The organism is Janthinobacterium kochi, from assembly GCF_051380715.1.
In the GTDB taxonomy this organism is placed as follows: Bacteria; Pseudomonadota; Gammaproteobacteria; order Burkholderiales; family Burkholderiaceae_D; genus Janthinobacterium.
In genome coordinates this window covers 1-49,776 of record NZ_JBNYXO010000023.1, presented here as the reverse complement: position 1 = coordinate 49,776, position 49,776 = coordinate 1, and the positions used below count along the sequence as shown (strand labels likewise).

The 49,776-nt window shown below is 61.8% G+C and carries 45 protein-coding genes and 2 pseudogenes; 23 read left to right on the top strand and 24 right to left on the bottom strand.

The features are described from left to right. The first annotated feature begins 79 nt into the window (after positions 1–79). On the top strand, positions 80–601 hold the full coding sequence (locus tag ACQ4WL_RS26955) for a TonB-dependent receptor domain-containing protein (RefSeq protein ID WP_436512710.1): 522 nt from the start codon (positions 80–82) through the stop codon (positions 599–601). 331 nt (positions 602–932) lie between these two features. On the opposite strand, the gene ACQ4WL_RS26950 is transcribed toward ACQ4WL_RS26955, so the two are convergent. After that, a complete protein-coding gene (locus ACQ4WL_RS26950; RefSeq protein ID WP_436512709.1) occupies positions 933–1,202 on the bottom strand; it encodes a hypothetical protein in 270 nt (89 codons plus the stop codon). 87 nt (positions 1,203–1,289) lie between these two features. Here ACQ4WL_RS26950 and glpD point away from each other — a divergent pair, with 87 nt between their 5' ends. The 4 genes and pseudogenes from glpD to ACQ4WL_RS26930 all read left to right on the top strand — a co-directional run. Continuing rightward, complete coding sequence (gene glpD, locus ACQ4WL_RS26945) at positions 1,290–2,843, top strand: glycerol-3-phosphate dehydrogenase (RefSeq protein WP_436512707.1); 1,554 nt, start codon at positions 1,290–1,292, stop codon at positions 2,841–2,843. 146 nt (positions 2,844–2,989) lie between these two features. Further along, positions 2,990–4,489, top strand: coding sequence for a glycerol kinase GlpK (gene glpK, locus ACQ4WL_RS26940; protein WP_436512713.1), 1,500 nt, complete (start codon positions 2,990–2,992; stop codon positions 4,487–4,489). 42 nt (positions 4,490–4,531) lie between these two features. After that, positions 4,532–5,239, top strand: coding sequence for an MIP/aquaporin family protein (locus ACQ4WL_RS26935; RefSeq protein WP_436512705.1), 708 nt, complete (start codon positions 4,532–4,534; stop codon positions 5,237–5,239). Between the two features lie 114 nt (positions 5,240–5,353). Then, a pseudogene (locus tag ACQ4WL_RS26930) lies at positions 5,354–5,458 on the top strand (protease); the annotation flags it as partial. A gap of 100 nt (positions 5,459–5,558) precedes the next feature. On the opposite strand, the gene ACQ4WL_RS26925 reads toward ACQ4WL_RS26930, so the two are convergent. From ACQ4WL_RS26925 to ACQ4WL_RS26865, 13 genes and pseudogenes are all read right to left on the bottom strand, one after another. After that, positions 5,559–6,602, bottom strand: coding sequence for an AAA family ATPase (locus tag ACQ4WL_RS26925; protein WP_436512703.1), 1,044 nt, complete (start codon positions 6,600–6,602; stop codon positions 5,559–5,561). Continuing rightward, positions 6,599–7,978, bottom strand: coding sequence for a phenylacetate--CoA ligase family protein (locus tag ACQ4WL_RS26920; RefSeq protein WP_436512702.1), 1,380 nt, complete (start codon positions 7,976–7,978; stop codon positions 6,599–6,601). Before ACQ4WL_RS26920 ends, ACQ4WL_RS26925 begins: the two co-directional genes overlap by 4 nt. Then, a complete protein-coding gene (locus ACQ4WL_RS26915) occupies positions 7,975–8,568 on the bottom strand; it encodes a hypothetical protein (RefSeq protein ID WP_436512700.1) in 594 nt (197 codons plus the stop codon). Before ACQ4WL_RS26915 ends, ACQ4WL_RS26920 begins: the two co-directional genes overlap by 4 nt. 82 nt (positions 8,569–8,650) lie before the next feature. Then, on the bottom strand, positions 8,651–10,411 hold the full coding sequence (locus ACQ4WL_RS26910; RefSeq protein ID WP_436512698.1) for a vWA domain-containing protein: 1,761 nt from the start codon (positions 10,409–10,411) through the stop codon (positions 8,651–8,653). Then, entirely contained in the window at positions 10,408–11,379 is a 972-nt protein-coding gene (locus ACQ4WL_RS26905) for a hypothetical protein (RefSeq protein WP_436512696.1), read from the bottom strand. Before ACQ4WL_RS26905 ends, ACQ4WL_RS26910 begins: the two co-directional genes overlap by 4 nt. A gap of 9 nt (positions 11,380–11,388) precedes the next feature. Further along, a complete protein-coding gene (locus ACQ4WL_RS26900; RefSeq protein WP_436512694.1) occupies positions 11,389–11,862 on the bottom strand; it encodes a hypothetical protein in 474 nt (157 codons plus the stop codon). Further along, positions 11,859–13,439, bottom strand: coding sequence for an AAA family ATPase (locus ACQ4WL_RS26895; protein ID WP_436512693.1), 1,581 nt, complete (start codon positions 13,437–13,439; stop codon positions 11,859–11,861). Before ACQ4WL_RS26895 ends, ACQ4WL_RS26900 begins: the two co-directional genes overlap by 4 nt. 74 nt (positions 13,440–13,513) lie before the next feature. Then, positions 13,514–14,665 (bottom strand): ABC transporter permease, encoded by a 1,152-nt coding sequence (locus ACQ4WL_RS26890; protein ID WP_436512691.1) that lies wholly within the window; start codon positions 14,663–14,665, stop codon positions 13,514–13,516. Further along, the gene (locus tag ACQ4WL_RS26885) at positions 14,662–15,843 is read right to left on the bottom strand and encodes an ABC transporter permease (RefSeq protein ID WP_436512690.1); all 1,182 of its coding nucleotides are present in this window, start codon (positions 15,841–15,843) and stop codon (positions 14,662–14,664) included. The genes ACQ4WL_RS26890 and ACQ4WL_RS26885 overlap by 4 nt, the downstream gene beginning before the upstream one ends. Before the next feature lie 6 nt (positions 15,844–15,849). Continuing rightward, on the bottom strand, positions 15,850–16,824 hold the full coding sequence (locus ACQ4WL_RS26880) for an HlyD family secretion protein (protein WP_436512688.1): 975 nt from the start codon (positions 16,822–16,824) through the stop codon (positions 15,850–15,852). Then, a complete protein-coding gene (locus ACQ4WL_RS26875) occupies positions 16,824–18,236 on the bottom strand; it encodes a TolC family protein (protein WP_436512686.1) in 1,413 nt (470 codons plus the stop codon). Before ACQ4WL_RS26875 ends, ACQ4WL_RS26880 begins: the two co-directional genes overlap by 1 nt. 240 nt (positions 18,237–18,476) lie before the next feature. Beyond that, positions 18,477–18,680, bottom strand: a pseudogene (locus ACQ4WL_RS26870) (bifunctional aspartate transaminase/aspartate 4-decarboxylase); the annotation flags it as partial. A gap of 86 nt (positions 18,681–18,766) precedes the next feature. Then, complete coding sequence (locus ACQ4WL_RS26865; protein ID WP_436512684.1) at positions 18,767–19,627, bottom strand: substrate-binding periplasmic protein; 861 nt, start codon at positions 19,625–19,627, stop codon at positions 18,767–18,769. A gap of 248 nt (positions 19,628–19,875) precedes the next feature. Between ACQ4WL_RS26865 and ACQ4WL_RS26860 the strand changes: the two genes are divergently transcribed. Then, positions 19,876–20,139, top strand: a complete 264-nt coding sequence (locus ACQ4WL_RS26860; protein WP_071078113.1) for a heavy-metal-associated domain-containing protein — start codon at positions 19,876–19,878, stop codon at positions 20,137–20,139. A gap of 35 nt (positions 20,140–20,174) precedes the next feature. Here the strand turns inward: ACQ4WL_RS26860 and ubiT are convergent, their stop codons facing one another. The 3 genes from ubiT to ubiU form a co-directional block, all read right to left on the bottom strand. Continuing rightward, positions 20,175–20,702, bottom strand: coding sequence for a ubiquinone anaerobic biosynthesis accessory factor UbiT (gene ubiT / locus ACQ4WL_RS26855; protein ID WP_436512682.1), 528 nt, complete (start codon positions 20,700–20,702; stop codon positions 20,175–20,177). A gap of 20 nt (positions 20,703–20,722) precedes the next feature. Further along, positions 20,723–21,619, bottom strand: a complete 897-nt coding sequence (gene ubiV / locus ACQ4WL_RS26850; RefSeq protein WP_436512680.1) for a ubiquinone anaerobic biosynthesis protein UbiV — start codon at positions 21,617–21,619, stop codon at positions 20,723–20,725. A gap of 126 nt (positions 21,620–21,745) precedes the next feature. Next, positions 21,746–22,783, bottom strand: a complete 1,038-nt coding sequence (gene ubiU / locus ACQ4WL_RS26845; protein ID WP_436512678.1) for a ubiquinone anaerobic biosynthesis protein UbiU — start codon at positions 22,781–22,783, stop codon at positions 21,746–21,748. Between the two features lie 161 nt (positions 22,784–22,944). Between ubiU and ACQ4WL_RS26840 the strand changes: the two genes are divergently transcribed. From ACQ4WL_RS26840 to ACQ4WL_RS26810, 7 genes are all read left to right on the top strand, one after another. Beyond that, a complete protein-coding gene (locus ACQ4WL_RS26840) occupies positions 22,945–23,361 on the top strand; it encodes a hypothetical protein (RefSeq protein WP_096234812.1) in 417 nt (138 codons plus the stop codon). Between the two features lie 118 nt (positions 23,362–23,479). After that, positions 23,480–25,228: a ribonucleoside triphosphate reductase gene (locus ACQ4WL_RS26835; RefSeq protein ID WP_436512676.1), complete on the top strand. Its 1,749-nt coding sequence runs from the start codon at positions 23,480–23,482 to the stop codon at positions 25,226–25,228. After that, positions 25,225–25,425, top strand: coding sequence for an anaerobic ribonucleoside-triphosphate reductase (gene nrdD / locus ACQ4WL_RS26830; protein ID WP_436512675.1), 201 nt, complete (start codon positions 25,225–25,227; stop codon positions 25,423–25,425). Before ACQ4WL_RS26835 ends, nrdD begins: the two co-directional genes overlap by 4 nt. Beyond that, a complete protein-coding gene (locus ACQ4WL_RS26825) occupies positions 25,415–26,122 on the top strand; it encodes an anaerobic ribonucleoside-triphosphate reductase activating protein (RefSeq protein WP_436512674.1) in 708 nt (235 codons plus the stop codon). Before nrdD ends, ACQ4WL_RS26825 begins: the two co-directional genes overlap by 11 nt. 148 nt (positions 26,123–26,270) lie before the next feature. Next, a complete protein-coding gene (locus ACQ4WL_RS26820) occupies positions 26,271–30,326 on the top strand; it encodes a Pls/PosA family non-ribosomal peptide synthetase (protein ID WP_436512672.1) in 4,056 nt (1,351 codons plus the stop codon). A gap of 9 nt (positions 30,327–30,335) precedes the next feature. Further along, positions 30,336–30,923: a 4'-phosphopantetheinyl transferase family protein gene (locus ACQ4WL_RS26815; protein ID WP_436512670.1), complete on the top strand. Its 588-nt coding sequence runs from the start codon at positions 30,336–30,338 to the stop codon at positions 30,921–30,923. 209 nt (positions 30,924–31,132) lie between these two features. Further along, positions 31,133–32,041 carry a LysR family transcriptional regulator gene (locus ACQ4WL_RS26810; RefSeq protein WP_436512668.1) on the top strand — a complete coding sequence of 303 codons (909 nt, stop codon included), beginning with the start codon at positions 31,133–31,135 and terminating at the stop codon, positions 32,039–32,041. Here the strand turns inward: ACQ4WL_RS26810 and ACQ4WL_RS26805 are convergent. After that, positions 32,038–32,715, bottom strand: coding sequence for a phosphoribosylanthranilate isomerase (locus ACQ4WL_RS26805; RefSeq protein WP_436512666.1), 678 nt, complete (start codon positions 32,713–32,715; stop codon positions 32,038–32,040). The two genes, ACQ4WL_RS26810 and ACQ4WL_RS26805, sit on opposite strands and share 4 nt — an antisense overlap. Before the next feature lie 127 nt (positions 32,716–32,842). Here ACQ4WL_RS26805 and ACQ4WL_RS26800 point away from each other — a divergent pair, with 127 nt between their 5' ends. Next, complete coding sequence (locus tag ACQ4WL_RS26800; RefSeq protein WP_071078121.1) at positions 32,843–33,070, top strand: hypothetical protein; 228 nt, start codon at positions 32,843–32,845, stop codon at positions 33,068–33,070. A 73-nt stretch (positions 33,071–33,143) separates the two neighbouring features. Further along, positions 33,144–33,548 (top strand): hypothetical protein, encoded by a 405-nt coding sequence (locus ACQ4WL_RS26795; protein ID WP_436512665.1) that lies wholly within the window; start codon positions 33,144–33,146, stop codon positions 33,546–33,548. Here the strand turns inward: ACQ4WL_RS26795 and ACQ4WL_RS26790 are convergent. From ACQ4WL_RS26790 to ACQ4WL_RS26765, 6 genes are all read right to left on the bottom strand, one after another. Then, a complete protein-coding gene (locus ACQ4WL_RS26790; protein WP_436512663.1) occupies positions 33,545–34,576 on the bottom strand; it encodes an RNA methyltransferase in 1,032 nt (343 codons plus the stop codon). The genes ACQ4WL_RS26795 and ACQ4WL_RS26790 overlap by 4 nt on opposite strands. Before the next feature lie 64 nt (positions 34,577–34,640). Beyond that, positions 34,641–34,982 (bottom strand): zinc ribbon domain-containing protein YjdM, encoded by a 342-nt coding sequence (locus tag ACQ4WL_RS26785; RefSeq protein WP_099759805.1) that lies wholly within the window; start codon positions 34,980–34,982, stop codon positions 34,641–34,643. A gap of 91 nt (positions 34,983–35,073) precedes the next feature. After that, positions 35,074–36,045: a CDF family Co(II)/Ni(II) efflux transporter DmeF gene (gene dmeF / locus ACQ4WL_RS26780; protein ID WP_436512661.1), complete on the bottom strand. Its 972-nt coding sequence runs from the start codon at positions 36,043–36,045 to the stop codon at positions 35,074–35,076. A gap of 10 nt (positions 36,046–36,055) precedes the next feature. Continuing rightward, complete coding sequence (locus tag ACQ4WL_RS26775; protein WP_436512660.1) at positions 36,056–36,331, bottom strand: metal/formaldehyde-sensitive transcriptional repressor; 276 nt, start codon at positions 36,329–36,331, stop codon at positions 36,056–36,058. Positions 36,332–36,368: 37 nt separating this feature from the next. Beyond that, positions 36,369–37,199 carry a TlpA family protein disulfide reductase gene (locus tag ACQ4WL_RS26770; RefSeq protein WP_436512659.1) on the bottom strand — a complete coding sequence of 277 codons (831 nt, stop codon included), beginning with the start codon at positions 37,197–37,199 and terminating at the stop codon, positions 36,369–36,371. 70 nt (positions 37,200–37,269) lie between these two features. After that, the gene (locus ACQ4WL_RS26765; protein WP_436512712.1) at positions 37,270–37,848 is read right to left on the bottom strand and encodes a DUF2325 domain-containing protein; all 579 of its coding nucleotides are present in this window, start codon (positions 37,846–37,848) and stop codon (positions 37,270–37,272) included. A 410-nt stretch (positions 37,849–38,258) separates the two neighbouring features. Here ACQ4WL_RS26765 and ACQ4WL_RS26760 point away from each other — a divergent pair, with 410 nt between their 5' ends. From ACQ4WL_RS26760 to ACQ4WL_RS26725, 8 genes are all read left to right on the top strand, one after another. Further along, on the top strand, positions 38,259–41,426 hold the full coding sequence (locus tag ACQ4WL_RS26760) for a type VI secretion system Vgr family protein (RefSeq protein WP_436512658.1): 3,168 nt from the start codon (positions 38,259–38,261) through the stop codon (positions 41,424–41,426). Continuing rightward, positions 41,423–43,183 carry a hypothetical protein gene (locus ACQ4WL_RS26755; protein WP_436512657.1) on the top strand — a complete coding sequence of 587 codons (1,761 nt, stop codon included), beginning with the start codon at positions 41,423–41,425 and terminating at the stop codon, positions 43,181–43,183. Before ACQ4WL_RS26760 ends, ACQ4WL_RS26755 begins: the two co-directional genes overlap by 4 nt. A gap of 2 nt (positions 43,184–43,185) precedes the next feature. Then, positions 43,186–44,211 (top strand): PoNe immunity protein domain-containing protein, encoded by a 1,026-nt coding sequence (locus ACQ4WL_RS26750; RefSeq protein WP_436512655.1) that lies wholly within the window; start codon positions 43,186–43,188, stop codon positions 44,209–44,211. Between the two features lie 79 nt (positions 44,212–44,290). Further along, positions 44,291–45,316 (top strand): PoNe immunity protein domain-containing protein, encoded by a 1,026-nt coding sequence (locus ACQ4WL_RS26745; protein ID WP_436512653.1) that lies wholly within the window; start codon positions 44,291–44,293, stop codon positions 45,314–45,316. Between the two features lie 232 nt (positions 45,317–45,548). Continuing rightward, positions 45,549–46,802, top strand: a complete 1,254-nt coding sequence (locus ACQ4WL_RS26740) for a type VI immunity family protein (protein ID WP_436512651.1) — start codon at positions 45,549–45,551, stop codon at positions 46,800–46,802. Between the two features lie 136 nt (positions 46,803–46,938). After that, the gene (locus ACQ4WL_RS26735; protein ID WP_436512649.1) at positions 46,939–47,964 is read left to right on the top strand and encodes a PoNe immunity protein domain-containing protein; all 1,026 of its coding nucleotides are present in this window, start codon (positions 46,939–46,941) and stop codon (positions 47,962–47,964) included. 106 nt (positions 47,965–48,070) lie between these two features. Next, complete coding sequence (locus tag ACQ4WL_RS26730) at positions 48,071–49,096, top strand: PoNe immunity protein domain-containing protein (RefSeq protein ID WP_436512647.1); 1,026 nt, start codon at positions 48,071–48,073, stop codon at positions 49,094–49,096. Between the two features lie 107 nt (positions 49,097–49,203). Next, on the top strand, positions 49,204–49,767 hold the full coding sequence (locus tag ACQ4WL_RS26725; protein WP_436512645.1) for a hypothetical protein: 564 nt from the start codon (positions 49,204–49,206) through the stop codon (positions 49,765–49,767). Positions 49,768–49,776: the final 9 nt, after the last annotated feature.

Sequence of the window (49,776 nt, the reverse complement as noted above, 5' to 3'; positions counted from 1 at the left end):
GCCAGCGACGCCATTCGCGCCTTGGCAATGTTCCGCCCGCGTTGTTCGCTGAGAAATTCAGCAAACAGCCACGGGTGGCTTGAAACAAGAGTGTCCGCTATTGACAGTACACCTCAAAGGTCTGGATCTGGATGTGAAGTACTCCTTCAAAGTGGGTGAATACGGCACCGTGAAACTGCGTGAGTCCAATAGCTACAACTTGAAATACGAGCAAAGCATCGCGCCGGGCAGCGAGCCAACCGACCGCCGGGACGGCACTAACCATCCAAAATGGTCGAACACGCTGCGCATCGGCTTCGAGCGCAATAGCAACGAAGTGGCCCTGACCGCCCGTACCCGCTCCAGCACGAAGAATATTGACGATCCGACGAAACTGCAGAACGCCGCCATTACCAACAACCGTATTGGCGCGTACACGGTGTGGGACATGAATATCCACTTCAAGCCCGTCAAAGACCTGGATGTGAGTGTCGGCGTCAACAACATGTTCGATAAAGGCACCGTGTACTCGAACAGTGCGTATGTCGATACCTATGTCAACTCGATGAACGATATCGTCGGCCGTTATATTTACTTGAACGCACGCTACAAGTTTAAATAATCGCTGATTTCACATGGCAGTCCCCGGACCGCCATCGCTGAAAATCGCCGCCTGCAAGCGAATGCCGTTCAGTTAAGACTGGACGGCATTTTTTTTGGAGCTTGCAAACGCCCGGGCCAGTTGTTCATTTGTGCGGCGACGCTCGATGACACCAACTAAAGTGACCCCATCGGTCAAGACAGATTTTCAGCGCATTTAAGCTGTGTCCGCTTCCAATGCTGCAACTGGTCGGCGCTGCGAGAGCAACCATTTCCACACTGCCATACTTGTCGATGATCAGCCCCCCTCATGCTCCAGGCAAGTGGCGAGCAGTTGGCCCAAGCGCCGCCGCTCATGGCCGACATGCTCGCCCGTGGACGGCATGCCCCCCGATACAGCGCGCCAGCAAACGCACATCCGCCAGCGCGCGAAATGGATGATGGCGTGGAATTGTGCCGCTAAAACGAACCAAAACGAACAAAAAAGAATAATTATGTGTTGTTAAATTTTCGAACGTGCGTAGAATAATGAAAAAAAGCGCGTTATTCTTCGCTTCAGCGCATTTTGCTTCCTGTTCGCATGAACGCTTGGATGCGCTCATGGCAATGGCAGGCAGGCGCATGGTAGCGACTGCGTGGCCGGATGAAAAAACAAGCTGAAACCATGCACTTTTTGTAGCCCATAGCGGCCTATCACCACCTCCAGGATCATGATGCAATCGATAATCAAGCAGCTAGCGCAACAGGACTGTGATCTTTTAATCGTCGGCGGCGGCATCAATGGCGTCGGTATCGCGCGCGATGCGGCCGGCCGCGGTTTGCGCGTCATCCTGTGCGAGCAGCACGATCTGGCCCAGCACACCTCCTCGGCCAGCACAAAACTGATACACGGCGGCCTGCGCTATCTTGAGTATTACGAATTCAAGCTGGTGCGCAAGGCCTTGCAGGAACGCGAATTGCTGTTGCGCACTGCACCGCACATCATGTGGCCGCTGCGCTTCGTCATGCCTCACGATGCCGGACAACGGCCCGCCTGGATGATCCGTGCCGGACTGTTCTTGTATGATCATCTGGCGCGACGCGCTTTCCTGCCAGCCTCGGAAGGTGTGTCACTGCGCCAGCACGTGGCGGGCAGGCCGCTGAAAGGCGATTTCCGCAAGGGCTTCGTGTACTCCGACGGTTGGGTGGACGATGCGCGACTGGTGGTGCTCAATGCGCTGGACGCCAGCGAACGCGGCGCCAACATTCTGACCCGCACCCGCTGCGCGTCGGTACGCCAGGAAGGCCGGGGCTGGCACGCCACGCTGGAGAGCGAGCAGCATGGCCGCATCGAGGTGACTGCGCGCGCCATCGTGAATGCCGCCGGCCCCTGGACCGCGCAATTCGCCAACGCTGCCTCGGGCGTGAGCAATACGCACGGCCTGCGGCTGGTCAAGGGCAGCCACATCATCGTGCCGCGCCTGTTCGATCATCCTTACGCCTATATTTTCCAAAACCAGGACAAACGCATCATCTTCGCCATTCCCTATCAGGACGAGTTCACCCTGATCGGCACCACCGACCTCGAATACACCGGCGCGCCCGGCAAGGTGACGATCAGCGACGGCGAAGTGAGCTACCTGTGCGAGGTGGCCAACCGTTACTTCACCAAACAGATTGCACCGGGCGACGTGGTCTGGACCTATTCCGGCGTGCGGCCGCTGCTCGACGACAGCGCGCAAAACGCCTCGGCGGTGACGCGCGACTACCTGCTCGAATGCGACCCGAACACCGCCCCCTTCCTCAATATCTGGGGTGGCAAGATCACCACTTACCGGAAACTGTCGGAAGAAGCGCTGGCCATGCTGCAGCCGCGCCTGGGCCGCGATGCGCCGGACTGGACCGCCTCGGCACCGTTGCCGGGCGGCGACCTGCAGCATGCGGGCGCACTGGTTGAGAACATCGACTTCGAACGCTTTGCACAACAACTGCACGCCCAATACCCATGGCTGCCGGGCAAGCTGGCGCAGCGTTATGCGCGCTGTTACGGCACCCGCGCCAGGCGCATGCTCGGCACGGCAAAGAAGATGACGGATCTGGGCGAGGAACTGACGCCCGGCGTGTACGAACAGGAAGCGCGCTATCTGTTTGAGGTGGAATGGGCGCGCTGTGCCGAAGACATCCTTTGGCGCAGAACCAAATGCGGCTTGTACTGCCAGCCGCGGCATGTGGCGCGTCTGGAGGAATGGATCAGACAGATGTCGATGCCTGAGATGAGCGCTTGAAAAAACAAGCCTGAGAGCCAGGCAGCTTTGCCTTGCCTGGGCCATCTCCATGGACACGGGATGACAGTTTTACCGAGTGACCGGCGCGGCAAAGACAGGCAAAAAAAATCAACTATAGACGGAGAGAATACATGCAGAAGATGGCGATGAAGGACCAATACATTCTTGCGCTCGATCAGGGAACGACAAGCTCGCGCGCGGTGTTGTTTGATCGGGCCGGCAACATCGTCTCGGTAGCACAAAAGGAATTCCCGCAAATTTATCCGCAGCCGGGTTGGGTAGAGCATGACCCACAGGATATCTGGTCGACGCAGGCCGGCGTCGCCGCCGAAGCCGTCACACACGCGGGACTGAATGGCGCATCGATCGCCGCCATCGGCATCACCAACCAGCGCGAAACGACCATCGTCTGGGACCGCGAGACGGGCCGCCCGGTATACAACGCCATCGTCTGGCAAGACCGCCGCACGGCCAATTTCTGCGATGAACTGAAAGGCCGCGGCCTCGAAGCCATCGTGCGGGAAAAAACCGGTTTGCCGATCGATTCGTATTTCTCCGCAACCAAGATCCGCTGGATACTCGACAATGTTCCAGGAACGCGCGAACGCGCCAACCAGGGCAAGCTCGCCTTCGGCACTGTCGACAGCTGGCTGGTGTGGAATCTCACACAGCAAGGAATGCACGTCACCGATGTCACCAACGCCTCGCGCACCATGCTGTTCAACATCCACACGCTGGACTGGGACGACGAGTTGCTGGCCATGATGAATATCCCGCGCAGCATGCTGCCTGAAGTCCATCCGTCTTCGGCCGTCTACGGCACCACCAAAACCACCTTGTTTGCCTCCGCGGTGCCGCTGGCCGGCATCGCCGGCGACCAGCACGCGGCGCTGTTCGGCCAGATGTGCACCAAGCCAGGCATGGTCAAGAACACCTACGGCACAGGTTGCTTCCTGGTGATGAACACGGGCGACAAACCGATTGAATCGAAGAACAATCTCGTCACCACGATCGCGTGGCAGATCGGCGAGCAAGTCAACTACGCGCTCGAAGGCAGCATTTTCATCGGCGGCGCGGTCGTGCAATGGCTGCGCGACGGACTCGGCATCATCAAGAGCGCCGCTGAAATCGAGGCGCTGGCACGCTCGGTGCCGCATGGCGACGGCGTCTATCTGGTGCCGGCCTTCGCCGGACTCGGCGCACCGCATTGGAATCCGCGCGCCCGCGGCACGCTGTTCGGCGTGACGCGCGGCACCACGTCGGCCCACATCGCGCGCGCTGCGCTCGACAGCATCGCCTACCAGTCGCTGGATGTATTGAAGGCAATGGAAGCCGACCTGGGCGGCAAGATCACCGAATTGCGCGTCGATGGCGGCGCGGTGGCCAACGATTTGTTGATGCAATTCCAATCGGACCTGCTCGGCGTCGACGTGGTGCGCCCGCAAATCACCGAAACGACGGCTTTGGGCGCGGCGTATCTGGCTGGCCTGGCGGTCGGCTACTGGAAGGATGTCAGCGACATACAGGACCAATGGAAACTGGACCGCCGTTTCACGCCGGCGCTCGACGCGAACACAGTGAAGGCCCACATACAGGGATGGCAGCGTGCGGTCAACGCCAGCAAAGCCTGGGCCGATGCGGTCTGATCCGTCAGGCGCCCATCCTCCACATTTCACTGGAAGCTTCACATGCATCCCTTATTCGCCGAATTCATCGGCACCACTTTGCTCGTCCTGCTGGGCAATGGCGTGGTCGCCAACGTCATCTTGCAAAAAACCAAGGGCCATAACAGCGGCCTGATCGTGATCGCCATCGGCTGGGCGATGGCGGTGTTTGTCGCCGTGCTGTGTACCGCCGCCGCCAGCGGCGGCCACCTCAATCCGGTAGTGACCGTGGCACTGGCAGTAGTCGGGAAATTCCCCTGGACACAGGTTCCCGCCTATGTCGCCATGCAGATGCTCGGTGGCATGATGGGGGCGTTTCTGGTATGGGTCATCTACTACAAGCACTTCGAGGCCACCCCCGATGGCGACACCAAACTGGCAGTCTTTTGCACCGGCCCGGCGATCCGGGGCACCTTCGGCAGCCTGGCCGCCGAAATGATCGCCACCTTCGTTCTCGTGTTTGCCGTGTTGAACATGGCGGCGCCAAGCTTCGGACTGGGCGCCATGAGTGCCTTGCCCGTCGCCCTGCTGGTGCTGGGCATCGGCGTGTCGCTCGGCGGCACCACGGGTTACGCGATGAGCCCGGCACGTGACTTCGGTCCACGCATCATGCACGCGATCCTGCCCATCCCGGGCAAGCGCGACAGCGATTGGCGCTATGCCTGGGTGCCGGTCATCGGCCCGCTGCTGGGCGCCGTCCTGGCGGCACTGCTGTACAACTATAAATCTTAATTCCGATCCCACTACTCCCCCGCGTCTGCCGTACCGGGCCGTCTTGCCAGGCAGGAGGGATGACAACGCCACGGCCGGGGCGGCGTGGAGTAGACACTTTCGCAGGAAAACCACGTGGCAGCGAAAAAATCTTGTTTTTTGACGGGCGATTTTGCAGAAGATTATGAAATGATGGTGCCGTTCCAGGCATTGCAGATGGTCGACAACACGGTGCACGCCGACAGCCTGCTTCGAGCGCTTTTCCGCCCCCACGGCGATGGACCCGGCCAGCGGAGAATTCTCTTGCGAGATATGCATTCCCGTGCGGCCGCTGTCGCGGTCATGTCGGATTACGCTCCGCCAATAACTGCGCCACCTGCCTGACCCGCTCGTCCACCGCACCTGACACATTGATAAATGCGATCCGCCGCCGCGCCAGCTCGTCCCTGTACCACGCATGCTGGCGCGCACGGAAATCCTCGTCGCGGCGGGTACCATCCTGGATGAAGGGGAAGTCGGGCGCGCACAGCAGCACCAAGTCGTAGCGATGCTCGGCCAGCTGCGCCAATTCTTGCTCGGCCTTGCCGAACATCTCGACGCAGTAAAAGTACGTGGTCATGGGCGAGGTATCGCAAAACAGCCAGCGCCGCGCCGCCAATAGCGCCTGCGCCTCGCGGCGCAGCTGTTCCCGGCCGATTTTCAGCAGATCGTCATAGTTCAATACGCCATCCTGGCTTTCCCACAGCTCGCGGCCATATTCGGCCACCCAGCCGGTATCGAAATGCGCTGCCAGCGCGGCCGCCAGGGTCGTCTTGCCGCTCGATTCGCCCCCCAGCACGCACACCCGCGTGACAAAGTCGGCGCGCACGACGGGCGACAGGAAGGCGCTGTGCGCCTGCGGGTCTTGCCTGACCCGCGTTCCGGACACGGGCACCAGCGTTCTCGCCTGATCCACGCTGACATGCGCCACCGGGCCAGCGGCATAATGCCGTTCCAGCACCTGCGCAAAGCCGGGACCGTAATCCTCGCTGCTGAACACAGCATCGACGGGTAGCGTCAGCACCGTCCAGCACAGCCAGCCCATGAAATGGCGATGCGCGTCGCCCTCGTCGTCGTTGTGCGGCAGCGGACGCGCAGGCACGCCGCGCGCCGCGCACAGGGCGGCCAGGCGCGCCTCGTCCAGCACGACGATGTGCGCCTGCGGAAATTGCGCGTGCAGCCAGGTTTCCCGGCGCGCCGGCTCCAGGCCGGGAAATTCAGGCCTGGTGTAGCTAACCACCAGCAATTCTTCGCAAGCGTCTCGCGCACGCTTGATCAACAGTTCGTGGCCCAGATGCAGCGGACAGAATTTGCCCACCACGAGGCCGCGTTTATAAAGGTTCATGCCACTGCTTCCCGCAAATCCGAGGTGTATTGAATGATCTTGTCTTCCGCCAGCAAAGTCTCGACCGTGATGGCGCCGAAAAAAGGCGCGAGCAAGGTACGCGCCCGGTCAGCCTGCGGCATGGCGCCCGGCGCCAGGCGCAGCGCAATGGCGCCATCGCCATGCTGGTGCACGCCGAACAGGGCGATGGCCAGCGGTTTCAAGGCATGCGTGATATCGATATTGTTGATCCATTCGCCGTTGATCGTCCTGTAGCGCAAGGGACTGCGGCCCGCCAGGCCCACCAGCACGGGACCGTGCGGGCCATGCGCCAGCGAGGCGTAGTCGCCCGTGCGATAGCGCACCAGGGGCAGGCAAAAGTTAAAACCGCCCGTCACCGTGATTTCGCCGCGTGCGCCCTCCGGCACGGGCTGGCCCGCACTATCGAGGATTTCCACATACAAGCGGTGCTGCAGCAGCACGTGGCCACCCGCCTGCTCGTCGTAGACGGCCACCGGTCCCACTTCATTGAGCGAATAGATGTCGAGCACGGGACAGCCGAAACGCTGTTCCAGGCGCGCGCGCATGCCGGGCAAGAGCATCATCGAGACCGACAGCAGCGCGGCCGGCTTGTGCGTCATGCGCAGGGTCAGCAGCTCGGCAAACGAGATGGGGTCGCCCGCGATCAGCTCGGGCGCCATGGCGTCCAGGTAGCGTGCGCGGTCTTCAGCTTGACGCCAGTCGTCCGGGTGCAGATTGATCTTCGCCAGGCCCGATTCGTGCATCGTCGGGGTGACGGAGACATAGGTGAAGCAGCGGCGCTGGTGCCCCAGCAGCATCACGCCCACCTGGCCCTCGCCATGACGCAGGGTGACGCCGAAGCGGCGCAGCGCGCGCTTGTGGAAAGCCAGGTAGCGCCCTGCCACCAGCGGGTGCGAAGCGATCAGCAGCGGGTGGCCCGTGGTGCCCGTGGTCTGGAAATTGATCATGCGCGCCAGGTCCGCATCGTCGGGCACGAAAGCGGCGATATCGTGCGCCAGCTCGGCGCGGCTGATGGGCGCCACGTCCGCCAGGCGAGAAGGCGGCGAACCGCAGGCGCGGTAGTACGGCACCGTGGCGTAGACGGTCCAGAGAAACTCCGCCAGCCAGGGCGGGGGCGCGGCGGCACTCCAAGCGACTACCGCCTGCATGACTTCCTGTTCATAGGCGCGCAGTGCCTCGACCTCTGCGGCCAACAGCTTGTTGCCGCTGCGGTTGCGGTACTGGGGCGCCGCAGGATGGCTGCGCAGTTTTTCCAGCATGCGCGCGCCCACCGGCGTCAGGGTGGGACAGTAATCGAGGTCCGATTCCCAGGCGCCGCCGGGCAGATTGACATCAGCTTTGCCAGCGAGCGTCATTCGCGCGACCACTTGTCGGCCGATTCCTCGGCCGCCTTTTTCGCCAGCGCCTCGCGGATTTCCCGCGCGCGCTGCTCGGCCAGCCGGCTCGCTTCGAGCAGGCGGCGCCGTTCCGTGCCGCTGATGGCAGACAACCGGTCCGTGGCCTGCGCCACGCTTTCTTCGCGGGGCCGAAAGCCCAGACGCGCCAGCACGATGCGCGCCAGTTCCTCGCGCCGCTCCGGGTCTTGCGTGAACTGGTGGGCCGGCGTGGCGGCAGCCAGTTCGCGCGCCGCCTCGCCCAGTACCTGCAACAAGGCTGGTTGCGGCAACTGCTGGCCGGTGAACCAGTCGTCGGCCAGCAGCCAGCACAGGATCATGGTCAGCGCCAGCCGGTTGCGGTCCGCCTTCACCTGCGCGCCGATAAAACCCTGCAGGGACGCGGCCGGCGCGCGCGCGCCATGCAGCAGCAAAATATCGTTGACCAGCGCGGTAACCGCCACGGCCTGCGCGTTGGCGACGCCGGCGATGCGCGGCTCGGCGAGGAATTCGACGGGTGTGTCGGCCAGGCGGTGGGTTAAGGTTTCAAGGTGGGGACCAGAGATATTCATGGGCCTTTTCTTATACAGTGATGTGCAAATTTAGCCCAAAAAGCAAAGGCTGGGGTCAGACCCGGCGGGTCTGACCCCGGATTTAAACATAGTGGCGCCGGCTGAACGCCCGCGCAAAGTCCAGCAAGTCCTCGTAACGCTCGACGGCGTGGATATCCCAGCCCTGTTCGCGGCGCGCGCGTTTTAAATCGTCATAGGTTTTCTGCAGCCACTTGTGGCTGGCCGCGCCATCCCAGTTGTGCTCCAGGTTCAGGGCCATGGTACCGCCCGCGCCGCCCTGGGCCAGCGCCTTGGCGGAAACATCCCAGCCGCTGTTGCCCAGTTCATCCTTGTCGAACATGGTGGTGATGCCATCGTCAGAAATCATCAAGATGTGCGCGGGCCGTTCGCGCCTGGCCGCATAGGTCTGACGCAGGCGGTGGATGGGGAAACAGGTGCCGCCGCCGAAAAATTCCGTCAGCACCCCCAGGATCAAGTCTTCATCGCGCAAGAAACCCGGTGTCTGCATCACCTCGTTCTTGCCACTCCACAGAGTCACCTGCACTTTCGCGCCCGCGCGCAGGGCGGACAAGGCGATGACGGCGCCAGCCAGCGTCAGGAACGAAGTATGCGCCTGCGGGTTCGGCATGGAGCCGGAACTGTCCACGTACATGTCCAGGTCGACGGGCACGGCGTCGCTGGTGCGCGCCGGTTCGCGGCCATACACGCGGCGCACGGTGGTCACGCCCGGCACGGGCCGGGGCGACTGCATCACGGACTGCAGCCAGTCGATGTCTTCCAGCGGGTCGCCGATTTCCCATGGTTCCAGCCCTTCCATCTGCGGCTCCTGCGATTCGGGCGCGGGGCGCGAAGGAAACGCCACCAGGTGCGGCAAGGCCCGTTCGCGGTAGTAGCGTATGGCAATTTCATGGTCGCTCAAGTCCACGCCCGAGGCCTTCAATATATCGCCCAGCTCGAACGGTTCGCGCAACTGGCCACCACCCGGCCTGGCCGGCGCCTCGGCTTGCGGCTCTTCGCCATCAAGGCCGGATATGCGCTTGTCGTGCACCGGGTGGATGGCGCCGCCCTCTTCGTCATCCTCGATCTGCTGCGCGCCATACGTCTGGCAGCCGCGGGCAGCGTCGCGCGTGTCCTGCAGATAGCGGCTCGGGCTCAAAGCGTCCGTATCCTCGACCAGGTAAGGCAGCAGCAAGGTGGCGAAGCGGCCCGCCGCCAGCATCCAGTCGTTCGCATACACGCGTATCAGGCGCGCGCCCAGCCAGGCATCCGTGTCCAGGCGCTCATCCACATTGGCGCCACCCAGCTCGCCCTTTTCCAGCTGCCACAGGTTTTCATAGATGCGCATGTACAAGGTCCACACGCCACCGCTTTTAGCGTCAGCTTGCGCCGTGCGCCCCTGCTGCAGCTTGCGGTAGATGTCGGCCATGCGCAGGTTCGCCTGGCGCTGCAAACGGTCATTGATGAACAGGTCCGTGTACAGGTTGGCCACCATGGGCGCGTGCTGCTCCAGGGTGGGCAAGGCGCGGCGCATGCGCGCCAGCAGGCGAAACTGGTCGCTGGCGCTGCCCGGCGCGAGGATGTGGTGGCCGATTTCATGGGCGAGCACTTCCAGCGCATAGTCGTCCAGGCCCAGCTCCGTCACCAGCGGCAAGTCCACCACCACGCTCTGGTCCAGCAAACGGATCATGGCGAAGCTGCCGGACAGGCCTTGTTTGCTGGCCTGAACATGGCTGGCGCACAGGCTCGGGTCGCGCAAGCGCGTAAATTTGCTCCACACGGCCAGTGCCTCGGGCCAAGCGGCGCGCCAGGCGTCGATCAGGGCGGTGTCGGCGTCCTTCTTCATGCGAGCGGCAGCAGGCGGATCGCGTGCGTCCAGGGCGAGGTGATGGCCAGCGTATGCGCATTCGCGGCGATGGTGATGTCGCCGGCAGGCAGGTCGAGCGCGATGCTGCGCGCGCCGATATGCACGGTCGTCCCTTCGAGACGCACGGCCGATGGCATCTCGGCATTCGCCTGCTCAAACTCCTGCGCCGTGGCGCCATGCAGCACGGCGCCATAGGCATCGGCCACCAGCAGATAATGGCGTTCGCCGCTGCGCACGATAAAACCGTCCTTTGTGGCGCGCACTTGCGGCGGCGTGGCGAAGTTGCCGCCCAGGCCAGTGAATGCGCCAAACTCCCGGCCATCGGCATTGCCGCGCCAGGGATAGTCCAGCAACTGCGCACGCACCTGCGGCCATTGCGCGCCCGGCTCGCCAAAGGCGGCCAGCGCCAGCGCTTGTGGCAAAGTGTCGGCGGCGGCCAGCGCGCCCAGGCGGAAATGCGCGACGCCGGCGCGCCAGGCCAGCACCTGGCCCACGGCACGCAGCTGCACGACGCTGCCGACTTGCGGCGCCACGGCGGCCAGCTCCTGCTGCCACTGCGCGGGCCGCGCTCCCGCCACGGTGCAAAGGTGGATGGCAGCGTTGCTCAGCATGCCCAGCAGCTCGACGGGGGCGGTGGCCAGCAGCGGAGCAAACTGCGGCGCCAGTTCGCGCCAGACGGTGTTGAGGAAGGGATTTTTCGCCGCCGGACCGGCCAGGCCATGGCCCACCAGCGCCAAAGCCATGTCATAGGCGGCCAGGGTGACGCCGCCCACGCGCTCGGGCGCAGCGGCGGCCACGGCCACCACGAGCGGATCGACGCTGTCGTGCAAGAAGGCACCGAAGGCGGCCATGTCGAGCGAGGGAAAGCGCCGGCGCGCTTCCACAGCGCGCACATTGAACTGGGCGCGGCCGCTGGCGAGTATCGAGGCAAAGGCAGGAGAGATCATCGCGGCCTGTCAGTCGCTGTGCGAGAAGTGCAGCAGATAGCGTTCGTTCCCTGATTCGAAGGCAATCTCGTCCCAATGAATCGCATACCAGAAACCGGAAGGCGGCGTCATCGTCACGGCGTACAGGGAAAATCCACCCAGCGCATCGTCGAGCGACTCGAGGAACGCGGCCACCAGCTGCGCGCGAAAGCGCCCGGGTGGCGCCGCCTGCATGTGCCGCGACGAGAAAAACCAGCGCTGGCACACTTGCTCCAGGTGCGCGCGCCCGCACGGCGCCGCATGGAGGTGCCACAGGGCTGCCGGCAAGTCGCGTGCGGGTACGATGACGTGCAAGGCGTAATCTTCGACGCGCAAGCCCAGCGCCGTGGCGAGGTCCGGCGCATCGGGCAGGCGCTGCAACTCGTAGCTCGCACACAGGTCGCTGGCTTCACTATTCAGTAGAGCCAGCGCTTCCAGGAAGCCTTGACAATGCAGGACACTCATTGCGAACGCAGCCAACTGCGGTAATTCGTATAGCGCTGATGCAGGTATTTGAGTTTCAGCAAATCGTCGTACAGGGGGCCATACAGTTTTCTACCCTTCGTGCGTTCGCCAATCAGCTTTTCGATGCGGTTCAGGCGCGCCAGGGTTTCGCGCTCGCTGACGCCATCGAGGCCCAGGTCGAATTCGGCGGACAGCACGCCCACAGGGTCATCGCGGTCCAGGTCCAGGCGGTTGAATTCATCGTTGGACAAATCGAACAAACGGCGCAGCCAGCCCAGCCTGTCGCTGCGGTAAGCGGCGTTTTCCGGCAGCGCGAAGAATGGCGCGTCCGGGTCCGGCTGCAGCTTGTTGTGCAGGACGAAGGGCAGCACCTGGCGCAAGTCTTCCAGCTCCACTTCACCGTTCCCGCGAAAATACGCCATGGCCTTGGCGTAGATCATGAGCGCCATCAGGGTGCGCACGGAGATGCCATTCAAGGTCTGGCAACCGAGGTCCTTCAAACGGTCGCGCCCATTGTCGGCCGCCTGCGCGGCGCCACGGTCGGCACCGGCCAGGCGGGCCGTATCCTTGGTCATGTATTCGAACTGGCCACCGGCCGTCTCGAACAGCTCGAACTGGCTGGCGAAAAATTCCAGGCGCCGGCGCACGGCGTCGGGTATGCCTACCTGTCGGATCGCTACGCCTATTTGATCCACCTCGCCTTCCGTGAAGATGATCTCGGGCGGCACCAGCTCTTCGGGGCGCACGTTTTCTTCCACGCGCAGCAGCAACTCGTTCAGGAAGCGCGGATTGAAGGCCAGCGCCTGCACCGTCACGTCGACCCGGTCGCGCAGCGCTTCGATCACCTGATAGGTGCCGCCACCCTGGTCGTCGTTGGCCGTCAGATACCAGGCTGCTTCCGGGCACTCGTAAATATGGTTCAGCACTTCCGCGTAATTGTCGCCCATGACGGTCAGCAGCGCGCTTTGCGTGCGCGTGGGGATGCGGTTGTATTCATCGACAATCTTCACGCGCATGCCCAGCCAGGCGCGCCAGGCGATGCGGATATCGTCCATGCTTTGCGCGTTCACCAGGTCCGCCGGCAGCGGGTTGCCAAGCAAGTCGGCCACCGTCATTTGCGGGTGGCCGTGCTGCATGGCGCGTTTCACCTCCTTGACGGTGGACCCGGCCAGCACGCCCATCAGCAAGGCGCTGGCCGTCTTGCCCCGTCCCGGCCCGCCGACGAACAGGCATTTGCGGCGCGTGGCAAACGTCAGCAGCGGCAGTAAGATAAAACTGGAATAGCTTTGCGCCGACGGCAGATTCAGGGTGCGGCGGCTGTCGCCCACGGAGTACGTCTGCGACGGGCCATCGTTGTACTCGATATCGTAATGGGGGCTGATGATGGCGTGGTTGACGATCCAGAAATAGGCCTGGCGCAGCTTTTCATCGAAAGGACGCGCTTGCGCCTCGCCTTCTGCTCCCAGCGCGATGGGGCCCTGGTACAGGTCCGCCACGTCGAACTGCCGCGCAACGGGCGCGGACTTGGGTTTGGTGGGGGCCTGGGAGACGCGCTGGAACAGGTTGAAAGGAGACATGGTTCGTTTACTTTAAATGGGGTCATACCCGGCGGGTCTGACCCCGGGTACGAAATTATTGCATATCGTTCCCATTACGCCTTGTTCAAATCAACAACCGTTTCCTCCAGCTTGCGCCAGCGCCACCAACCCAGCGCCACGCACGCGATCAGCAAGGCCAGCAAGCCTGCCACTTCGTGGCGGATTTCATACAGCGAAGCGCCCATTTGATTAAGCGCAACAAAACCCTGGATGCCGGCCGTCGATGGCAGCAGCCAGCGCAGCCATTGCAGCACGACGGGCATGGACGACACTGGCCAGGTCAGGCCCGCCAGGAACAGCACCGGCATCGAGGTGGCGATCATCAGCTGCGTGCCCCGTTCGCGCGTGCGGAACAGCATGCCCAGCAGCATGCCGAAGGCCGCTTCCGCCAGCGAGAACAGCACCAGCAGCAAGAGCATGCCGCCGAAGTTGCCGCCACGCGGGTAATCCTGGAACCAGAAGACGAAACCGAAGAAATAGCAGCAGTTGAGGAACGCCACGCAGGCAAACGCCAGCAGCATGCCCGCATAGCCGCCCGCCGTGCGCCGGCCCGCTATCGGAAAGCTCTTGCGCAGGTACCAGGTGCCGAACAGCATGGTCATGCCGATCAACAAGGTCTGCTGCACAATGAGAGTGGCCACTCCTGGCACGACATACGCGCCATAGCCTTCCTTGACGTTAAACAGGGGCACGGCATCAAAGGCGATGGGCGCGCGCTGCTGGTTGGCCTGGAGGGTGGATGGCGTGCCCGCGCCCAAACGCTTGAGCTCAATACCGGCCGACACGGTGCCCACCACTTCGGCCAGGCCGTTCAAGGCCACCTTGTTGAGCATCAGATACAAGCCATTGCCCGCCACCTGCGCGTGGGCAGCGCGGCCAGCCAGCACGTCCGTCTGCAAGCCGTCGGGAAGGATCAGTACACCCATGACCTTGTCGCGCCACAGCAAATCTTGCGCGACGGGCAAGTCCGGCGTGACTGCCACGACCTGCAATGAAGGATGGGCCATGGCGAAGCGCGTCAGCTGGCGCGACATGGCGCTGCGGTCCTGGTCGACGACCGCCACGGGCACGCGCTGGACGATTTCCGTCGAGTACGGCAACGGATAGAAGAAGGAATAGATGATGCCGCCGATGAACAGCAAGGTCAACGCGCCCTTGTCCGTCAGCATGGCGCGCCAAGTGGCGAGGAAGGATTGCCACATCATGCACGCCCCCAGGCGGCAGGCGCATTCGCGCGGCGCGCCAGCAGGAATACGCCCACGGCGCCGCAGCCGATGGCAAAGCCGGCCAATATCAGCATTTCCTGCACGCCATAGCGCCACGGCGCGCCGGCCAGCCAGTATTTGGTTTGCAGCTGCAGATAATGCGTGAGCGGCAAGGCTTCCGCCCAGGCGCGGGCCGGCGCCGGCATGGCCATCAAGGGAAAGGCCTGGCCCGCAAACGCGAAGGCCGGCGCCGTGATGAAGGCCGCGCCCGACAGGGCCAGGCGCAGGGACAAGGTGGCGGCGATCAGCAAGGTGGCCAGGCCGCAGTAGGCGAGCACCAGCAGCAACATGCTCAGCAGCAAGGCCGGCAAGCTGCCCGCCACGGCCCAGTCCCGCACCAGGCTGAAAAACAGCAAGTACAGCAGCGCCAGCGCACTGTAGGCAATCAGGGGAAACAGCAGCTTGGCGCCGACGGCGCGCAGCCAGCTGCCGTTGGCCGAGGCCAGCCATTGGGGCACGGTGCCGTCGCGCAATTCACGCCCGATGCTCGTGACGACGGCGACGACGATGAAAATCTGCAGCATGGCGGGCATCAGGGCCAGGGTCAAAAACGCTTCATAGCTGGTGTTTTCATTGTACAAACTGTTCAGTGTCGTGCGGATCGGTTCGAACTGGGCCGCCGCCTGCACGCCCGACATGCCCTTTTTCACCCGCGCCGTCATCTCGATGCCGGCCGACAAGGTCGTGCTGACCGTGCGCACGTCGCGCAACAGGGCGCCCGCGTGCGAGGAGAACTGCGCGTTGTACAGCCATTGCACGGTGGCTTGGCGGCCGCCCAGCAGTTTCTGTTCGAAATCGCCGGGAATGAGCAGATAGCCAAACGCCGTGCGTTCGCGCAAGCGATGCAGGGCTTCGTCGCTGGACGCCACTTTCGCCGCCACCTCGATGCCTGGCGAGGCGTCGAGCCAGCGCGTGAGCTGGCGCGACAAGGCGGAATTATCGTTATCGATGACGACGATGGGCAAGTCGCGCGCGATGCCGGCGGAAAATACCAGCCACAACATGCCGCACAGCACCACCGGAATCCAGCTGAGCATGCCGAAGTCCCAGAAGTCGCCGCGCAGCCGCCGCCACTCGCGTGCCAGCGTAGAAACCGGGCCTTTATCCGCTTCGTTCATCGCGTATCAGAGCGGCGGAAACACGACCGACATGCCCGGACGCAAGCCATCGACCTTGATGGCCGGACGCAAGCGGATTTCAAACGTGCGCAAGTCCGTGCCGCCCGGACGGGCCGCACGCCATGTGGCAAAATCGGGCAACACGGCCACGGAGCTGACCTTGAAGCTCACTTGCTGTTTCAGCGCCGGCACGTTGGCCGTGTGCGTGCTGCCCATGGCAAACGCGGCCATTTCATCTTCGCGCACTTGCAGCACGGCCCAGGCGTCATCGAGGTTCACCAGGGTAATCACGGGAAAGCCTTGCGGCGCCAGTTCACCGGGCTGTATCTGGATCTTGCTGACCTGCCCGGCCACGGGCGCGGCGATCTTCGTTTCGGCCAGGGCGATCTGCGCTTCCGTCAGCACGGCGCCCACCTGGCGCGCCTGGGCGGCGGCGGCCGTCTTGTCCTCGGGACGGGCGCCTTTTTGCGCCATGTCATATTGCGCCCGGGCAGCTTGCGCCAGCTGGTCGGCGGCGCGCCATTGCGCTTGCGCCTCGTCACGTTTCTGCTGGGCGATCACGCCTTGCTCGAACATATTGTTGACGCGGGTGTACGTCGTCTTGGCGATGGTGGCGCCCGTTTGCGCCCGTTCCCAATTGGCTTTCGCGGCGGCGACTTCTTCCGGACGCGCACCGGCTTGCGCCTTTTGCGCCACGGCATCGGCTGCCTGCGTAGCGGCCGTCGCTTGCGCGATCTTCGCGTCCACTTCCGGGCTCGTCAGCTGGAACAGCAGCTGGCCTTTCGGCACCGTCTGGCCCAGCTTGACGTACAGCTCGCCCACCCTGCCCGGCACTTTCGACGAGACATTGACTTCCTGCGCATCCATCTGTCCCTGCAAAGGCAGGCGCTGCGGCTGGAACGCCTGGTACAGGCCCCAGCCCACGAAGGCTAGCACGATGACGGCGGCGACTATGGCCAAGGGTTTTTTGGAAGTACTCATTATTTGGTGTCCACAGGTAATTGGATATCGGCCGCGGCCGCCAGGCTGCCCAGGCGCTGCGTCTCGCCCGTCGCTTCCAGCAATTGCGCCAGCCCCATCACATAGTTATAGGCGGTCTGCGCGCGCTGGGTCTCGACCTTGGCCAGGTTCAGGCGCGCGTCGACCACTTCCAGCGACGTCACTTGCCCTTGCTGGAAAGCCACTGTTTGCAAGCGGATATTTTCACGTGCCAGTTCCACCGACGAGGCCGTGGACAGGTACTGGATGCGGGCGTTTTCCAGCGCGCGCCAGTTCTTTTCGATCAGGGTGGGAATATCGCGCTCGGCCTGGCGCGCCACCACTTCCACCCGCTCCTGGTCGAGCTTCGCGGCGGCGATCATCTTGCCTGTATTGATGCGGTGCACCAGGGGCACGGACACGACCAGGCCGATGGCCCAGTTCGAGCGCACAAGCTTTTCACTGCCGCGATTCAAATTGTAGTTACCGATGGCAAAGACGGTGGGCGCGTATTCCTTGCCGTGCAGCTTCAAGGCTTGCTCAGCCTGCACGCGCTTGCTGTCGATCTTTTTCCAGTTCGCATTTTCGCGCATGCCCGTGCTGATGAACGATTGCAAGGTCCCGACCGGCAAGCTGTTGACGAACAGCGGTGTGCTGGGACGCACTTGCGTATTGACGGCGAGCAAATGATCGAGCGCCACTTGCGCGATTTCTTCGTCGCTGCGCGCCTGCGCTTCCTCGCTACGGGCGCTGTCCAGTGCCACGTCGGCACGCAGGCGTTCCGCGCGCGAAATCAGGCCACCCTTTTCAAGCTTGGCCGCATCGCGCTGGTGCTGCGTCACGCCGGCCGTCACTTCGGCCCGCACGGCCACCACCCGCTTGGCCAGCAACAACTGGAAATAGCGCTGCGCCACCAGGGTGGCCAGCTGTTCTTGCGCTTCCGTGTGCTCGGCCTGGGCGGCCAGGGTGAGGCTGGAAGCGAGGCCTTTGACGGCATCGAGGCGCCCGCCCGTGTAGATGGGCCACATGCCCAGCAAACCGAACGAGGTCAGGTCCGTCACCACTTCACGGTTCAGGGAATTGGGAATGTGCGGCGTGGGCAAACCGGGAATCGGTGGCAGCACCGATTCGATGCCGCCCACCACGCCGGCCAGGCCGCTCGTATCGATACTCAAATCGGTCGACAAGCGGCCGCGAAACGCCGTCAAGTCCACGGATGGGCCGTCGATATTCGACAAGGCTTCGGCCTTCAGTGTTTTTGCGCGCACGTCGAGCGCGGCGCCTTGCACGGCGCCCGAAGCCTTGGCCGCTTGCTGCAGCGCTTCGTTGAATGTCAGCGGTTCCGCTAGGGCGGGCATGGCCGCGCCCAGCGCGCCCGCCAGCAATAATGATAAGTGTCCTTGCAATCTGCCCATGTAGCGTCCAGTCAATGAATGAGGGGAAAGCACGGGGTTGCCATGTTTATACTTTCACAATAGCAATTATATCCACGGATGTCCATTCCAGGCTGCACTATTGGTTACTGCGGCTGCCACCCAAAAACGGACGCCTCTTGCGGGGCACCCGTTTGACTCAGAGTAAGCGGCTACCGACTTGCTGCATCGCCTTCTTGACGCCCGATTCCTCGGCCAGGCGGAACAGCACGTCACGCAGCAGTATTTCGAGAACGAATATACGAGGATGGAGTTGAACGGGCAAATGGCGAACAGCGAAACGAAATTATCGGCAAACGTGCCATACACGTCATCGGTCAGGATGATCAGGTCCGGGCGCTTCTTGATGATCTTGGCGATGTATTCCAGCGTCTCGTCATCGATCTTGACGGAGGGAAGATTGCTGGGGGTGACGAGGAAAAAGCCTTGACTCTCGGTCCAGCAGCACGGGCGCTTACAGCTTGAGAATAAAGTGGCCTGCCATTTCCAATCTGACACCGATAAAAAAACCACTAATAATAATTCTGACGATACCAGAGTGCCTTGCGCGCCAGCGGCGTCTCCTCCGGCAAGTCGGGATTGGCCAGCTCCAATACATACCGATGGGACAGCTTCAGACCCTGCGCGAGGCGCCCGAAATGACGCTGGAACAGCTGCGCGAAACTGCCATCGGCGAGCATGGTTTCCAGTCCGATTTCAATGTGGCGTGCCAGTTCCGGCCGGTGCCTGCCGACAAAAAAGTACAGCGCGGCCGGGTAGCGGATGACCAGGTGGGTGTCGAGCGCCAGCGGCAATTGCGCGTGGCTGGCCAGCTCGCTTTGCGCCTCGATCACGGAACGGGGAAAGTAATCGATGCGCCCCGCCGCCAGTTGCTGGAACAGGCCTTCGTAGGTACTCGAGGTATCGAGGCGCAAGCCATTCGCTTGCAGGATGGCGGAGTCGGGCCAGTCGCGCATCTGGCCGGCAGACAGCCGCGCCAGGGCGGCGATGCTGCGCACGGCGCGCAGCAACTGCGGCTGGCGCGCCTGGATCAGCGCCACGCGCCAGCCGATCAAGCCACGGTCGATCGGGATGCGCACCGGCAGCAATTGCGTTTCGCGCGCGCGGCTCGTCATGGCCCACACGACATCAACGCTGCCCGACGCGGTGGCGATTTCCTGCATGGCGCGCGTCTGCACCATGCGCAGTTCGGAACGGCGCAATGCATACGCCTGGCCCGCACGCGCCAGCGCCAGTTGCAGCAAAGCCGTCACGTAACCTTGCTGCGGATCATTGAGTGCCTGATGGCGCGGATACACGAGCGGCAACGGCGTGCCGGCGGCCGCGCCCAATGGCCACAGGCCGGCAAGCATGAGCAGGGGGCGGCGTTGCATGGCCCCTCCTTTCCAGCGCTTTCATCAGCGTTCTTATCAGAATGACAGTATCGCGCAGCACGCCACACTTGTCGACTGGAATAAGGAAACAGTGTATAAAACAACAGCAGTTCCAGACTGCCCCGGAGAGAGTAAATTAATCCAGATCAATAAAAACGCACATAGAAAATAAATCTTGCGTGCTGCTCTGGACGGCATGCGCGCCTCTCGCCTACGCTGTTTTTTTATTTGAAAGACAAGAGGAACCCATGCAAACAGCGCGCTTGAATATCATCGGTATGGATCACGAAGGCTGCGCCGACAGGCTGACGGGCGCGCTCGAAGCCGTCACGGGCGTGGCCACCGTGTGCGTCTCGCTGGCGCGCCACGGCGCCACGGTGCAATTTGACGAACGGCTGGCCACGCAGGAACGCCTGCTGGCGGCCGTCAACGACGCCGGCTTCATGGGCGAGGCCTCCGATGAGGAACAACTGCCGTCCTGCAGCGGCGCCTGCGGCCACTGCCGCCACTGAACGCCTGCTCCAGCCCTTCTCCCCCCCTGCTCCGCTCAGCCTTCCCGCGCGCCCCGGTCGCGCAGATGCGCCAGCACGCGGCGCGGTCCCAGCGCCTGTAAATCGAACGGCGGCAGCTCGATGGCGTCGAGCGTATTCTTGAACAACAGGCCCAGCTCCGTATCGCCTTCCAGGCTCAAACGACGGCTGAAGAACAGCGTGTCCGGATCTTCCTGGCGCCGCGCCAGCAGCATCAGGTCATGCACGCTGGCGGCGATGCACAAGTCCGGCACGTCCACATAGCGCTCGGCCACGAACACCGTGCCCTGCCACTCGAAATCGAAGGCGATGCCCGCATCGAGCAAGCGCAGGCGCAGGCTGCGCCCCTCCAGGCTGCGCCGCACATCGTCGGGCAATTGCGGCGCCAGCAAGCGGTTCAAGCCTTGCACGAACAGCCAGGAGGCGGGATACGGCGGCAGCTTGGACAGCAATTCGGCCAGCGGTTGGGGCAGCCGGTACGACATGGCGGGTTTGCTCATGGCGGGCTTGGCCGGGACGGGCAATCTTTCCAATTGATCTTGCATGATGCTTCCTTTCGATGCGTTCAATGAGCGGCGTGCTGTTCCATGCCGGGCTGGCCGTGCCAGTAGCCGTCGCAGGCACCGGCCGGCTGGCAGGCTGCCAGCTGGGCCTGAGCGCCAACGCCGCTGACCTGGCCGCGGCGGGCGCGGTCGAAGATGGCGATGACTTGTTCCGTATGCATGGCCTGCGGGCTGATGCGCGCCACCGCCACGCCCATGTCGCGCATGGCGTCGAGTTCGCGCACCAGGTTGTAGACCAGCGCCGACTGCGTCTGCGTGCCATTCAGTACGAGGAAGGGCACTTCGTCGCGCGTGCGCAGCAGCAGGCCGTCCGGTTCTTCCAGGCAGCTGTAGCCGCAATCGTCCTTCGGCAGATTGCGGTTGCGCGCCGTGAAGCAGCGCGCGGAAAACGCCAGCGGCATGCGGCCATAGGCGAACACTTCCGTCTCCAGCCCTTCCGGTTTCTGGCGCTGCATCTCGGCCAACGCCGTCTGCCCCATTTCCAGCGGCATCACCCAGCGCCGCGCACCCAGGCGCCCCAGCAGTTGCAGGCTGGGGCCATTGAACAGGTTCAAATGGGGGCCGGCGACGAAGGGCGCGCCCTTTTCCATGCAGTGCACGGCGCCCATGTCGTTGGCCTCGACCGTATAGCGGCCATTGCCCGTGATGCGGCGCAGGGTCGCCAGTTCGGCGCCCGCCTCGATCAGCGCCTGCGTCGACAGCACCACTTCCTTGCCGGCAGCGGCCAGCATGTCGGCGATATCGAGCCAGTCGGCCAGGCGCACCTCATGCCGGCGCGAGCACACGGTTTCGCCCAGATACACGATATCGACGGCGGTGCCGGCGATCTGCTGGTAAAACTCGAAGACGGTGGCGCGCGGCCAGTAGTACAGCAAAGGACCCAACGATAGTTTTAGCATGCCTTTTCCAGTATTTTTTAAGTTACAAAACCGTAGCGAGCGGCTCGCGGCGAGGCCGAGAAGCGCAGCCGTGCTCAAGCACGGTGAGCATCGCAGGCCGCGCCCCGGGACGCGCAGTAGGTTTTGCTATTTCCAGGAGCGATGGTAAGCGCCTAAAGTGTGCTGCTGGCCCTCGGCCAGCTTGTCCATGGCCGCCATCCAGCCCGGCTTGACGGCGTAGCGCGCTTTGCCTTCGCGGCAGGCGTCGATCGCTTCGCGCCACACGCGCGTGACCTGCGCCACGTAGGCGGGACTGCGCTGGCGCCCTTCGATTTTCACGGCACGCACGCCCATGGCGATCAGTTGCGGCAGCAGCGCCAAGGTATTCAGGCTGGCCGGCTCCTCGATCGCGTAATACTCTTCGTCGTTGACTTCGAAACGGCCCTTGCACAGGGTGGGATAGCTGGCGTTTTCGCCGGGCGCGTAGCGGTCGATCAGCACGCCGTTCAGGCGCGACTCCAGGCCGTTCGGCGTTTCCAGCCAGCGCACGGATTTCGCTGGCGAGCACACGCCGTGGGTGTTCGGCGCCTCGCCCGTCGCATACGACGACAAGGCGCAACGCCCTTCTACCATCACGCACAGGCTGCCGAAACCGAAGACCTCGATCTCGACTTCCGTCTTGGCTATCAGTTGTTCCACCTGCGCCATCGACAGCACGCGCGGCAGCACGGCGCGGGCGATGCCGAAGTGTTCATGGTAAAAATTGATGGCTTCGTAGTTGGTGGCCGAGCCCTGCACGGACAGGTGCAGGCGCAGCTGCGGCTGGTGCTGGGCCGCATAGGCCATCAGGCCCGGATCGGCAACGATCATGGCGTCGATGCCCGCTTGCGCCGCGCGGTCGATGGCGCTGCGCCACACGGCCCAGTTGTGCGGCTGCGGATAGGTGTTCAGCGCCAGCAGCACCTTGCGTCCGTACTGGTGGGCATAGCGCACGCCCTCGGCGATGGCCTTCTCGTCAAAATTGAGGCCGGCGAAATTGCGCGCATTGGTGGCGTCGCGAAAGCCCAGGTAAACGGTATCGGCGCCATTGTCGACGGCCGCTTTCAGGGCAGGCAGGCTGCCGGCGGGGCAGACCAGTTCCAGCGGTCCGGCCACGCGGGTGGCGGGGGTAGATTCAAGCATCATGATGTTCACAGTCCTGTATCGGCTCAGGGGGCAGACTATAGCCCCGCCCATGCTGCCCAGTCCTTGACGCAGGTGAAGGAATGCATGCATGGCTGGCGCACCTTCAACTTGCTTGACCTGGCTGTAACATGCCCATCTTTCCTCCTGTTTAAGTGCCCACCATGACTCGCAAACCGCTGCTAATTTTCCTTCTGACCCTGTTCCTCACCGCGCTGCAAGTGCAGTGGGCCGGCCCGGCCGATGGCTATGACGCAGGTACCATCTCCGTGCTGTCGCCGGAAGTGCTGGGCGCCTATCCGGGCGTGCTGCTGCTGTTCCTGCTGGCCGTGTTCGCGCGCCGCCAACTGCCGCTGCTGCGTCAGGCCGCCATCTGTACGGGCCTGCTGGCCATCTACTGGCTGCTGGCGAACTACGTCACCTTCGATGCGCGCGTGGCCAGCTGGAGCACCTATACGCCGCTGGAAATCTGGGCCCACGTGCTGCCCGCCTCCGTCGCCAGCATCGCCGCCTGTGGCGCCGCGTTCTTTTGCGCGAGCTGGCTGATCCTGCGCGAAACGCGCTGGAACAAAACCGGTTGAGGTGGTTTTTTCACCTGGATCAAGGATACGCGAATCGCTTGCACGCCACCTTTGACTGCACTACATTTAGTGGATAACCTTCATAAAAACACCGTATGTTGTGTTTATTGGAGGTTTCATGACGACGAATGCAGTTTCTCCCACACGCGGCCAGGTCGATGTCGCCGCGTCCATCAATGAATACCTGGAACGGCGCGACTGGCGCGTGAACGCCAACGCCAACCAGGGGTATTCCCTGGGTGGCCTGATCCTCAATGTCTCGGGCAAGGTCATCGCCAATTACTGGCTGGACCAGGTATATCCACCGGACGTGGGCGCGGCGCACCGGGAAGCGGCGCTGCACATCCACGACCTCGACATGCTGGCCGGCTATTGCGCCGGCTGGTCGCTGCGCACCCTGCTGCATGAAGGCTTGAATGGCGTGCCGGGCAAGATCGAATCGGGTCCGCCGAAACACATGTCGAGCGCCATCGGCCAGATCGTCAATTTTCTCGGTACCCTGCAAAACGAATGGGCCGGCGCGCAGGCGTTCAGCTCCTTCGACACCTACATGGCACCCTATATCCGCAAGGACAGCCTGCGCTACGAAGACGTGCGCCAGTATATGCAGGAGCTGATCTTCAACCTCAACGTGCCATCGCGCTGGGGCACGCAGACGCCGTTTACCAACCTCACCTTCGACTGGGTCTGCCCGGACGACCTGCGCGAGCAGATTCCCGTTATCGCCGGCCAGGAGATGGACTTCAGCTATGGCGAGCTGCAGGCGGAGATGGACATGATCAACCGCGCGTACATCGAGATCATGATGGCGGGCGACGCCAAGGGCCGCGTCTTCACCTTCCCCATCCCGACCTATAACATTACCGAGGATTTCGACTGGCATAGCGAGAATGCGGAACGCCTGTTCGAAATGACGGCCCGCTACGGCCTGCCCTACTTCCAGAATTTCATCAATTCGGAACTCAAGCCGAACATGATCCGCTCCATGTGCTGCCGCTTGCAACTGGACTTGCGCGAACTGCTGAAACGGGGCAATGGCCTGTTCGGTTCCGCCGAGCAGACGGGCTCCCTGGGCGTGGTGACCATCAACTGCGCGCGCCTGGGCCATTTGTGGCGCGGCGACGAGGCGGCGCTGCTGGCCGACCTGGACCGCCTGCTGGAGCTGGGCAAGACCAGCCTGGAAATCAAGCGCCGCACCATCGAGGAACTGATGCAGCAAGGCTTGTTCCCCTACACGAAGCGCTACCTGGGCACCCTGCGCAACCACTTTTCCACCCTGGGGGTGAACGGCATCAACGAGATGATCCGCAATTTCAGCGGCGACGCTTACGACATCACGTCCGCCGAGGGCCATGCGCTGGCGATACGCCTGCTCGACCACGTGCGCGCCCGCATGGTGGCATTCCAGGAAGAGACGGGACATATGTACAACCTGGAAGCGACGCCGGCCGAGGGCACCACCTACCGCTTTGCCCGCGAAGACCGCAAGCGCTATCCCGCCATCCTGCAGGCCGGTACCAGCGACAACCCGTATTACACGAACTCGTCGCAGCTGCCCGTGGGCCATACGGACGACCCGTTCGAGGCGCTGGAGTTGCAGGACGCGCTGCAGCGCAAGTACACGGGCGGCACGGTGCTGCACCTGTACATGACGGAAGCGCTGTCGGATGCGAATGCCTGCCGCGAGCTGGTGAAACGCGCCCTGAGCCGCTTTTCGCTGCCCTACATCACCGTCACTCCCACGTTTTCCATCTGCCCGCGCCATGGCTACCTGGCCGGCAAACATGAATTCTGTCCCACCTGCGACGCGGAGCTGATCGCCCGCAAGCAAGCCCACCCTGTTCCATCACTTGAGGAAACACCATGAACGCACGTCCCGACTTCACTCCCGCCATCACCCTGCTCGATACCGAACGCCAGCGCTGCGAAATCTGGACCCGCGTGATGGGCTATCACCGCCCCGTCGCTTCGTTCAACATCGGCAAGCAGGGCGAATTCCATGAGCGCCAGTATTTTACGGAAGCGAGCGCCCGGGTTGGCCAGCCAGCCTGCCATGGCAGCTGATTTGAAAGTGGGCGGCCTGACGCCCTTTTCCGCCACCGACTATCCGGGCAAGCTGGCGGCCGTGGTGTTCGTGCAGGGCTGCCCCTGGCGTTGCGGCTATTGCCACAATCCGCACTTGCAGGCGCGCACGCCGGAAGGCGCCATGCCCTGGCAGGACGTCTTGACCTGGCTGCGCCGCCGCGTGGGCCTGGTCGACGCCGTCGTCTTCAGCGGCGGCGAAGCGTGCATGGACCCGGCGCTGGCGCGCGCCATGCTCGACGTCAAAGCGCTGGGGTTCGGCGTCGGCCTGCACACGGCTTGCATCTATCCGCAGCGCCTGCAGGAAGTGCTGCCCCTGGTCGATTGGGTGGGCTTCGACATCAAGGCGCCGTTTGCCGACTATCGTCATGTGACCCGCGTAGCCGGCAGCGGCGACCCGGCGCGCGCCTGCCTGGACGCCATCCTCGCCAGCGGCGTGGCCTACGAATGCCGCACCACCACCCACCCGGACTTGCTGCCGGACGAACGGCTGCTGGCCCTGGCCACCACCCTGGCAGCGAAAGGCGTCGACAACTACGTGCTGCAGCAGTTCCGCGCCGAAGGCTGCCAGGATGCGGCGCTGGCCGGCCGCCCCCTGCACGGCTATCCGGCGGCGCACACTGTGGCGCAAATCGGCGCCATGTTTCCGCGATTTACATTCCGTAATCATGGCAGTTGATCCTGCCGCCACATAATTGCCGAAAGATCCACAAAATTCCCCGTTCTGCAACGCTGAAATGTCTGGCGTGCTGTAAGGTATCAACTGTGCCGCGCACCACGCGCAGCCCGTCAGATTCCTCACACCGCATTACAGATAAGCGTCATCCATGAACGATTTCACCGCAGTCAGCCCAGGCACCCCTTCCACCCACGCCGACATCCTGTACGGCCCGCCGCGACCGGATCTGCTGCGCGAGGAAGTGCTGGCCGACCTGCTCGAGGCAACCGCCCGCCGCTGTCCCGGACAAACCGCCCTGATCGACGGCGAGCGCCGCATCACGTATGCGGAACTCGATGCGCAAGCGGGCCTCGCCGCGTCGCGCCTGGTGGCGGCCGGCGTCAAGCCCGGCGACATCGTGGGCCTGTGGCTGCCGCGCGGCAAGCATTTGCTGCTGATGCAGGCAGCGATCGCCAAGGCGGGTGCCGCCTGGCTGCCCGTCGATGAAGACACGCCCGTCGAACGCCTGCAAGTATGCCTGGATGACGCCAACGGTGCTGGCGTCATCAGTTGCGCGCAGTTCGCGCCGCGCCTGTTTGATGCTGGCATCAAACGCCCCGTGTGGACGGCGGAAAGCCTGCTGGCCCCCGCCGCGCCGGGCGAACACCTGCCCGCGCGCGGCGCCGTCCTGCCCGAACACCCGGCGTATGTGATCTACACCTCCGGTTCGACGGGCAAACCCAAGGGCATCCTGATCAATCAACGCAGCATCTGCCACTTCCTGCGCAGCGAAAACGCCGTGCTGGAAGTGATGCAGGACGACACCGTCTACCAGGGCTTTTCCGTCGCCTTCGACATGTCGTTCGAGGAAATCTGGATCGCCTACCTGGTGGGCGCCACCCTGTGGCTGGGTCCGAAGGAGATTTCGGGAGACCCGGAAGCCTTGCCGCGCGCCTTGGCAGCCAACCACGTCACCGTGCTGCACGCCGTACCGACCCTGCTGGCCCTGTTCGCCGCGGAAGTACCGAGCCTGCGCCTGATCAACCTGGGCGGCGAGATGTGCCCGGAGTCCCTGGTCGAGCGCTGGTCGCGCCCGGGCCGCGCCATGTTCAACACCTATGGCCCCACCGAAGCGACCGTCTCGTGCAGCCTGGCGCGCCTGCGGCCCGGCGTGCCCGTCACCATCGGTACGCCGCTGCCCAACTATGGCTTGCTGGTGCTGCAGGTGGCCGAGCCGGGAGAAAACCGTCCCCTGGTTCTGCTGCCACGCGGCGAGACGGGCGAGCTATGCATCATCGGCCCCGGCCTGGCCGAGGGTTACCTGGGCCGCTCCGACCTGACGCTGGAAAAATTCCTGCCCAATCCGTGGGCGACCAGCGAGGATGACGCGCGCCTGTACCGCACGGGCGACCTGGCGCGCATCGATGGCGACGGCCAGGTGCTGTGCCTGGGCCGCGCCGACGACCAGGTGAAAATTCGCGGCTTCCGCGTGGAACTGGGCGAGATCGAAGCCGTGCTGGCGCAGCAGGCGGGCGTGGGCACGGTAGCCGTGTTGCTGCGCAAGGATGACGGCATCGACCAGCTGGTGGCCTACATCGTCGGCAGCGACGAGGCGAGCGACGATGCCCTGGCCACGAAAACCTTGCGCGCGGCCCTGAACCTGCATTTGCCGCCGTATATGGTGCCGGGCCGTTTTGAATTGCTGCCGCTGATGCCGCGCCTCACTTCCGGCAAGATCGACAGGAAGACGCTGAAGGCCATGCCGCTCTCGACGCCGCCGGCAGGCGAGGCGGGCGAATCGGACGTGCCGGAAACGCCGGCCGAAGCGGCCCTGTTCGCGGCGCTGGCCAAGCTGTTCCCGGGCCAGCCGATACGGCGCCAGTTTGACTTCTTCAGCGACCTCGGTGGCCACTCCTTCCTGGCCGCCCGCCTGGCGTCCGCCCTGCGCGCCAATCCGGCTTACGCCCACATGACGGTGCGCGACATTTATCACAATCGCCAGATCGGCAAGATCGCCGCCGTGCTGAACGAAGCGCCCGCGCTGGCCACGCCGGAAGCGGATTGGACGCCGCCATCGGCCATGAAGCGCTGGCTGTGCGGCGCGGCCCAGGCGGCGGCCGTGCCGGGCCTCGTCACCTTGCGCATGGCGCAGTGGATGGCGCCGTTTTTCACCTACCACTTCTTCACGGGCGACTCGGGCGACACCGTGCCGCGCGCCATCGCCGCCTCGATCGGCGTGTTCCTGCTGGCGACATTGGCCGAATTTGCCATCGCGATTGCCGGCAAGTGGCTGATCGCCGGGCGTTTGAAACCGGGTAGCTATCCGCTGTGGGGCGTCACCTACTACCGCTGGTGGCTGGCCGACCGCCTGGTCGAATCGGCGCCCGCCTATCTGCTCAGCGGCTCGTCGCTGAATAGCTGGTGGCTGCGCGCGCTGGGCGCGAAAGTGGGCAAGGAAGTGGTCATCGGCTCGATGACCCTGCGCGCGCCCGACTTGCTGGTCATCGGCGACAACGTCAGCGTGGGCAATGCCGTCAACTTTGAAAACGCCCGCGTGGAACGGGGCCGCTTGCTGCTGGGCCAGATCAGCATCGGCGACGATGCCTGCATCAGCTCTTACGCGATTTTGGAAGGCAATACCAGCGTAGGCGCCTTCGGCCACCTGGAGGGCCAGTCGGCGCTGGCCGATGGCGTGAGCGTGCCGGCGGGCAGGGTCTGGACCGGTTCCCCCGCGCGCGACATCGGCCCCTACGACCCGGCCAGCCAGCCGCCGCGCCCCGCCGTCTCGCGCCTGCGCCTGACGGGCGAAACCCTGTTCTTCTGCTTCGGCATGGTCTTGATCGCCGTGCTGTTCTTCATGCCCGTCTTCCCCAGCTTCGTGCTGATCGACTGGTTCGACGAGCGTGAAATGATGCCGTGGCTGCAGGGCCGCGACGTGACGACCCAGCTGGCCCGCTACTTCCTGCTGGCCTTCCCCGCCAGCGCCGTGCTGATCGTGCTGACCGCCCTGCTGTCGGCCGCCATCCGCTGGGGCGCGCTGCCCCGCTTGAAGCCGGGCAGCTCGCCCGTGCACAGCAATATCTATTGCGCAAAGTGGCTGGTCAGCCATATCCAGGAATCGAGCCTGAACGTGTTGCACGGCATCTACGCCACCGTGTACGCGCCGTACTGGTACCGCCTGCTGGGCGCCAAGGTGGGCAAGGGCGCCGAGATTTCCACGGCGCTGGGCGTGGTGCCCGACATGCTGACCCTGGGCGACGACACCTTCATCGCCGACGCCGTCATGCTGGGCGACGAGCAGATCGACGGCGGCTGGATGACCATGCGTCCCACCATCATCTCGCACCGCAGCTTTGTCGGCAACGGCAGCTATATCCCGGACGGCACCACGCTGCCCGAGCACGTGCTGATCGGCGTGCACACGCATGCGCCGCGCAATGAACAGATGCACAGCGGCGACACTTGGCTGGGCTCCCCGCCCATGCATTTGCCCGCGCGCGAGCAGGTCAGCGGCTTTGCCGAGCACCTGACCTTCAAGCCATCGCTGTTGCGCCGCCTGGGCCGCAGCCTGATCGAAGCGTTCCGCATCGTCGCGCCGCACGCGGTGGTGATCGCCGTCGGCTACACACTGGTGCTCGATGTGATGCCGATTGCGGGCGCGGGACGCTGGGGCGAAGTGGTGAGCGACCTGGCCATCGCCGGCCTGGCTTACGGCATCGGCAATTTTTTAGTGGTCGTGCTGTTCAAGTGGCTGCTGCTGGGACGCTACCGCAAGCACGCGGCGCCCATGTGGACGCCGTTCGTGTGGATATCGGAAGGCGTGACCAACCTGTACGAAGGCATCGCCGTGCCCAACTTCATGCGCTACCTGCGCGGCACGCCGTGGCTGCCGCTGGCCTTCCGCCTGTTCGGCTGCAAGATCGGCCGCGGCGTCTACATGGACACCACCGACATCACGGAATTCGACTGTGTGCACATCGGCGACTACAGCGAATTGAATGCCCTGACCTGCCCGCAGACGCATTTGTTCGAAGACCGCGTGATGAAGATCGACCACGTGGAGATCAGCCAGCGCGTCTACATGGGCCCGCGCAGCTCCGTGCTGTACAGCGCCAAGGTGGGCGACAATGCACGCCTGGGTCCCTTGACCCTGGTGATGAAGGGCGAACACATCCCCGCCGGCAGCAACTGGGCCGGCTGCCCAGCGGCACCTTTGCGTAGCTGATCGCAGCTGATGGATGCCACCGTGCTGTGGTCGGGCGACGGCGTGCTGGTGATCGGCATTGTGCCACCGCCGTCCCGCATGGAAGCGCGCGCACACCTGCGCCAGGCCGTGCGCGTAGCGGCCGCACAATGGCAAAACATGGACATCGAAGCTATTTCAGTGGAGTCGACGCCGGGTTCTTCTCCCCGTTTGCTGCTGGCTGGCGGCGTTGTGGGCCTGTCGTTCAGCCATGACGAGGGGATCTCGCTGGCTGCCGTCCACCTGCATGGCGCGGTCGGCATCGACGTGATGCGGGTGCAGGACGTTCCCGACTGGGCGAATCTGGCGCGCGATTACCTGGGGCCGCAGGTGGCGCAGGAGCTGGCCGCCTGCCCCGATGCGCAGCGTCCATTGGCCCTGGCGCAGGCGTGGACGGCGCGCGAGGCGGCGCTCAAATGTGCGGGTTTACAATTGATGGAATGGAATGAAATGTCACTGAATTGCAATGTACAGCACATCGCCTTGCAGGACGGATTTATCGCGATGCTGGCAACCCCAAAGACGGAGACTGGGGTCAGACCCGACGGGTCTGACCCCAGCTTCACGCTGTTGGGTTGACGCCCTATCAATCCTCTTTACCGTCAGCCGCCCCACCGATCTGGACGAAAATCAGTTTTGCGATAATACTGACGAGCAATCCCAGCACCCCGATCAATTCCAGCATGGTCTTTCCTTTGCAGTGACAGCAGACCAATCCACTGTAGCCTGAACGCCGGGGCAAGGCTAATATCAAATCAGGCAGTCACCGATCTCGAAAAGGCATACGATTGATTTCCATCAGACAGTTCCGCTATTTTGTCGAAGTCGTCGATGCGGGCAGCTATTCGCGTGCGGCGGAAAAGCTGTACATCGCGCAGTCGGCCCTGAGCCGCCAGATCAAGGAACTCGAGGGCGAAGTGCAAGCCCTGCTGCTGACGCGCGACGCGCGCCATATTGAACTCACGCCCGCGGGACAGGTCTTTTATGAACGGGCCAGGCGCATCCTCGACGACATCGATGAAACCGTGCGCCAGACGCGCCACGTGGGACAAGGCGCGCAAGGCATCATCCGCCTGCTGCATTCGAGTTCGGTCACCCTCACGCCCGCCATCGGCGCCGTGCTGAACCGGCTGCTGGCGCAGTTCCCCGGCGTCTCGCTCGATGTATCAAAGGGCTCGTCGGAAAACCAGGCGTTTGACATCGAGGAAGGCCGCGCCGACCTGGGCCTGGTGCGCCTGCCAACCCTGCGCAAGCATGCCAATATCGTCGTGCGCGAACTGTTTGCGGAAAAGCTGGTGGTGGCCGTGTCAGCGATGTCGCCGCTGGCCGCGCTGCAGCGCACGACGATAACCGCCCTGCGCGACGAAGCGTTCGTCTCGATCCCGCACAAGGACCGCGGCGGCCTCAGCTACCTGGTAGCGGGCCTGTGCCTGGCACAGGGCTTCTTTCCCAAGGCGGCGCGCGCCCTGTCGCGCAAGACCTCGCAGCTGAACCTGATCGAGGCCAACATGGGCATCGCCATCGTCCCCGACAGCATGCGCCTGGTGGCGCCGCCCGGCGTGCGTTTTATTGCGCTGCCGGACGAGGAGTCGCATTCCGTCGTGGGCCTGATCTCGCCGCGCGCGGCCAGCGGCATGGTGGCTGCATTTACGGAAGCGTTCGTGCGCGAGATGAACGCGTTGGCAACGACGGATTAACCTTCCGCATACAGCGCCGCATCCACGTCGCGCACGGCCGCCATCAGCAAGGCCAGCTTCATGACATCGAGCTTGCCATCGGTGCGCACGCGCGAGCACAGGTCGATGCCGTAGGGACGCACCTGGCGCAGCGCATCAGCCACGTTGGTGTCGTCCAGGCCGCCGGCCAGGAAGACAGGACGCGAGCTGGCGCGCACGAAGCGCGCGCTGACGGACCAGTCGTGCGTGCGGCCGGTGCCGCCCAGTTCCGGCACGGCCGCGCCAGGGCGGCCGGAATCGAGCAAGAAGGCATGTACATGAGGCGCATAGGCGTGGATCAGTTCCAAAGCCTCGGGCCCTTCCACATGGATCACCTGCACGCGCCGCACGTGGGGCAGCAAGCGCGCCAGCTGCGCCACCTCGCCCGGCTCGATATGCCCGACGATCTGCACGGTCGATGGCTGCGTGGCGCGCACGTGTTCGGCGATACGCTGCGCCGTCGTCTCGGCGGTCAGCAGGAAGGTGGCGACGGGTGGCGGCGTCCAGGCGGCGATTTGCGCGATGCACGCGTCGGGAATCGGGCCGGGACCGGACGGCATGGCCGCCACCAGGCCCAGCGCATCGGCGCCGGCGGCAATCGCCAGTTGGGCTTCGTCGATGGAAGCGATACAGCAGATCTTGATGCGGGTTCTCATGGCCTTGCGTGTTCAAATGGGCTGAGCAACATTACAACACAGGGTGACACGCACGCCAAGACACGCGGTCAAGGCCGCGCACGATAGTGTGCCAGAATGGCTGCATTGCCCACTTCCCGAGGAATCCATGGCCGACTACAAAAACCCCAGCTACGTGGCCCGCTCCATGCACCCGCGTTTTGATGAACTGACCTCGCCCGGCGAAGCCGTGCCGTATTCGGGTATCTACCGCTGCGACGGCTGCGCGCACGAGATCGTGTCGACGGAAGGCCACATCATGCCGCCGCAAAACCACCATCAGCACAGCAGCGAGCAAGGTGCCATCCGCTGGCGCCTGATCGTCAGCCCGCGCTGATTGACACGCGCCAGGTGGCGGACGATACTGGATTCATCCGGCATCGCCATTGGAACGTCACTGGAACACCAGCATGCGCATCATCGACTTTGAAGTCCGCAAGGAATGTCCGCCGCAGTTGTGCGACTGCAAACGCGAGCGCCTGCTCGACGATCCGCAGGCGGACCTTGCCATCCTGCGGCTGAACCTGACGGAAGAAAAGCGCCTGCTGGCGCACATCGAAGGCATCGCCACGCATGCGCAGCTGCAAAAGCTGCAGCTGTTATTGAAGAGCAACCTGGGCGTGCAATTGCAGATCGCGCCGGGCAGCGGGGAAGTGCGCACCGTGCGCGGCTTCCAGATCCGCCTGCAAGAGCAACCTGGCCTGTGCCGCAAGACGCGCGCCGCCATTCCGGCCGCCGTGCGGCGATGCCTGGCCGCGCATCCCGAGATCGCGTTCGCGATATTGAATGAAAACGATTTGCTCGGTGGAGTTTAAGCGGCGCTGGCACGGATGGGAATGACCTTGCCTTTCGCTGCGCGCGCCCTTAACTGCCCGCAGCCGCCTTCCACGTCCTGCCCCGCCGAATCGCGCAATTTGGTCAGCACGCCGCGCGCATGCAGGGCGGCGGCGATGGCGCGCGCCTTTTCCCAGCTGGGACGTTTGAACGGCAAGTCGTCGATGGTGTTGTACGGGATCATGTTCAGCACCGCGTACTTGCCCTGCAGAAGCGCGACGATGCCGTCCATCTCGTCGTCGCCATCGTTGACGCCTTCCATCAGGGTCCATTGATACTGCACCGGGTAGCCGGTCAGGCGCGCATACGACTCGCCGAATTCCACCAGTTCGCGCGGCGACAGCCTGGGCGCGCGCGGCAGCAGCTGTTCGCGCAAGTCCGGCTTGGTCGTGTGCAGCGACAGCGCCAGCGCCGGCTTGACCCTTCCCTGTGGCAGGCGCTCGAACGCGCGCGGGTCGCCCACCGTGGAAAACACCAGGTTCTTGTGGCCGATATTGCCCTCGGTGCCCAGCAGTTCGATCGCTTCCATCACATTGTTCAGGTTATGCGCCGGTTCGCCCATGCCCATGAAGACGACTTTTTTCACGGGACGCAGGGTACGCGCCAGCACTACCTGCGCGACGATTTCGCCGCTGGTCACTTGCCGTATCAAGCCATCGCGGCCCGTCATGCAGAACTGGCAGCCGACGGCGCAACCGACCTGACTGGACACGCACAGGCCGTCGCGCGGCAGCAGTACGCTTTCCACCGTCTGGCCATCGTGCAGTCCCACCAGCAGCCGTGCGGAACCGTCCGCACCCGGATGGGTGCTGAGCAGTTTCAGCATGCCCTGCAATTCAAGGTCGAGCGCGGGCAAGGCCTCGCGCACGGGCAAAGGCAAAAAATCCTCGGCGCGGCGCCGGCCCTGGTCGTGCGGCTGCCCCTGGATCCAGTCGCGCAGCACGCGCTGTTCGTGCAGGGGCTTGGCGCCGAGGGCGCGCAGGCGCTGGCGGAGATGATCGATTTGCATGGATTCTGAATAAAAAAACGGCGCGCAGGAATGAAACCAGCGCGCCGTGTTACAGGTAAAAGCCTTACACCTTCTTGACGAACTCCGTCTTCAGGCTCATGGAACCGAAGCCGTCGATCTTGCAATCGATATCATGGTCGCTGTCGACCAGGCGGATGTTCTTGACCTTGGTGCCCATCTTGACGACACCGCCGCCGCCCTTCAATTTCAAGTCCTTGATGACGCTGACCGTGTCGCCGTCCTGCAGGATATTGCCGGCCGAATCGCGGTACACCTTGGCGCCCTCTTCCGCCGCATCTGCAGCCGTGGCCGACCATTCATGCGCGCACTCAGGGCAGATCAACTGGCTGCCGTCTTCATACGTGAATTCGGATTTGCATTGCGGGCATGGTGGTAATGTGCTCATTTTTTTCTCTGTCTGGTGAACAGCGCGTGCTGTAAAAGCCGACATTATACTGCCTACGCCCCGCATCAGCTTGCTTTTTTCACCATCATTATCAAGGGCGGCGAATAATCTCGATGGTGCTGTGGACAATCTCCTCGTGGACGCCGATGCGCGCACGCAGCTCGGCGCCTGTCAGCGCGGGGTCGCGGCTGACGACGGACAAGGCGCACGAATACAGCTGCTTGCCGACTCGCCACACGTGCAGGTCGACGATGCGCGGCGTGTCGCCGGCGCTTTCCACCTCCACCGCCTCGCGGATTTCATCCACCACGGGGTGGTCCATCTCGCGGTCCAGCAAGACCTTGCCCGTCTCGTGCATCAGCTTTTTCGCCCACAGCGCCACCAGCACGGCGCCGGCGATGCCCATCACGGGATCGAGCCACTGCCAGCCGTAAGCCCACGCGCCGCCCAGCGCGACGATAGCCAGCACGGACGTGGCGGCGTCGGCCAGCACGTGGAGGTACGCGGCTTTCATGTTCAAGTCTTCGCCATGGCCATGGTGATCGTGGTGGCCATGATGATCGTGATGATCGTGTCCGTGGCCATGGTGGTGGTCATGGTGGCCGCCGAGGATCAGCGCGCACACCAGATTCACGGCCAGGCCGAAGGCCGCCACCGCCATCGCCTGCGGATAGTGGATGGGTTGCGGCGAGAACAGGCGCTCGAGCGAGGCCACGACCATCAGCACGGCCACGCCCAGCAGCAGGATGGCGCTGGTATAACCGGCCAGCACCTCGATCTTCCACGTGCCGAAGGCAAAGCGGGGGTCGCGCGCATAGCGGCGCGCCGCCGCATACGCAAAGGCGGCCAGGCCGATGGCCAGCGCGTGTGAACTCATATGCCAGCCATCGGCCAGCAGGGCCATGGAGTTGTACCACCAGCCGGCGACGATTTCCAGCACCATGGTGGCCAGGGTGATCCACATGACGATGCGCGCGCGGCGTTCCGCCTTGTCGCTGGCCCCGCCAAAGACGTGTTCGTGCTGCCAGGCGGAGAGGTCTTCTCTGAAGGATTGCGTTTGCATGCCATTCTCCTTATTTGAGGTAGGTACGCAGGATGGCGGCGATATCGTCGGCGCCCCTGGCCCGCTCGTCGCTGGCCAGGTCGGGACTGGCCACGTGCTCGCGCAAGTGTTCTTCGATGACTTCAGCCATCAGGCCATTCACGGCGCCGCGCACGGCGGCGATCAGCTGCAGCACTTCGCCGCAGTCGCGGCCCTCTTCCAGCCCCCGCTCCAGGCCTTCCACCTGGCCGCGGATACGCTTCACCCGATTGAGCAGCTTGGTCTTGTTATGCGTCGTGTGTCCCATGATTCCACCCCAATAAATACCATAGGGGGGTATACTATCAGAGAGAACCGGGCGGCGCGATCTTTTGCAGCTTGCTGGCCAGCGAAGCATCGGACAGTTCGCCCAGGTGGGTATCGACCAATCGCCCCTGGGCATCATAAAACAAGGTGGTGGGCAGGGCCGAGGAACCGGCCGCCTTGCCCAACGCCGCCCCGCTGTCGAGCACCACATTGCGCAGGGTCACGCCGCTGCTGTTCAGGAAAGCGCTGGCGGCAGCCGCATCCTCGCGCTGGTTCGCATACACGAAGACGATATCGGCACGCGCCTGCTGCGCGGCGGCCAGCACGGGCATTTCGCGCCGGCATGGCGGGCACCAGCTGGCCCACAGGTTGACCACCATCGGCTTGCCGCCGGCCAGCGCCGCCAGGGTCGTCGGCGCGCCGGCCAGCGTCTGCAGGGCCACGGCCGGCAAGGCCGTCGGCTTGTCATACGCCAGCCCCATCCCTGCGCTCAACACGCCCCAGGCCAGCGCGCCGGACGCGACGCTGATGGCCAGCGGCCGGCGCATGGCCGCCATGGCGGGACGCCGGCAGCGCCACGCGGCGATGGCCAGCGCGGCGGCGATGCCGGCCGGCGCCAGGAAGCCGCCATCGCGGATATTCAAAATGGACCAGGGAGCCGCGAGGTATTGTTCGTGCCAGCGCAAGACAAACGCCAGGCGCGCCGCCAGAAGGCCGGCGATCAGCAGGTCGGAAACGAGGGGGCCGGCGTCCGGCAGTTGGCGATACCGCCGCAACCACCACGCCACGCCATAGGCGACGCACAGGGAGGCGAACAGCAGGACCAAGCCTGTAGGCAGGGCCAGGGGACCGATTTGCAGGGACAGCATGGGCGCTTTCTATAACGTCGAATGGACGGTCATTGTGGCCCATGCGGATTAAGCGTGCGTTAATCCGGCGTCAAGAAGCGGCCAGTGCTTCCTTGCGCACGAAATGCATGGCTTGCGGCTGGTCCACCAGCACGCATTGCTTGCCCGTGCGCTTGCAATGGTCATGCACGCGCCAGTAGGCATCGTGGCTGACGCAACCCGTCTGGCAAATCACCAGGTCGGCCGCCACCAGACCCGCTTCCAGCGCCGCCGCATCATCGGCGCCATCGTCGCCACCCGCGTGGTGCAGGAAGCGCCCGCCAGCCTGCTCGATGGCCTGCTGCGCTACATTGGCGCCCTGGGCGTCATGGACATCCTCGCTGACGGCCTGGTCGGCATACCGCCCCACGTACAGCACGGATTTTTCGCGTAGGCCGACCAGCAGGTCGGGCTGCAGCAAGGGCAAGGGGGTGACGGAGGGCGACGGCACCCACTGCAGGCGCAGCAACTCGCGCATCAGGTCTTGCACCCGTTCGCTGAGCCACTCGACCTTGCGCGCCAGCCGTGCCCGCGTGGGCAGACCCGGCGCGGCGGCCGCCAGTTCGGCCAGTTCTTCGCGCGCCAACGCCAGTTTCGTGTCGCGAATGACGACCTGCGCCTGCGCGCGCATCAGTTGCGCTTCAAGCTGCGCAATCCGGGCCGCCTGTGCCGCCTGTTCGGCCTGCATCGCACTGCAACGCGCCTGCGCGCGGCCGTACTCTCCCATCAGCACGCGATGCTCGCGCGCGATGCTCTCCTCGATACCATACAAACTGTGCATTGTGCCCTCCTCCACTGCCCGCGGCGCGCTGGCGCCCGCCCATCATTCACGACCTTGCCTGAATTATAAATGAGAATCATTTCTATTTGTGCTTGAGCCGCGCTGCTGGCATGGGTATAGCCAGTGAGATACCCATCCTTGCATATATGCATTTCAATCGAATCGCGCTTGTTAAATAATTATTTCTAGGGTGTAATCTTACAAATAAATCATCGCGTCCACTGCAAATCCGTACCATCCGCCACACGGAGCGCCAGGCAATGCCCGATACCACCCACGCAAGCGCAGCATCCTCGTCATCCAGTTCGCCGTCGCCGGCGGGCGGCTTTTCGCAGGCCACGCGCCGGCTGAAGCTGAGCACGCCCCTGGGCCCGGACAAGCTGCTGGCCGAATGCGTGCGCGGCGAGGAAGGCCTGGGACTGGGCTATGTCTTCCACGTCGCCGCCCTGTCACTCGATGCGGCCATTCCCCTCAAGTCGCTGATCGGCCAGCCCATCCTGCTGGAATTGCGCACGGCCGCCGGCACCGAGGACTGGCGCCCTTTCCACGGCCATGTCACCGCGGCCGAACTGGCGGGCGCGAACGGCGGCTTTGCCCGCTATAACCTGACCATGCAGCCATGGACGGCCTTCCTGGCCCACGGCCGCGACAGCCGCGTCTTCCAGGACTTGGCGGTACCGGATATCCTCGAAGTCATCTTCGCCCGCTACCAGGGCCAGGGCATGCTGGCGCCCGCCTGGCGCTTCGACCTGCTCGACCGCGCGGCCTATCCGAAACGCAGTATCTGCAGCCAGTACCAGGAAAGCGACTGGGCCTTTGCCGAGCGGCTGATGAGCGAGGAAGGCCTGTTTTATTATGCCGAACACACGGGCGACGCGGGCAGCGCCAGCCTGGGCAGCCACACCCTCGTCATCGCCGACCACAACGGCAGCTTCAAGCCCAACGCCCAGGCCAGCATCGCCTACAGCCAGCCAGGCGCCGTCATGCCGCAAGACACGATGGACCGCTGGCGCATGCAGCTGCGCCAGCAAACCAACGGTATCGAACTGTCCAGCTGGGACTACCGCGCGCTGGGCCAGCGCCCCATCAGCGCCGCCTGCGCCCATGACGGAACGATGGCGCTGGTCAGCCGAGACGCGCCCGGCGCCTATGCCTACCCGTCGCGCGAACACGGACAACGGCTGGCCGAGCGCCAGTTGCAGGCGCTGACGGCGGCCAGGGAAGTGTTTACCGGCGCCGGCACCGTACGCACCCTGGTGCCCGGCACCACGTTTACCCTGAGCGGCCAGGCGCAAACGGATGCGGCGGGCGGTGGCGACGCTGCTAGCTTCCTCGTCACCCGCACGGTGCACCTGATGCATAACAACCTCGATGCGGAACTGGGCGGCGGTATGCTGCAGCGCTTCGGCCGGGGCTTGCTCGACGCGCTGATCGGCGAAGAGGCGGCCGGCAGCCTGCACGCCGTCGGCGACTCCATCAGCGAACGCCCGCCCTACCGCAACCGCATCGACGCCATCCGCAGCAAGGTCCCCTACCGCAGCACCTATGCCAACGACCACGGCCAGCTGCTGCATCCGCGCCCCGTCATCATGGGCCAGCAGACCGCCATCGTCGTCGGCCCGGCCGGCGCCCAGCTGCATACGGACCGCGACCACCGCATCAAGGTGCAATTCCACTGGCAGCGGGGGGCGCAAAGCCATAGCCGGCTGGCGCATCCGGCGGCCGACGGCCACACGGGTGCGCCCGGCGACGACAGCGCCGGCACCTGGGTCAGGGTGGCCACGCCGCTGGCGCCCGTCGCCGGCGCCAACTGGGGCAGCAACGCCCTGCCCCGCGTGGGCCAGGAAGTGCTCGTCGATTTCCTGGAAGGCAATATCGACCGCCCCGTCGTCATCGGCACGCTGTACAACGGCCGCGGCCAGGCCGACGCGCAAAACAACCAGGTCAGCCAAGGCACGGGCGCGGCGACGGGCAACGCGCCGGCCTGGTTTCCCGGCCAGGCCGGCGCCCATGCCCATCCGGCCGCCTTGTCGGGCATCAAGACGCAAGCCATGCAGGCCAGCCAGGGCGGCGGCGGCGCCTACAGCCAGCTGGTGTTCGACGACAGCCCGGGCCAGGGCCGCGTCGCCTTGCAGCGCCACGCCGGCCCTCACCAGGGCACGGCCGAACTGAACCTGGGCCATTTGCGACACCAGAGCGACAACCAGCGGCTGGCGCCGACAGGCTTTGGCGCCGAGCTGAAAACGGAACACAGCGCCGCCCTGCGCGCGGGAGCGGGCATGCTGCTGTCGGCGCATGGCCGCGATGCTGGCGGCAGCCACATGGATGCGCAGGAAGCGCTGGAACAGCTCACGCAAAGCTTGCAACTGCAGACTTCGCTGGCCGAGCAGGCGCAAAAACATTTCGCACTCGAAATGCCCAGCCCGGCCACAGCCGGTGCGGCCGAGTCAGCTTCCGCTGCCACGCCGGAGCAGCCGGAGACGCCTTCGCCAGCCGCCCAGCTCCCCGCCCTCGCCCAGATGCAGCACAGCATCGAGGTCTTGGGCGCGACGGCCGAGGGCGCCGCCACGATGGGCCAGGGTCAGCAGGCGGCGGGCGGCGAAGGCCAGGCCAGCGCGTATGGCGACCCGCAGCTGCAATTGTCCAGTCCGTCCGGCATCGCCGCCACCACGCCGGCCAACGCCGTGCTGGTCGCTGGCGGCAATGGCAGTCTGGCGGCGGGCGCGGACCTCAACTTTGCCGCGCAGGGCAACAGCCTGTACGCGCTGGGCAAGGGCATCAGCCTGTTCACCTACGGCAAGGCCAGCAGCAAGGACAAGCCCAACCAGGAAACCGGCATCCGCCTGCATGCGGCCAGCGGCAAGGTCAGCAGTCAAAGCCAGTCCGATGCGACACGGCTGACGGCGGACAAGGCCGTTACCGTCAGCAGCACTGCCAAGAGCGTCACGGCGGCGGCCAAGCAGCACATCCTGATGACAGCCCAGGGCGCGTACATGCGCCTCGAAGGCGGCAACATCATGCTGCATGGACCGGGCAAGATCGATTTCAACGCCAGCATGAAGGAATTGACGGGGCCAGCGAGCAGCCAGCCCACGTTGCCGGCGATGCCGAATGCGGCCGACCTGGGCCGGGCAGTCGAGCTGAACCTGCATTATGGCGATCTCGAACCTGTCATTAACTCCCCCTACAAAATCACGTTCGCCAACGGCACGTCGCTGAGTGGATTGCTTAACGACAAGGGCCATGCCCGCCTCGAAAACATTCCTCCCGGCGCGTATCACATTGAATATGGTGAGGACCAGCGCGACTGGGTGGCGCCGCCATTGGTAGCGGAGCCACGTCTACAGCAAGCGAGGCAGCAGTTGAAACAGGCATCCGCATTGCTGGAGGCAGCCCGAAAAACCAGTAAGCCGGAGCCCAAGCCATGAGCCAGAACTTTGTCGATGAGATCGTGGAGTTTTTCAAGGACCTGATCCTCGGCGACTTTGAGGATGACCAGGGCAAGGCCGCCATGATCGTTGGCGGCGCCATTTCCCTGATCCCCGTGGTTGACCAGGTGATGGATGTGCGCGATGTCTCGGGCATGATCTACCGCGTCGGCAGGAAAGGCGTGTCGCGCGCGACCCGCGATGACTGGGTCGACATGGCGCTGGCGGCGTTCGGCTGCATTCCGGAAGTCGGCAGCCTGTTCAAGACCATCATCAAGCCTTTGCGCAAGTACCGCAAGGAGGTTGGCGCGGCGGCCGCTGGCGGCAATGTCATGATCGAAGCCATGCTGGGCAAGAGCAAGGGCGCCGCGATCAAATTCCTGAAAACCTTCCAGTGGGCGCAAAACACCCAGCTGGCAATCAGCACGGCCATGAGCGCGCTGGACAACTGCGTGCAATTGCTCGGCTACCTGTCGACCAGCCATTGGTGGCTGCCGTCGGACTTGCAGCACTTGGCGCGCGACATGAAGCCGCAAGTCGAGGCGGTGCGCGGTCCGCTCAAAGCCGGCATTGCGCAGGGCGCCAAGGCGCTGCAGGACTTGATCGAAGACATGCTGGGTGAAGACGCCTTGTGGGCTGCAAAAAAAATCGCCGTCGCAGCCGGCACCGGCGCCAATACGGCAGCCAGGCACAATCACAAGCCAGGCAACACGCATCCGCACAGCGCCAACGCCCAGTTCAAGTCGCCCACAACAAGCTCAGATAAAAATTCCAAGGGCGTGGATGCCAAAGCAAAAACCAAAGAACGGGACTCGCCGGGCAAGGGCAAGGAACACAAACCCGTGGACGACTCGCACCGCCAGAGCAGCGACGGCGGCACCGCGCCGGCCAAGAATACGTCGCGGCCGATTCGGCAATTGCTGTCTGAAGTGCCATTCGGGCCAAAGGGACTCCTCGGCGAGCATATGGCAGATTATTACCATATGGAACACGTGCTTAAAAAAGCCACCGCCTGGCCGCACGGTAACGTTAATGGAAAATGGCGCTTTGACTACCCGCGCATTGTTGGCCCCGATAACGCACACAGACGCCCGACAGAGCTTGTACCCGAAGACTTAAAAAAAATGGTACAGAATGGTGTGGATACCATCTGGCAGACGAATAGTGATACTTTCCATTTCATCGAAGCAAAATTCAGTGGCAGTGCCTACACGCTGTTCCAGCGGCTGCAAAAGGAAGTGGAACGTGGCAACATCCCACGCCCCCCAGCATCCCTCAACGATAGAGAGCTGATGTTATGGACTTTGCTCAGTGATCGTATCAAGGGTACACAGATGGGCATAGAATGGCTACGCAACAGCACAAAAACCCCCGCAATGAAATTAGACAGAAACTTAAAAAACCGCTGGGTGTATCTGATGCTGGGAAGCACCGCGTTCTCCAATCCTTTCGTGACGGCAGGCCACCCAAACGGCAAGCTCAAGTTAGTAGCAGCGCCTGGAGTTGTCGATCATCTTGAAGCGACATTGGAGTTACTCGCCTCAGGCGATCACTACAATATAAAAATACATGACAAACACAAAAAAACTCACGGCATAAGCGATACGTTTGATTATATTGAAATCGACCTCATAGAAAAAAATCGTAGGCGCGCCAAAAAAATATCATCGAAGAATATCACCACTCAACAAGAGCCACCAGAAAAAGATAAAAAATCAGGCAAACCAATTTCAAATAATAGATCCAAGAGAAAATAACAATGGAAATTCTGCCATTTCACCAGCGCCGCCGCCAGCAATTCCTTTACGAGGATCTATACGCGAAGACAAGAAAAAATCAACTCGCGATAATAGATGTTGAACTCGAAAATAAAAGAATAACCGACTCAATGCAGGGAAAATCTTCAGTCCATCATTTTTTGTATTTAGAAGAATTCTGGATCTGGATGCTCGACTATACGGCTGGCGAGTCGATTGATTCACTGGCTCCGCGCATCGCAGACATCGTGGATAAATTTGAAGAATGGAACGAAGTGGATCAACTCTATCAGCAGGAAGCGGCGCTTGAGCTTCCAGAGTATGGACCATACGAATACGAGGGAGCACCACAGTTTTCCATCCTTTCCGATTATGAAGACACGCTTCAACTACTCAGCATCGCCATCCTGCTACGCGATCAGTGTTCGGTGCGACGCATCATCCACGTGCTGCGCAGCCACCGTGGCAACGATGGGCTATTCGAGCATTTGATTGGCGCATATGTCGAGGACAGTCAAGAGCTGGATACCTGCATTATCGGCAAGCCCTACGACACCCTACTGCAAGTATTCTATGAGGAAGATGAGAAAGCTAGCTTAGTCCTGCTTCAGAAATACCTGAAACAATGGTATCCAGCCATGAAAAATCATCCGCGCTGGTACGATGAGCATCTCAACATCAACGAGGAAGGCTATGCCGCGTATTACGGTTACTGGGCCTTTGAAGCGGGGGCGGCCGTCTTTATACTCGACCTGGACGACAGCCAGATCGACCATTTGGTCTACCCCAAAGACCTGGTCGATTATGCACGACAGTTATGGGAAGAGGGCCGCTACACCAGTCAGGAAACAGAACCACTGATACGCAAGGGACGCGTCGAGGGTGGCCAGCCCTGCCCTCAAACAGGTTTCTGGGAAACCCCAGCAAAGTTACACAGCCGCAGCCATTTTGAGCAGGGCCAAATCATGCCTGTTTTTAATGATGCTGCATACGGTGAAACCATCTGGCATTGGAGTGAAGAACAATAGCCCATTTTCGATCTAGCACAATCAGCGACTTGCCCAGCGCCGAGCTGCGCCAGCAATCAGAAAAAACGACGGAAAAACAATGATGACAACCCCGTTCGACATGCGTCGCCGACAGCAATTTCTCTTCGAAGATCTTTATAACAAAACGAGGGTAAATCAATTTTCGTTAATTAATGGGGGCATTGAAAACAAAAAAGTAGCCGACTCGACGCTGGAAAATTCCTCAGTGTATCAGTTTTTATATTTAGAAGCGTTCTGGATATGGATGCTCGACTATACGGCGGGTGAGCCGATCGATGCACTGGCACCGCGTATCACCGGCATCGTGGATAAGTTTGAAGAATGGAATGAGGTCGATCAATTCTGTCAACAGGAGGCAGCGCTCGAGTTTCCAGAGTTTGGGCCGTACGAATATGAGGGAGCACCGGAGTTTCCCATCCTTTCCGACTATCAGGACACACTGCAACTGCTCAGTATTGCCATCTTGCTGCGCGATCTACATACGGTCAAACGTATCGTTCACATCCTACGCAGTCATCGTGGCGTCGATGGATTATTCGAGCAACTAGTTGATGGCTATGTTGAAGATGGACAAGCCCTCGACACCTGTATCATCGGCAAGCCCTATGACACCCTGCTGCAAGTGTTCTATGAGAAAGATGAGAAGGCCACGCTCGACCTGCTCCAAAAATACCTGAAACAGTGGTATCCGGCCATGAAAAATCATCCCCGCTGGTACGACGGACATCTAAGAATCCGGGACGAAGGCAACGCGCCCTATTACGGTTACTGGGCATATGAAGCGGGTGCGACGGTTTTTTTACTCGACCTGGACGACAGCCAAATCGACCATCTGGTTTATCCCAAGGACCTGGTCGATTATGCACGCCAGCTACGGAAAGATGGCCGCTACACTAGCCTGGGCACAGAACCTCTGATACGCAATGTGTGCGTCGAGGGCGGCCAACCCTGCCCCCAAACTGGCTTCTGGGAAACCCCAGCAAAATTACACAGCCGTAGCCATTTTGAGCAAGGCCAAGTCATGCCTGTTTTTGATGATGCGGCATACGGTGAAACCATCTGGCATTGGAGTGAAGAACAATAGCCAATTTCCCATCTGGCACAGCCAGCGACTGCCCCAGCGCCGAACTGCGTCAGCGCACGAGCCTTTGAAATGGCGCGACTACGCAGGCCGGTCAGCGGCAAGCACTGGACATTCGGCTGCCAACCCGCAAATTGGAACAGGGCGAGATCATGAGCAATCTGGATGCTGCCTGTGGCTTGACGGTATGGCATTTTCTGAAGGTATAAAAAACAACGACGTGAGAGGAGAAAAGATGAGCACAACGGAACGTTTTTTTACTGCCGAAGATGTAGAGGGAATGGTTGCGGACCTCAAGGAATGGCCAAACATGTCCTGTGACGATGGAAATCAAGATCTAGGTGTGTCTCCATTTATTACTTTCTATTTCCTCTACAACACTAAGCATCACCTTGATACGTCACTGCTGATGGTGGGTATTCATGAGGAATTTGAACGACTGACAAGGAATCCCTATCTTATTGGCACGCATCCCGATTCGGAACGTCCTCACCCTTACGGCTCAAAGCGTTTGCCAGATCTGCGTGAATTTGCTCGAAAAACAAGAAAAACAGACTATTTCGCCTTCAATTTTACCGATCAGAAAAAACATAACTCGTCTCCTTCTACTGCTGGATATTTCTGGAAAATGCGGGACTATATGAATGACAATCCCGAACCATCAAACAAGGTTTACACATCCATTCAATTCTACTATCGCTGGTCATGGTGGAAGGACAACAAGAATGCGTGGCGGCAGTTTGTTCTGGAAACCATAGAAAAACTAAAACCTGATCAGGTTTACAGCGGCTTTTCGATGGCCAATCCGCTTGCCTTCGGCACCCGCTCAGAAGTGGCCGTGTGGGAACGCTCTCTGGCGCCGCGATTTTTTGGTTTGGATATTGATTATCCTTTTTCCATGAACGGCTCGCTGGCAGACGGCATCCGCCCGCCAACCTGGGGCTTTTTGCTATCGGATACGTGGCGTGAAAAATTGGACCTCAGCCGCGACCAGATAAAACTCAGCCTGCAGCATCCGCAAATCCGGATCGACGAGCTCGATTCCGGCCTATGGATCGAACTGGGCGAGGAGCCGGCACTCTACCCGGTAGAGGATGGCGTACCGGAATTGCCGGCGCTACTCAACAAGCTGCTCAAGCCGATCCGCGACGATCACATGGCGCTGCTGGGCTTTGGCCAATGGGACGGCGACCCCAACGAACGCTTCAACGACGCCGACTCGCTGCGCTGGATGCGGCGCTTCGATGCCGACAGCGACTGGCCCAGCGCCGAACTGCGTCAGCGCCAAAATAACGGCGGCCCGAGTGACGCCGCGCCAGCGCCGGAGCCTTTGGAATTGCGCGCCTACGCCAGCGAGGCCTGCCCGCAGGCCGGACAATGGCAAGCGCTGGACATTCCGCCGCAAACCCGGCGACTTGAACAGGGCGAGATTATGAGCAGTCTGGATTCCGCCTATGGCTTGACGGTGTGGCGCTTCCTGAACGCATGAAGAAACAGCGACGGTACTGAGATTCGAGACCATCGACCTGATGCTCGATTGAAAAAGGCAATCATGCATTGCGGTTCGAGATACGCGTACCTTCTTTGACACGAATACAATTTACCCAAGAGAAAAGCACGTAACCATGGAAGATTTACCCTTTCATCAACGACGTAGACAGCATTTTCTCCATGAAGAACTTTATCAAAAAACACGGACAAATCAACTTTCCTTGATCCGGGGAGGAGAGGAAAACAGAAAGGATGCATATTCGATAGGCGAAAGTTCCTCCGTTCATCATTTTCTGTATCTGGAATTGCTCTGGATATGGATGCTTGACTACACGGCAGGCATAGCCCTCGATCAACTGGCGCCTCGAATCGCCGATATTGTGGACAAATTTGAAGAGTGGAACGAAGTGGATCAAAGGTATCAACAGGAGTGTGCGCTGAAGCTGCCTGAATATGGTCCGTATAAATATTCGGGGGCGCCCGATTTCTCGATACTTTCCGACTACGAAGACACGCTGCAACTGCTGAGCATTGCCATATTGGTACGCGATCAGCGTTCGGTCCAACGTATCATTCACGTACTTCGTAGCCATCGCGGTCAAGATGGCCTGTTCGAGCAATTGATCAGTGCTTATGCCGACAACGTCGTCGAGCGCGATACCTGTGTACTTGGCGCCCCTTATGACACCTTGCTACGTGTGTTTTATGAAGAAGATGAAACGGCCACACTCACCTTGCTCAAGAAATATCTGCAACAGTGGTATCCGGCAATGAAGGATCATCCACGCTGGCATGACGAGCATCTTAGAATCAGCGAAGGGGGCTATGCCGGCTACTATGGCTATTGGGCATTTGAAGTCGGAACGGCGGTCTTTATTCTCGACCTGGACGACAGCGCTATTGATCATCTTGTCTACCCCAAAGACCTGGTCAATTATGGCCGCAAGTTACGCGCGGAACACCGTTACACAAGCATGGATACTGACTTAATAAATAAGGCCGGTCGTGTCGAGGGAGGCCAACCTTGCCCGCAAACCGGCTTCTGGGAAACCCAAGCAAAGTTACACAGCCGTAGCCATTTTGAGGAAGGTGACAGAATGCCAGTTTTCGATGACTCTAGATATGGAGAAACCATTTGGTATTGGAGTACGGAACAGTAACCTCAATGACAGCATGGGAGATGCTTCCCTCGAAATTCGTCAGCGCTGATATATATATATATATATATATATTGATGTTCCACGGTGTTTAGCTTACAGGGAAACAATGAGTACCAGTTCATTCAATGCGCGGCGCCGGCAAAAATTTCTCCATGAAGACATTTACCATAACACGCGAAAAAACCAACTCGAATTATTTGAAGGACAACTTCTCAACAAAAATATCGCTGAGTCGACACAAAGTCAAACTGTCATTTACCAGTTTTTGTATTTGGAAGCGTTCTGGATATGGATACTCGACTATACGGCAGGTGAACCGATTGATGCACTGGCGCCGCGCATTGCAGACATCGTGGATAAATTTGAAGAATGGAATGAGGTGGATCAACTCTATCAGCAAGAATTAGCGCTCGATTTTCCAGAAGATGGGCCATATGAATATGAGGGTGCGCCGCAGTTTTCCACCCTTTCCGACTATGAGGACACACTACAACTGCTCAGCATCGCCATCCTGCTGCGCGATCAGCGTTCGGTGCGACGTATTATTCACGTACTGCGCAGCCACCGTGGCCGCGATGGGCTGTTCGAACAATTGATTGGCGCAAATGTCGAGGACAGTCAAGACCTGGAGACCTGCATTATCAGCAAGCCCTACAACACCCTGCTGCAAGTATTCTATGAAGAAGACGACAACGCTGCCTTAGCCCTGCTCCAGAAGTATTTGAAACAGTGGTATCCGGCCATGAAAAATCATCCACGCTGGTACGATGAGCATCTCAACATCAACGAGGAAGGCTATGCCGCGTATTACGGTTACTGGGCCTTTGAAGCGGGTGCGACCGTCTTTATACTCGACCTGGACGACAGCCGGATCGACCATCTGGTCTACCCCAAAGATCTGGTCGATTATGCACGACAGTTATGGGAAGAAGGCCGCTACACCAGTCAGGAAACAGAACCACTGATACGCAAGGGACGCGTCGAGGGTGGCCAGCCCTGCTCTCAAACAGGTTTCTGGGAAACCCCAGCAAAGTTACACAGCCGCAGCCATTTTGAGCAAGGCCAAATCATGCCTGTTTTTGATGATGCGGCATACGGTGAAACCATCTGGCATTGGAGTGAAAAACAATAGCCCATTTTCCATTTCGCACAACCAGGTATCTTAGGTATTTACATTGAACGCAAGTCAGACAAAATCTTGCAGAAATCTGCGCCAAACAAGAAAAATGGTACTTCGCCATGAAAAATAGCGTCTTTCACGAACGGCGTCGGCAACAATTCCTCTACGAAGAGCTTTACAATAAAACACGGGAAAATCAACTTCTTCTCATTAAAGTAGGACATGATAATAAAAAAGTAGCCAGTACAACGCAAAGTGAAAATTCGATTTATCAGTTCTTGCATCTCGAACTATTTTGGATCTGGATGTTGGACTACACCGCAGGCATCCCCATCAATGAACTTGCCTCGCGCCTTGTCGCCATTGTCGATGCATTTGAAAAATGGAATGATGCATATCAATTATTCCAACAGGATGCTGCACTCGAATTTCCAGAATTTGGGCCTTACGAATATGTCGGCGCCCCGCAATTTTCCAATCTTTTTGAATACGAAAATACGCTTCAATTAATTAGCATTGCCATTTTGCTGCGCGACCAGCAATCGGTCATGCGCATCATTAATGTACTACGTAGTTGTTTAGATATGGGTGATCATATTCCAACTCGCAGCCTGCCATTTTTCAGGGCCAGGTTGCTTTTGAGTACACTGTTGAATCCTGTCACCCAACTACCAGCGCCATGAGCCAAGCCC

Coding starts and splice junctions, on each gene's coding strand:
- ACQ4WL_RS26950 (WP_436512709.1), bottom strand. CDS start 1,202: ATGCGCCTGCCTGCCATTGCCATGAGCGCATCCAAGCGTTCATGCGAA.
- glpD (WP_436512707.1), top strand. CDS start 1,290: ATGATGCAATCGATAATCAAGCAGCTAGCGCAACAGGACTGTGATCTT.
- glpK (WP_436512713.1), top strand. CDS start 2,990: ATGAAGGACCAATACATTCTTGCGCTCGATCAGGGAACGACAAGCTCG.
- ACQ4WL_RS26935 (WP_436512705.1), top strand. CDS start 4,532: ATGCATCCCTTATTCGCCGAATTCATCGGCACCACTTTGCTCGTCCTG.
- ACQ4WL_RS26925 (WP_436512703.1), bottom strand. CDS start 6,602: ATGAACCTTTATAAACGCGGCCTCGTGGTGGGCAAATTCTGTCCGCTG.
- ACQ4WL_RS26920 (WP_436512702.1), bottom strand. CDS start 7,978: ATGACGCTCGCTGGCAAAGCTGATGTCAATCTGCCCGGCGGCGCCTGG.
- ACQ4WL_RS26915 (WP_436512700.1), bottom strand. CDS start 8,568: ATGAATATCTCTGGTCCCCACCTTGAAACCTTAACCCACCGCCTGGCC.
- ACQ4WL_RS26910 (WP_436512698.1), bottom strand. CDS start 10,411: ATGAAGAAGGACGCCGACACCGCCCTGATCGACGCCTGGCGCGCCGCT.
- ACQ4WL_RS26905 (WP_436512696.1), bottom strand. CDS start 11,379: ATGATCTCTCCTGCCTTTGCCTCGATACTCGCCAGCGGCCGCGCCCAG.
- ACQ4WL_RS26900 (WP_436512694.1), bottom strand. CDS start 11,862: ATGAGTGTCCTGCATTGTCAAGGCTTCCTGGAAGCGCTGGCTCTACTG.
- ACQ4WL_RS26895 (WP_436512693.1), bottom strand. CDS start 13,439: ATGTCTCCTTTCAACCTGTTCCAGCGCGTCTCCCAGGCCCCCACCAAA.
- ACQ4WL_RS26890 (WP_436512691.1), bottom strand. CDS start 14,665: ATGATGTGGCAATCCTTCCTCGCCACTTGGCGCGCCATGCTGACGGAC.
- ACQ4WL_RS26885 (WP_436512690.1), bottom strand. CDS start 15,843: ATGAACGAAGCGGATAAAGGCCCGGTTTCTACGCTGGCACGCGAGTGG.
- ACQ4WL_RS26880 (WP_436512688.1), bottom strand. CDS start 16,824: ATGAGTACTTCCAAAAAACCCTTGGCCATAGTCGCCGCCGTCATCGTG.
- ACQ4WL_RS26875 (WP_436512686.1), bottom strand. CDS start 18,236: ATGGGCAGATTGCAAGGACACTTATCATTATTGCTGGCGGGCGCGCTG.
- ACQ4WL_RS26865 (WP_436512684.1), bottom strand. CDS start 19,627: ATGCAACGCCGCCCCCTGCTCATGCTTGCCGGCCTGTGGCCATTGGGC.
- ACQ4WL_RS26860 (WP_071078113.1), top strand. CDS start 19,876: ATGCAAACAGCGCGCTTGAATATCATCGGTATGGATCACGAAGGCTGC.
- ubiT (WP_436512682.1), bottom strand. CDS start 20,702: ATGCAAGATCAATTGGAAAGATTGCCCGTCCCGGCCAAGCCCGCCATG.
- ubiV (WP_436512680.1), bottom strand. CDS start 21,619: ATGCTAAAACTATCGTTGGGTCCTTTGCTGTACTACTGGCCGCGCGCC.
- ubiU (WP_436512678.1), bottom strand. CDS start 22,783: ATGATGCTTGAATCTACCCCCGCCACCCGCGTGGCCGGACCGCTGGAA.
- ACQ4WL_RS26840 (WP_096234812.1), top strand. CDS start 22,945: ATGACTCGCAAACCGCTGCTAATTTTCCTTCTGACCCTGTTCCTCACC.
- ACQ4WL_RS26835 (WP_436512676.1), top strand. CDS start 23,480: ATGACGACGAATGCAGTTTCTCCCACACGCGGCCAGGTCGATGTCGCC.
- nrdD (WP_436512675.1), top strand. CDS start 25,225: ATGAACGCACGTCCCGACTTCACTCCCGCCATCACCCTGCTCGATACC.
- ACQ4WL_RS26825 (WP_436512674.1), top strand. CDS start 25,415: ATGGCAGCTGATTTGAAAGTGGGCGGCCTGACGCCCTTTTCCGCCACC.
- ACQ4WL_RS26820 (WP_436512672.1), top strand. CDS start 26,271: ATGAACGATTTCACCGCAGTCAGCCCAGGCACCCCTTCCACCCACGCC.
- ACQ4WL_RS26815 (WP_436512670.1), top strand. CDS start 30,336: ATGGATGCCACCGTGCTGTGGTCGGGCGACGGCGTGCTGGTGATCGGC.
- ACQ4WL_RS26805 (WP_436512666.1), bottom strand. CDS start 32,715: ATGAGAACCCGCATCAAGATCTGCTGTATCGCTTCCATCGACGAAGCC.
- ACQ4WL_RS26800 (WP_071078121.1), top strand. CDS start 32,843: ATGGCCGACTACAAAAACCCCAGCTACGTGGCCCGCTCCATGCACCCG.
- ACQ4WL_RS26795 (WP_436512665.1), top strand. CDS start 33,144: ATGCGCATCATCGACTTTGAAGTCCGCAAGGAATGTCCGCCGCAGTTG.
- ACQ4WL_RS26790 (WP_436512663.1), bottom strand. CDS start 34,576: ATGCAAATCGATCATCTCCGCCAGCGCCTGCGCGCCCTCGGCGCCAAG.
- ACQ4WL_RS26785 (WP_099759805.1), bottom strand. CDS start 34,982: ATGAGCACATTACCACCATGCCCGCAATGCAAATCCGAATTCACGTAT.
- dmeF (WP_436512661.1), bottom strand. CDS start 36,045: ATGCAAACGCAATCCTTCAGAGAAGACCTCTCCGCCTGGCAGCACGAA.
- ACQ4WL_RS26775 (WP_436512660.1), bottom strand. CDS start 36,331: ATGGGACACACGACGCATAACAAGACCAAGCTGCTCAATCGGGTGAAG.
- ACQ4WL_RS26770 (WP_436512659.1), bottom strand. CDS start 37,199: ATGCTGTCCCTGCAAATCGGTCCCCTGGCCCTGCCTACAGGCTTGGTC.
- ACQ4WL_RS26765 (WP_436512712.1), bottom strand. CDS start 37,848: ATGCGCGCGCAGGCGCAGGTCGTCATTCGCGACACGAAACTGGCGTTG.
- ACQ4WL_RS26760 (WP_436512658.1), top strand. CDS start 38,259: ATGCCCGATACCACCCACGCAAGCGCAGCATCCTCGTCATCCAGTTCG.
- ACQ4WL_RS26755 (WP_436512657.1), top strand. CDS start 41,423: ATGAGCCAGAACTTTGTCGATGAGATCGTGGAGTTTTTCAAGGACCTG.
- ACQ4WL_RS26750 (WP_436512655.1), top strand. CDS start 43,186: ATGGAAATTCTGCCATTTCACCAGCGCCGCCGCCAGCAATTCCTTTAC.
- ACQ4WL_RS26745 (WP_436512653.1), top strand. CDS start 44,291: ATGATGACAACCCCGTTCGACATGCGTCGCCGACAGCAATTTCTCTTC.
- ACQ4WL_RS26740 (WP_436512651.1), top strand. CDS start 45,549: ATGAGCACAACGGAACGTTTTTTTACTGCCGAAGATGTAGAGGGAATG.
- ACQ4WL_RS26735 (WP_436512649.1), top strand. CDS start 46,939: ATGGAAGATTTACCCTTTCATCAACGACGTAGACAGCATTTTCTCCAT.
- ACQ4WL_RS26730 (WP_436512647.1), top strand. CDS start 48,071: ATGAGTACCAGTTCATTCAATGCGCGGCGCCGGCAAAAATTTCTCCAT.
- ACQ4WL_RS26725 (WP_436512645.1), top strand. CDS start 49,204: ATGAAAAATAGCGTCTTTCACGAACGGCGTCGGCAACAATTCCTCTAC.